Here is a 54,101-nt window from a genome sequence, read left to right as displayed (position 1 = left end):
TCAAGCCGCTTGTAAGCCATCACCAGCCCAGTCCCATCCCACCAGATCATCTTGAGCCGATCTGCCCGCTTGGCGCGGAACACATAAACCGCGCTATCAAAGGGCTTCATCTTCAAGTGGCTCTGCACCAGTGCCGCCAAACCATCATGACCTTTGCGGAAGTCCACTGGCTTCGTTGCCACAAAGATCTTCACCCCATGGGATGGATGGATCACAGCGCGGCCGCCAGTTCGGCAATCCGCTGCACAGAGGTCGTTGCAGACACGCGAACAGTCACATCGCCTTTGATCAGATCAATCGTCTCCAATGCTGATGGCGCTTCCGAGGGCATCGGTCGCGATACCTGAGGTTCCGCAATGGCCAAAGGCGCAAACACGACCTCATCCAGGTTCGGCAAAACCAACTTGCCCTCACGGGCCTGCCTGCGCCACTCCGACAAATGGTTCGGACGCAAGCCATAACGCCTTGCAACCCCATTGACCGTCGCGCCATCAACCAATGTCTCAGCCACGATCCGCGCCTTCACATCGCGCGGCCAACGCGGACATCTCCGACGATCCGGCTCGTCGTTCGTGAGAAACTCATCGGATATCTCCATGGAGAAACTCCCTCGTAGAAATACAAGGGCCGGAATCGCAGATCAAAAACTCAAGGGGAAGGTCGGGTCAAAACACCGCTTACGATTCACTAGCATCCAGCCCAATGCAATGGGCCTCAGGATAGCGCAAACCGTATTCGATAGTGAGCCCGCCAGTGCTGCACCCAATGTCCAACAAGTTTGAGATCCCCATCTCGCCGAGTAATCGTAGTATGTCTGGGTCGACTTGCTCTCGGTCGGCGTGTGCAAAAGCCGCAGCATGGCGCGAAAGATCGACCAGTTGAGCCCCATCCCGCTGGCCGCTCAAAATGGCTGGCAATGCTCGCAAACAAGGTCCATACGCACCTGCGTACTGATCTAAGACATGCAGCGCAAAGTTCGTGTCGGCACTGTCTGACGCCAATATGTAGCCACCAACAGTCTTGCGGATGACCGCAGAGCGAGTGGCAACATATTCAAGTAGCGGAGCAAGAATACTTGGGTCGTAGCCAAACGCTTCGCAAAGCTGCTCAAGACCTGCACCACCGCGTAGCCGGTGCAGCAGACCAACTTTCTGAAAGGAATCGAGAATGTGAATGACATAATAACCTTCCATCATAGCAGTCATAGTTGGTGTTACGGGCACAATCCTTTTCATGCTGAAATTTGCACTTCTGAAACTCGCTCCAATGCACCTAAATCAACTAATGCAGCTAGATCTTCCGGCGCTGGCACTGGACCGTCTTGCGCAAGGAAATTCAGAATGATCTCCTCATAAGACGCCGGTTTCTGAAAAAGCCCAAGCAGACTTAGCGTCTCCTCACCAACCGAATATAGTCGGACGTTTCCCTCTTTGCGCAAAAGTATCCAGTTTGATAACTCCGCCGCATCCACAGAATCCGTAAGTAGAGCTGGAACATCGTGACAAGCTGGTAATAAGCGAGCTTCAGGTGACAATCTCAATGCGGAACCCTTTTCGTCAAGCAGGACATCGTCACTCGAAGGTTCGGGGCGTAAGAGAGCAGTTTTCAGGGCCTCAAAACGTGCAATCGAACTCACAGGAGCTGCGGCCCCGAACCTGTTCGCGATATAGGCTGCCAAGTGATCGAGGCTTGGACTACAAAAGTCGGTGTCGGAAGCCCAATCATAGAAGTTGTTTGCGAGCGAACTCAAACTCCCGTTATGAGCAGAGATTAGCCTGGCCAAAATCGGACGTTCTAACTCATACAGTATTGGCCAGAGGTCGGTTACAAAGATCAGCTGTTTGCGTGATATACGAGTTTGGAAATGGTGATGGTTAGGGAAGATTTTAGGGTATCGCGCCAGCAATGCGTCATCATCCGGAGCAAGCCTTGGAAAGTTAAATTCAGACACGTGTTGGTCTAGAACCAGGGTATCCTCGTAGAGGTTCATCAACTCGGTTCCCGGTTCTGGTGTTAGCAGATGCAGTTGGGACTGGTTCAGTGAATGACCACAAAGATGAGAGGCCCCGACCGCATCCAAGGTCGCATTGAGGTCGGCTTGTTCCTCTTGCGGATACCCGGCGATAAATGAGGTGGTCGACTTGATTTTCAGCCGGCTAGTTTCGGCTAGAGTTGGAGCAATTAGATTGAGGTCGAGTCGCTTTTTCGTGATCTCCTGCATCCGCGCTGAACCGGCCTCGACACCAAAGTATATGTCGTTACAGCCCGCTTTCGCCATTGCTTCCAGTAGAGTAGGGTCGACACAGTCCATTCGTGCCGAGCAGGACCACTGGTACCGACGTGTCCGAACAGCCTCACAAAATGCCAACACCATTTTTCGGTTCACAGTAAATAGGTCGTGATTGAGCTTAAATTGGGTAAATCCGTGCTGCTCGTATAGCTTGTCCATTTCCGAAACTAACCGCTCCGGGGACTTGAGGCGGTACTGACGCCCAAAGAATGTGGCAGTTGAACAAAACGTGCAGGAAAATGGGCAGCCTCTCCCTGCTTCGACCCGAATTTCTTCTAGGCCAAAGCGTTCTAAGGGATATGCATCATAGTCAGGTACTGGCAAGAGATCTAGATCTTCGATGATATGACCCGGAGCATTCTCAACAATCTGGTTGTTAGCAGAGCGGAAGGTGATGCCGGGAATGCCGCCAAGGTCTAAGTTGGCATCAAGTGCTTTCAGGACCAGCGGCAAACTGTGTTCCGCCTCATGTCGCGCAATTATGTCAAAGCACGAAAATGCTTCTAGGAGTTCGCGATGAAGTATTGTGGCGTGTGGGCCGCCCAAAAGTACGGGGCAATCCGGATCTAGCTTCTTGAGAGCCTGTGCTATCTGCACAACGCAGTGAATGTTGCAGCCTAAGGCCGTGAATCCAACTGCATCTACACCGGACTGGGCAATCGCCTCCGCCATCGCGCCATAGAGCTCTCTGTCTAACCTCAAGTCACCGTCCAGAAGCAATTGACGCGGGTTCAGAATGGAAGCGTCAAATCCAGTTTGATGCGCCACCGCAACCAGAGACATCAACCCTAGGTGAGGTTGTGGATCAAATCGTGGGGCTTCAATACCTCCTTCGAACAGAATATTATCAACCAACAACAGTTTCATAAGAGCCAGTTTCCGTGCAGAGTCACGAAACCGCGGGCAGCTGCCTTAGCCGCGATCGTTTTGATAATCAGTGTTTCGACTTGTGGCAGGCCGGATCGTTCCATTGTGTCCTGAACTTCGACAAGGGAGCCGCCGGACTTCAACGAAGAGAAGACAGCAGCGGTAAGTAGATCCACCTCCAAAATTAAGACAGCTTTATCTACTCCAGTGTGCCAATAGCATAAGACATGTTCGCGTTTTGTCATACTCGATCGCGTTAGGGTGCGCGTCACGAAATCACTACAAATCGCTACCACATCTAATGACTTGGGCACCAATGTCAGAGTGCCGTGCCAAGTCATATCTGATGTGCACACTGCAGTTGGATTTCTTTGGCCAAGGCTAAACAATAACTGTTCGTGGGCAAATGTCTCGGCGACAGGAATTGCTATATGTTCAGGTTGCATATCTAAAAAACGATCTAGCCACGAACTGATCAGATCAAGATGCCGTTGATGCTCTAATGGCCCATCTGCTCGAGCCGTAACATAATCCACTGATATATCGCAAAAAAAGGAGTGCTCGACGTCCAAAATACCCATCAGAGCAAGTGTTGCAGGGATATGCCGACGGATGGCACTGTGTTTGACCTTGGTGATGAACCCTCGGAAGCGCCGGATACGCTCTAACTCATCTGCTCCAAGTAATTCAACGGCGTCCCATTCTTCGCGAAAGCTATCTCCCAAGCCCCTCTTTTCTAGGTTTTGGGCGCGAGAAAGGAAATCTGGATCAGTCAAACAACGTGCAACAAGGCTCTGCGTTTCGTCCGGAGTCATGCCAGTTCAGCTGTCGGACTATAATTTCCAATTATCTCTCGAGCACGAGCGACATCATTTATTACGATATTTTCTGGGAAGTTTGCATCCCAGTTGTACTCCAATGTCACAGCTCGAGGTCGAGCCTTACGCATAAGATGCTCAAAAAGCTCAAACACCAGTTTTGGAGCTGGCATAGTATGATCGTCCCAAACGGTTCCCCCTTCTTCGCGTGCACCCGACAAATGAACTTCGACCACGCGATCCAATGGAAAAGCTGCCAGTGTGTCGAACGGGTCGATCGCAGTATTTGCGCAGGTAATTGCTAGGTGGGACAAGTCTAATAGAATTCGCGCCTCCGGCCTTCGGTCACACATAGCATTGAAGAACTCGACTTGCGTCATCGTGCTTCCAGGCATTGAGAAATAGACTGGCCCATTCTCCAAGAGCACCCGCGTTCCAAGTTGTTTCTCCCAAGCCGCGCTTACATTCAATACTCTGTCAAGGATCGGCGGGCTAAGCTGTGGGCTTACGGTGTAGCCTACGTTAAACGGCGTACCGTCCAATACGAAATTGGCCTCTAGCGCACCTGCTGCCTGCGTTGCGGCGTCATGTTCAGCGATGTCCCGATAGCGACCATCGCTTCGGACGTAAGCGAGGTGTTCGCCAAGCCAAGGAGTACCTGTTTTCTGAACCCAATAAGCAAGCTTTGCAGCTAATGCTGGTGGAGGCGGCGAATTTCCAGCAATCGATAGCGAAGCGCAATGAAGTACAATAGGAATTTCATCACGCAAATTCCCCACATCAGGCGTGTGCAAAAGCTGCTCGAACGCGATCTCTACATAGTCCAATAGTCCGGGATTCGACTTCACAAATCCGGGAACATATTCAGAATAGGTCAATCCGACGGCAGTACTATCAACTGGGAAATCGACTTCGCTGGCCATGTTAAGATATGAGGCGTTAGTCAACCATTTGCTGGAAGGCAGCGAGCTGCCCGGTAGACACCACACCTCTGTCTTCAAGAATGACTGAGATTTTTCCACGCTCTTGAATACACTCGATTACCTTCTTCTGCGTCTCAGCGTCCAAAAGATCAAACTCTAGAGTTTGACGACCTGCTACTTTTGCCCGTTCATCATCAGCCATAATTAATTCCTTCCTTATCCAATAAGAGGAAATGTAGCACAACCATGGCGAGTCTCCAAGCTCGATGTAAGCCTCATCCAAATGGGCAACTTAGGTGAGTATAACCTTGTGCATGACACGGCTTCCCCGGCTTCTCCTCTGGGTCGACAATGTTCATGTCGGACCGGCCAGCTGCTTCATTGGGTTTCGATTCAAAAAAATTGGAGGAAATAGGTGGCTCCGATTTTATTCGTACATTGCTGAAACAGCTGCGAGCTTAAGGCCTCCTCATAACTGAGCAAGCACCCTCCGTGCTTGAAACAACTCTTACTGTGTTGCGGATTTCATGATTTCTGCAACGGCAAGGCACTAGCATCAAAATTAGGCAATTGGGCTGGTGCACATATCAGGCGCCTAGCTACCTTGCGTAGCAGCTGTTAGTGCAACGCCGCGATAGAACGTCCGAGCTTATCTGAATCTGCCTCTAATCCAACGCAATGACTGTCCTAACCAGTTGGGTTGGACTGGGTTACGCTCAAGTTTGTCTGGCTGATCTGGAAGGCTATCGACGGCTTTGATCGTGCGGCCTCTCTTACGTACTAAGTCCCGCTGACGGCCCTTTTTGATTTGTTCATCACTCCATTGGCCTGCCCATACGATTTTGTTGTTCTTGATAACGTAGTGCGACTGGCAAGGCAGGGACCAACTTCCAATCGACGGCCTCACGGTTATGGATTTTCCATTGTAACTCAGATTCCAGTCATTTGGGGAAAGTGGTGTCACAACTTTGCGCCCGCAGCCACATGCGCACAGATGAAGCATGGTGCAATACTCTATGGATACATAGAGGACACCCGAATCCAGTTCCCTTGGCGCGTTCGTGACAAACTGAGGTTCTAAATGGGAAACAGCGTTCATGCTGCATCCTCATTCAGGATGTGATTATCGGCGACACGGAACAAGCTGAAAAGTTCGTGTTCAGTATCCCTGTAGAAGCCACACTCCTGCTTCCATTGAACAATCGCGAAACCGGCATTAATGGCATTCAGTTCGGCGATCTGAATATTTCGCGCATATTCGTTATTGCCAGGCGCAGCCTTCATTGGAATACGCTTACGATCGTGAACGTGTTGGCGGTTCTCCGGCGTGCTGGTCGTCGTTCTCAAAGTGGCCGTTAGTCCGTTTCTCACGAGATTGACCCCAATGCCAACATCAATGAATTTGGAGTCGAAGCTTTCAAGAGCCTGAACGATTGGCACTTTCGCCTCATTAGCGTCAATGCACAAAAACACCATGTCGAAGCCTTCCAGCTGTGCGACGTTTTCCTCCGTGATGTACTCACCGTGAGGAACTATTCCCCGGTGCATCTTGCCGTATTTATCAGCCAGAAAACCTACCTTCGGCGGTCTCCCCATAATCTCTTCGATAGTTGCAGCACCTGGACAGCGGAAGGCGGTGTGTTGCTCAAAAATATCCCCGTCAAAAAGGTGGATCTCGTCGACGGGAGTCTTTGAAGCATAATCTAGGACGTATGATCCGGTGCCGCCCAGTCCGACGATGGCAATCGAACGCTTGGTGAGCTTCTGAGTTACTTCGCTAATGCCCACTCGTCCCGAAGCATTGTCAAAGTACTGAAACGGTGAGTCATCTGTGCTGCCTATGACACGAAAAGTGCGTGCCGTGCACTCAGGATCAAGCGCCGCAGCTTGGTTTGCCAAGATGGAAGCGTAAGTATGCATCTTTTCGTAGTAGTCGAGATAATATCCGCGCTTCGGTTTGCTCGAAAACCGATGATTGATTGCCCACTGCCCAGCCACATTCTCATTGCGGGTGGCGTTGCGAATACTCTCAAGCTGCTTACCGTGCGCGTCGCAAGGGTAGTCTCCAGAAAACATGATCACATGATCGGAGGGGCGCGCCACCTCACTGAATGAACCTGTGAGAGGCGAGATAAGTGTACCGCGTTTGATTTCTCGCGCACTCGTAACATATGGCACGTTACACATGATCAAATGGTTATGCTCAATGCTGACCTCGTAGCCATCATCGATCAGACGGGCGACATCGGCCCTAAGATTTGTCGGTTTCTGATACATCGAAAATCATCCCCTTTTTGAGTTTGACGGATTCACCTGCAATCAGAGAGCCTTCGGGCTTGTTGCCTGGACCCTTGCGATAGCTGACGGTGTATTCTGTGTTTGGCGTCACTTCAGTATTCGGGAATGCCAGTTTGGCGAGTTCCTCGAACGAAAACCGCCCAGGCTCGACGTACTCTTCCACTGTGTTGATGACGATGCAGATTTTTTCCATCGGTTTGGAGATGATCCGCTCAGCGCCTTTTGCTTTGAGACGCACGACATCGTCATCCTCGATTGGGCGATCACCTTCGCTGTCCAAAATCAGCTGATGATCGTCGGGGATGCCGCCATACGCACGGATATCAGAAGCCGAGATTTCGCTGGCACCCCATTCGAACCCACGTTCGTTGATAGTGAGCGAGAATACCCGGTCAGACTCAAATGAAAGGAAACATGGTGGTTCATCCTGGTTGAGATCAACCGCCTCGTCCAACCCGATTGACTGGCTGGTACCCTGCCCGATTTTGATCAAGACATAATTGCTTGCTGGTGCAAGCCCTGCTGATTGACGGATTTGGCGGCCGGAGAGGACCACGTCGATAGATTCGAAGGCGCTACCATCGACTTTGTAAGCTGCGTTGTTGCTGGCCATGCCTATTTTCCCTTCGGGTTTATCTGGCTCATTCATGTCGCCGAATCGTGCCCGAATGGGTTGTATTCATTGACTTTGCGTATTTGTTCCCATATTGGGTACACATTCATAACTGACTCGGCGGAGCCTCAGAGTCAAGAATGAATGTTCCCATTTTGGGAGCTTTTTTGATTTCTGGTCCTGGAGGGGTTCAAATGCAGGTGTTAGGACTGGATGAAATCGAGTGTTTTCTTGCGGGCCGCAGCGATCCGCACACCCGCGAAGCGCTGAAAGCCTTGGTGTTTGAGCTCAAACATCGCACCTGGCCGGACGCAGAAGCACTTATGAAAGACTACCCACAAGCAGAATTATGTGAATTGCCGAAAGCGAGGTTTCGATTGGCCAACAACACAGTCCTAGTTGAAGGTATGATACATTTCGAAAGTGGCGTTCTGCTGCTGAAAAAGTGTATCGAACACCGCGATCGACGCCCTGATTCTGGAGATCATACGGAATGGGAGGCCGCGTGATGATTAAACCTATAAAGAACAAACTAGACCATCAAACTGCAAAGGAACGTATGGAAGAGCTTATCTTGTCGTCAGACGACAAGGACGTATTGGACGAAATCGAAGTGCTCGCTGCTGTCATAGAAAAGTACGAGCGTAACCACATCATGACAGAGGCACCTTCAGCGCTGGCAGCAATAAAACTTCGGATGGAACAGAGAAATCTGACAGCGCGCGATCTGGAGCCTTACATTGGTTCTCGCGCCCGTGTGTCCGAGGTTCTTTCGGGCAAGCGCAAACTCTCTATGGATATGGTGCGCGCACTGCACGCTGGATTGGCGATTCCGTACGAGTCTTTGATGAAGAAGGAAGAGATCGGATCGACTATGGCGGTAGAAGTAAGCCAACCGGTGCTGACTAAATTAAAAGAGCTCGGCTTTGATCTGAATATGAAGGATATTGGAGGATTTCTACGTTCCGCTTTTGGGCCAAATTTTGTTCCAGCGCTGAACAGAAGGACCAGGACACAACGTGCAAGTGGAAAGACCGATCTGAATGCTCTGTTGGTCTGGCAAGCGGCTGTGTTGACAAAAGCTGATCAGAATCCGCCCATTGGTAATTTCTCTAGAGAGCTCATTGATAAGAATTTCTTGCGATCTATCGCGAAACTAAGCACGCACCCCCAAGGCCCGCTAAGAGCAATCAACGAACTTTCCAAGCAGGGCATTATCGTGGTTATCTTTCCCTTGTTACCAGGCACGTTCCTTGATGGCGCTGTGATGTTGCTCAAGGGCAAGACGCCGGTGATTGGGCTTACTTTGCGTCACGACAGGATTGATAATTTCTGGTTCACTCTACTCCATGAGCTGTCTCATTTGGCAAAACACTTCCAAATACTGTCTACTTCGGATCATGTCTTTTTTGACGAGCTCGACGTTGAAACAGACGATGAGATCGAGGCCGAAGCAGATTCTCTAGCGAAGAGGAGCTTGATCCCTGCTAGGTTTGCAAGTGTCTGCCGAAAGAAATTTGCGCGGACCGAAGAGATTGAAAGCGTAAGTGAGCAGGCTGGCGTTCATGTATCTATCGTGGCCGGTCGTTGGCAGAAAGAGAATGGGGACTACAAAAAGTTCTCACGTCTGATCGAGAGGAATATAGTGCGAGACATGTTGCGAAGCGCTTAGGGTAGACAGCATTCCGTGTAGACAGATGTGCAATGACTTGTCTGGTTAGGTCTGGACACCGAACGGCACCACCGATGTCGAGATCGTCGATCACCATTGAATGGGCACGATAATGAACTTGGTAGGAGAACCAATGCACCCCGGTGAAGTCCTCAAAGAGCTTTATCTTGATCCCTTGGACATCCGGGCGATCGCCTTTGCGCGACGTCTGGATGTGCTTCGGATGCGCATCGAAGGGCTGATCAGGGGCACGATTGGGATAGTCGTGTCAGGAACTTTTCCATGAGTGTTGATCAATTTATTGCCCGCCTGCGGGAAACCAGCGTGAACTGCAATATCGCTAATCCTTACAATTGCTTTGTCGAAAACATTGATCAGACAGCTGAGGCATGCTGTCAACGAAATCTACAACTCTCCGCATATCTGAAACATCGCCTGGAGTCAGCGCGGTTTATTCTAGTTGCCGAGGCACCAGGGTTTCAAGGCGCAAGGTTTACGGGAGTTGCTATGACGAGTGAACGCCTCTTATCTAATGCGCAAGGTTTTGTTACTGAACGAGATATTCTTGGCCAAGAAGGGCTATTTTCGCGTACAAGCCATGCAAACGCGTGCCGAAATCAGGCAGAAAGGCAGCTCGGATTTACGGAGCCTACAGCTAGCATTGTTTGGCGTGCAATAATGGAGGGACATCGAGCCGATGAAGTTGTGCTTTGGAACACGTTCCCATTTCATCCTTATCGGGGAGACTATCCCTTAACCAACCGGAAGCCTACTTTGGAAGAAATAAATTACCATGCGGGTATTTTGGCGGATCTGAGAGGTCTATTCCGCGCAAACTGTCGGGTAGTCGCGATTGGCAACGTCGCAAGGGATCATCTGAACCATTTGAACGTTGACGCTACACATATCCGACATCCTGCAAACGGTGGCGCTCCCGATTTCAGAAGGGATATAGAAAAACTTTTTGATTCGAGCTGAATGTCAGCGCAAAATCCATAAATAGGAGGTTCTCCCAAATTATCCATACAGTTTCCGTGGTAGAATATAGGGATATTGGTAGACAGAAGAAGTGTAAGAAAGCCCCCAGACGGCGTTGTTTTTCTTTACAAAAGTCTTGTCATAGGTGTCTATAGTTTTGGGTTTACCTTTTTGTCTGGAGACATCCATGAAATTAGCTTTGTCAGGTGCACATGGAACGGGCAAGACGACGCTGGTTGAGAGTGTTAAAAAAACTCTCGCCGCGACCCACAAGATCGAAATCTGCAGGGAAGTGCCCCGTGTTATCGGGGACATTGCTGATGATCGCGAGTTCTTTCGCAGAGGGCATAATACCTTGCTTCGACAGTGCACAATCTTTCTGTACCAAGTTATTGAAGACCATATGGTTGAGAGTTCAGCAGAAGTTGTGATTTCTGATCGGACAATGGTTGATCATCTAGCATACACCGAAGTGCTATTTCCAGAATTCAAAGAAACAACAGAGTACAAAGTAGTCTCAAGAGCCGTGGGCGTTTGGTTACAAACGTACGACCAAGTCGTGAAAGTTCCAATTGAGTTTACGGTGGAAGACGACGGAACAAGAGAAGCTGATTTAGCATTTCAAAGGAGCGTCGACGAGAAGATTGATGAATTATACTTAGGCTTTGGCGTCAAGCCTTCATCGGTTACTGGGAGTGTTTCAGAGAGAACTGACCAAGTAGTTGGACTGATCGGAACATAAGCAGTCATCTACAAACTGTTGGATGATAAAGTCCATTTCCTCTTCATCGGAGTAAGTTTGAACCTTCAGACCGCTGGTATCCAATAGACCTTCGATGAACCGAGAATAAGCCTTGCCCTCGATCACAAGTGGTAGGATTTTCTTACCCATGCTCATGGCAATCGCGATCTCCGCGCCGACCCCCAATGAAGGCTCGTTTAAGAACACTACCAATGCTTCTGATTTCTTTATCTCATCGAGGTCGCTCTTGAAGACAGATCCACTGTTTATGTCGCTATTTTGTTCAGGGTCTGTCTTGGTGTGGGGCACGTAAGGCGTGCCTCCAGACTTAGAGACTGAAAGAGCAGCGTTTTCATAAACGATTCGAGCAATACTGAGGTCCGCAGACCCTTGCAGAGCCCCTGAGATATAGAACTTCATGAATTTGCTCCAAAAAGACGATCATCAAATTTGCCAGGCGGCGCGCAGGCGATTAACAGGCCTCTGCCGTCCTGCGAGTCACCAAATGCCCTAGAATCGTTAAGAAATGAAGGGCGTTTTGTAGCGTGCGACCATTCTACCACCTTAGAGTCCATGCGCCTAACTCGTTTACCAAGGATCAGCTCTATGGGCAGGATTCCGTCTTCTTCGATGTGTTCAAAGCCCAGCGGGCGATTTCCAACTCGAATGTGTTTCATTGTGCATCCGACCGGGAGCCAGGTGTCATTAAGGCCACCAGTGTATCTTGAAAATACCGATGAGACACGGAGTTCATTACTATCGCGAGCATTGCGCTTATACTTCTTCAGCAGGATCAAGCCGCCATCAGGAACTAGGTCAGCAATGCTCCAAAACATCGAGCTCATCGATACGTCAAATAGATCGGTAAGCTCTCTAACCGTTTTTTGGGAGAAGGGTCGATTTCTGATTGCTTTGGTTAACTCACTCCTTGGAATGAGAAGCTGAGATGCTCCGAAGTCACACAGATCTTCAACGAAATCGTAAGCCTCTGAACTGCTATTCGCTAGATCAACCACGCGTGCGCCAACCGCTCTGATTAAAATAATATGTGCAAACTCGTGTGCAATGGAGAACCTCCAGCGCCTCGACCTTCCGCTTTCCCCCTTAAAACGAGCCTTTGGAATTGCAAGCTGGACCTTCCCACCTTTCAGCTGGATGGCAGCCTCTTCTTTGCCGACGGGCAAGCTTTCATACGCAAACTCGACATCCAACATATCGAGCAGAGGCTTAACTCTGTAAGGTGGCTTCGTCTGTCCGGATTCTTTCAAAAGTGACGTGCAGAGCCGCCTCATCGAGCTTTTTGAATTTTCCCCGCCAGTTTTTGCGTTCAACGCCTGATCAATCGCCTTAATGATCAACTGAGGGCTAGCTTCGCTAGAGGAGTTGAATGTCATTCGTCACCATCACCGATGTCCTTCAAAGCGCTTCTGAATTCATCTCTTGAAATCTCAACGTCGTCGCTTCTCGCGGCTAGCTTTGACGTGTATCTTTCTTGCAATTTGAAGATTGTTGCGGTGGGTACTTTTTTGCCGCTTTCACCTTCATGATCCAGGATATTTTTTTGGAGAGACTTGCTTGTCTTAGTGTCGTGAAAGAGGACAATATTGTCTGATCCTAAAAGTGTGGCGGTAGCGCTGAAAGCGGCTTCATCCAGTGTTTTCTCAGGTTTAACCTCCCAAGCGACGAGATGAGCCAACTCTGGGTTCATCGCCGATTTCAACTCATCCAAACCGGTCTCCGAACATTTGCGTCGCGCAACCGTCACCAACAATGAGAACGCAAACTGTCGCCAATAGACAGAAAAATCATCTTTAATTCTGTCTATCCAGTCAGCAACTGCGTGATCCGAGATCGCTTCCGATTTGTGGCGTAGATCAGCTTCAAATTCGACAAGTCTTTTAACCTCCTCTAGTGGCTTTGGGTTGACCGGCATCTTGTCCATCGGCGTCGAATGCTTGGTTCCGCCGTCATTAGCGATGGCTACTGAAAGCGGCTTCATGTTGTCGTAGATATGCATTGACGCCGCATAGTGTTTTAACGGCCCCATCGTGACACCGCATTCCGAAGCGATAACTTCGGCCAACAAAGAGAATTCAAAAATATTGAAAGGTAAAAGTATTGTAGCGTTGTTGGATCTCATCACAATCTGGGTGTGAAGTTGATCGTTGCGGATATGAAAAAACATCCCGAAAGCACACGGAACGTCTTTTGAGTCCCTTGTTGTGTCAGTTGGTTGATAAATGGAAATCGCCGCGCGCCGAGAGTTCGGATCTTTCTTTAGTCTATCAATCACGCCTTGCAGTTGGTCAATTCCCGGAAACGCGTACCTGATCCGTGCACCATATGATGAGCCAGGAACGATAATTCCGTCATCTGAGAAATCGGCCACTTTCTCTTGATAAAACTTGATGTCAGCTAACCTGTTATTGCCGGAAATCATCCACACAAACCGAGCAACAGCAACTGGTAGATCGAGTTTCATCTTTTCATTGAAAACGATGCGATCCAGCGGATCGGTAAGCTCAATTGAGTAGCCTAAGCTCTCAGTTGTCTTATTTTGGACCTTTGCGGCACCTGTGGAAACGCTTCCTGATTCTGGGCTAACTAGTATATCCCTCATCACCTGTCGAAACATTGCGTCTGCACTACCGTGTGATCCGCCGGGCTCTGTAAAATAGTCACTCATCAAACTACCTCCTCAATCATTCTGCTGATCTTCCTGATGCATTGAACTTTAGGCATTTCGGCCCAACGGTCGATCATTCACTTTTAGCTCATTACCCGTCGTTTGGCTACGCGGTCTTACTGTGTCACTTTCCTATGGGAAACCCGTCTGGAGGCAGGCAATCCTGACGTCGATAGCAGCGATCCAGTATCTGACCTATTTTGACCAATCTGACACCTCCGAGTGTCTCACGTCAGCGCATATCAACCTAAGAATTCGCCGAGATTGTCCCGACTACTCCAAAGCAAAGGGATAGTTCAATGTCAGTCTCAAGAAGACGTCGGAAGCTGACCTTTAGGGCAGATCTGCAAGCTTATGCTTCAAATCTGCACTCTTATGGTCTTATGACACCAACGCTCGAAAATGATCATCTGTCCAAAGTTAGCGACCATAATGACCAAAAACATGACCCGAATGGTCAAACATCACGAGTCGTCACAAAAAAGGAAAAATGGTGAGCCGTGCAGGGTTCGAACCTGCGACCCGCTGATTAAAAGTCAGCTGCTCTACCAACTGAGCTAACGGCCCCACTAAGCGGCCTATCTAGAAAGCGAGGGCCTAAGGGTCAAGCCGATTCTCATATGTTTTCCTGCGACATACTGGATTCCCGAAAACCCCAGCGTTATATGCGCCGGATGCAACAGAATCCCACCACTGGTTTGCCTTTCCTTAAGATGCACGGGCTGGGCAACGACTTTGTCGTCATTGACGCGCGTGAGCGGCCTGTATCGCTGTCGTCACCGCTGGTTACGGCGCTGGCAGACCGGCATCGCGGTGTGGGGTTTGATCAGCTGGCAGTTATCACGCCAGGCGATGACCTGACGCTTACGTTCTACAATGCGGATGGGTCCCTTTCGGCGGCCTGTGGCAATGCCACCCGCTGTATCGCTGCGCGAGAGATGGGGATGCGCGGCACCGATGCGCTCAGCATCGACATCACAGGGCGGGGTATGTTGCACGCAACACGGGACAGCGCCGGCCTCACATCTGTGAACATGGGGCATCCTGTTCTGGACTGGCAAGACATCCCGCTTGCCCGGGAGGTTGATACCCTTGCCTTGCCCATTGAAGGCGTGCCTGTGGCCACCGGGATGGGTAATCCGCATTGCACCTTCTTCGTCGACACCATCGACGACATTGATTTGCCTGCGCGCGGCCTTGAAATAGAACACCACCCGCTGTTTCCAGAGCGGACGAATGTGCAATTCGCCCAGATCGAGGGGCCCAACACGATCCGCATGCGGGTCTGGGAACGCGGCACAGGGGTCACGCTGGCGTCCGGGTCATCCTCTTGTGCCGTGGCCGTGGCTGCCGCCCGACGTGGGCTAAGCGCGCGCAAGGTGACCATCCACCTCGACGGCGGTACGCTCTACATCGACTGGCGCGACGACGGTGTCTGGATGTCCGGGCCCACGGCGCATGTTTTCGACGGCACCCTCACGCAATCCTTTTTGGACAGCTTATGAGCACGCCGGTCTTTTCCAACCATGGCTGCCGCCTGAACGCATACGAGACCAAGGCGATGGAGGAGCTTGCCACGAGTGCAGGCGTCGAAAATGCGGTGGTCGTCAACACCTGCGCCGTGACGGCCGAGGCGGTGCGCAAGGCCCGCCAAGACATTCGCAAGCTGCGGCGCACCCATCCGGACGCCAGGCTGATCGTGACAGGCTGCGCTGCCCAGACCGAGCCGCAGACATTCGCGGCCATGGCCGAAGTCGACGTCGTCATTGGCAACACCGAAAAGATGCAGGCAAACACCTGGGCCGGGCTGGCGGGGGACTTCGGAACCGAGCCGGTGCAGGTTGACGACATCATGTCGGTCACCGAAACCGCCGGACACCTGATCGACGGCTTTGGGACACGCAGCCGCGCCTATGTGCAGGTCCAGAACGGGTGCGACCACCGCTGCACCTTCTGCATCATCCCATTCGGGCGGGGCAATTCGCGCTCCGTACCCGCAGGCGTTGTTGTGGATCAGGTCAAGCGGCTGGTGGATCGCGGCCTGAATGAGGTCGTGCTGACCGGGGTGGACCTGACCTCGTGGGGCGCGGACCTGCCCTCAGAGCCGCGCTTGGGCGATCTCGTGATGCGCATCCTGAAACTGGTGCCCGATCTGCCGCGCCTGCGGATCAGCTCGATCGACTCGATCGAGGTGGACCGTGCGTTGATGGAGGCCATCGCGACAGAGCCGCGCCTGATGCCGCATCTGCACCTCAGCCTGCAACACGGGGATGATTTGATCCTGAAGCGGATGAAACGGCGACATCTGCGCGATGATGCGATCCAGTTCGCGCAAGAGGCCCGCAAGCTGCGCCCAGACATGACCTTTGGTGCGGACATCATCGCGGGGTTCCCCACGGAAACTGACGCGCATTTCAAGAACGCGCTAAAGCTGGTTGAAGACTGCGACCTGACATGGTTGCACGTGTTCCCCTATTCGCCACGCCCCGGTACACCGGCTGCGCGGATGCCGCAGGTTCGCGGACCACAGATCAAGGAACGTGCCGCTCAGCTGCGCGCCGCCGGACAAGCGCAACTCTCAAAGCACCTCAAAGCACAGGTGGGCCGCACACATCGCATCCTGATGGAGAGCCCGACCATGGGGCGCACAGAACAATTCACCGAGGTAACGTTCGACAGGCCGCAAACTGAAGGGCAAATCGTTGCCGCTGAAATCCTTGGGCATGGCGACACGCAACTGATCGCCTGAACAGCTTGGCGCACCCGCAAGGACGTCGATGTTTCAAAGGTTAGGGGCTTCTGAACCACTGTCGGCCCGTAAGGCGCAGGTGTCCTGCGCCACAAAAAAAACCCCGTCCGTCAGACAGGGCTTTTTCGCAATCTTATGGTCCGCGCATTACTTCTTTTTGTAGCGCGCTTTCACAGGCGCCCAAATGCGCTTGTTGGTCAGGTACAACAAGACGGACAGGATCGTCAGGAACACAACGCCCACAAAGCCGGCCTGCTTGCGCGCAACCAGCTTCGGTTCGGCTGTCCACATCAGGAACGCAGACACGTCCTCTGACAGATGGTGCAGATCGGTTGCATGACCGTCGGCGAACTCAACGTCGTCGCCATAAAGTGGGGGGGCCATCGCAATCCAGCCACCGGGGAAAGTCTTGTTTTCGTAAAGGACCGTACCCGCTTCTTCCTTTTCTTCTCCGGTGTAGCCTTGCAGCAATGACGCAATGTATTCCGCGCCACCGATGCCATTCATCAACTGATTGATGCCAAGGCCATAGGGTCCATGAAAACCGGCACGGGCCTTGGCCATCAGGCTCAGGTCAGGCGCGTTTTCAAGGTTGGAGCCAGGGAAGTGATCATTCGGCGACGCCACGCGGAAGTCATCCAACTCGGGGTCGAAGACTTCGTAGAACTCCGCATAGGCGCGCACCTGATCTTCGGGCAGTTCAGGACCACCCTCGTCCCCCAACGTGCGCAGGGGGACGTACTGCAAACCGTGACAGGCGGCACAAATCTCGGTGTAGATTTGCAAGCCACGCTGCAGCTGGTTCTGATCAAAAGTGCCGAACGGACCATCAAACGAGAAATCGATATTCTCGACATGCCCGCCTTCGCCAGCGGCGAAAGCACCGGTGGCCAGCATGACTGCCGTCACCGCACTCACTGCAAGTTTCTTGAACATGTGCAGTCTCTCCTTATTCCGCGGGCTGGGCCGATGGGGTGGATCCCGCATCGTCGCCAGCCACATGTGCGGCAAAGTCTTCTTCGATGGTCTCAGGCTGCGCGTCCGGCTTCTCGATCACGCCCAACAACGGCAGAATGACGAGGAAATAGGCAAACCAGTACGTGGACCCAATCAGCGAGATATAGGGGTAGATCCCTTCGGCCGGGCGGGCACCAACCCACATCAGCACAAAGAAGTTCACCACGAACAGCCAGAACCACCACTTGAACATCGGACGATAGCGACCCGAGCGGACCGACGACGTGTCGAGCCATGGCACCAGCGCCATCACGACAATGGCACCGAACATCGCCAGAACCCCAAAGAATTTGGCGTCGATGATACCGCCCGTCAGGGTAGATGCGATGATCACCACCCAGACGTCACCGTCAAAGGCACGCAGGATTGCGTAGAACGGCAGGAAGTACCATTCGGGCACGATGTGGGCTGGCGTCGCAAGCGCGTTGGCTTCGATGTAGTTGTCGGGGTGACCGAGATAGTTGGGCATGAAGCCGACAACTGCAAAGAAAACCACAAGGATCACGGCCAGCGCAAACAGGTCCTTGATCACGAAGTAGGGCCAGAACGGCAGCGTGTCCTTCTCTGCCTCTTCCTTGGAGGTGCGGCGCACATCAACACCCGTGGGGTTGTTGTTGCCGGTCGTATGGAAGGCCCAGATGTGCAGGATCACAAGACCCGCGATCACGAAGGGCAGCAGATAGTGCAGGCTGAAGAAACGGTTCAGCGTGGCGTTGTCCACGGCGGGCCCGCCCAGTAACCATGTCTGCAATGCTTCGCCCACGAAAGGCACGGCACCGAACAGACCGGTGATCACTGTGGCACCCCAGAACGACATCTGACCCCATGGCAGCACGTAGCCCATAAAGGCGGTGCCCATCATCAGCAGATAGATCAGCATCCCGATGATCCACGTGATCTCGCGCGGGGCCTTGTAGGACCCGTAATAGAGACCGCGGAAAATGTGGGCGTAGACGGCCACAAAGAACAACGAAGCGCCGTTCATGTGCAAGTACCGCAGCATCGCACCGCCGTTCACATTGCGCATGATGTGCTCGACCGAGGCGAACGCATTGTCGACATGCGGCGTGTAGTGCATCGCCAGAACAATGCCGGTGATGATTTGCAAGGCAAGACAGAACGTCAGAACGATGCCCCAGATCCACATCCAGTTCAGGTTTTTCGGCGTGGGGATCATCAGGGTGTCATACATCAACCCAACGATGGGCAACCGCTTGGCCAGACCCTTTTCCCAGGCCGCCTTTGGTTCGTAATGGTCGTGAGGAATTCCAGACATGTGCTTTTCTCTCCCTTAACCGAGTTGGATCGTTGTATCGTCTACAAATGTCGCGACGGGCACCGGCAAATTGGTCGGGGCTGGCCCACGACGGATACGGCCCGCAGTGTCGTAGTGCGACCCGTGGCAGGGGCAGAACCATCCGCCAAAGTCACCGGCATCCCCCAAAGGCACACAGCCCAGGTGCGTACACACACCCATCATCACCAGCCACTCGCCCGCTTCGTCCAGCGTGCGGTTGGCATCGACGGCCTCGACTTCACCAAGGTTTTCGTTGCGCGCGATGCCATCGGGCAATTCCGACAGGTCGACATCGCGTGCCGCTTCGATCTCTTCTGCGGACCGGCGGCGAATGAACACAGGCTTGCCCAACCATTTGACGGTCAGCTGAGTGCCGGGCTCAAGGCTGCTGACGTCCACTTGGATGGACGACAGGGCCAAAACATCGGCGGATGGATTCATCTGGTTGACCAGCGGCCAGACAGCGGCCCCCGCGACGACCGCGCCCGCGCCACCAGTGGCGTAGAACAAAAAGTCGCGGCGGTCGCCTTCGTGGTCTTCTTCTGCGTGGGACACGGGGGAGCTCCTCCAGTTTCACGGTGACCCATGCGGGTCAAAAGTTCAAACGGGTCGTGCCCAAAGCACGCCATCTTCACCCGGTTATCTAGCGGGGTGATGTGCCCACGTCCAGCAAACAAACTGACACAAGTGGTCGCAGGGGTATTGATTAACCCTTTGATAAGACTCACGGACGCTCGCAGGTTCCATTCCGGCGCTGCAATGCTCGCCTATCGCGGACACGATCAGGGTTTTGTGGCTTCCATCGATGCGCGTTTGGCAAAGGTCTCGAACCATGTGGCCAAGGCGGGACGCCCTTGGCGCCAACCGCGCGCATCATGGCGGAAATCCAGATAGCCAAGCGCGCAAGCAACCGAAATCTGACCCATGTTGAGGGGCCCGGACAGATGGCTCATCCAGCGGGTGTTGAGCGCATCAAGCCCCCGCTCGATCTTCTCCCATTGCGCCTCGATCCAGGCTTGGGATTGCTGCGCCTCGTCGCGCAAACGCACCTCATAGGCCATCGACACGGCACTATCCATCAGACCGTCACCTGTCGCCTCAAGTGTCAGCACCTCGAACCGGTCCGTTTTGGTCGGGTACATCCCACCCTGAAACAGATCGTCGAGATATGCGGTGATCACTCGGCTGTCATACAAGGTCACGCCCTCGGGTCGCTCAAGAGCTGGCAGGCGCGCCAATGGATTCGCCGCCTTGAGCGAGGGGTCAGAGTCCAGCGCAGTCGTGGTGACCGTCGCGATCTCGACATCCTCGAACTTCCCCAGTTCATGCAGCAAAACAACGACTTTACGGACAAAGGGCGATGCGGGCGAATAATAGAGTTTCATGGTGATCCTTTGGGTTGCGCCCCCAACCTAAGCGCCGCGCATCAACGCCGCAAGCAGCCGCGTTTCGGCCCCCATACCGTAGGCATCCACGTGGTCCGCTGCCCGCAGGCGGACCTCGTCCGGCTTGTTCTGGTTCAGCTTCCATGTGCCGTCCACGCCTTCGATCTTCATCCGGCAAGGCACAATCTGGCGCATCATCTTTTCCAACACCTCGGGTGTCATCTTGTCCGTCTTCCAGGGTGGCTTGGGTAGTAGCTGATCTTCGAAATGTTTGGACTGCCGATCGAGCAAGTCGCGCATGCCGTCCTGAGGACGCAATTCAAGCGTGCCGGTTAGATGTACCGCAACATAGTTCCACGTGGGCACCTGATCGGGAACCTCGTACCAGTCGGGGCTGATATACCCATCCGGTCCATTGACCGCGATGCGCGCGGCCAGCGGGGTCTTCAGCCCACGCGCAATCGGGTTTGAGCGCACCAGATGCAGGTGCAGATACGCACTATCCTCATCAATCAGAAACGGGATATGCGCCATCAGCGGCCCTGCCTCTGCGTTGACGGCAAGAATCCCAAAGGCGCGCTCGGATGCGTAGGCAAGGTTGCGTTGCGCGTCTTGGGTGTGAAAAATCGGATTGGGATGCATCGGCGTGACCCTTCGAAATACGTCGCGTCCCTCTTGCCTCTGCAGTGCGACCTTGGCAACCTCGTGGTGTTCTCAGGGCGGGGCGAAATTCCCCACCGGCGGTATATGGGCATCGACCCATGAGCCCGCGAGCGCCTCGGGCAACCGAGGGTCCAGCAGATCAGGTGAGACGCCTGAGCCGACGGTCATAGTCCGGATGAAAGAGAACGTGCAGGTGCCGGTCCCGCAAGGGGTCCGCGCGGCTGTGCGCAATCGCCTTGGGTGACGTGTCTGGACCCAAAGGAGAGATTGCAATGACACACACCCGCTTCGCATTCGTAAAAGCCCGCTGGCACGCGGCGATCGTTGATCGTGCCCATGACGGCTTCACTGAAACGATCCCTCCAACACAAGTCGACACCTTCGACGTGCCCGGTGCGTTTGAGATGCCGCTGATGGCTCAAACTCTGGCACAAACGGGCCGCTACGATGCGGTAATCTGCGCCGCTTTGGTCGTGGACGGAGGGATCTACCGCCATGACTTTGTCGCCGCCACCGTGGTCGATGGGTTGATGCAGGTCGGGCTGACAACCGGCGTGCCCGTGCTGTCAGTTTCGCTGACCCCGCACCACTTTCAGGAAACGGCGCACCATATGGGCATCTACGGCGACCACTTCGTTATCAAGGGACGCGAGGCCGCACAGGCTGCCCTTGGCATCGTCGAAGCCCGCAAGTCTCTGCGCTCAGCGGCCTAGATAGGTCCGCAACGCCTCGGGCGGGTTGGCCATGATGTCGGCCACCGCCCGGGGTGCATCGACCTGCCCCCCATCCACGAACAAGACCTGATCGGCGGCGCGCTCTGCATCCTCGGGCGCGTGGGTGATCATCAGCACTGTGGCCCCGGTGTGGCGCGCCACCTCGCTGGTCAGGTCCAGCATCTCGGCCCGCAACGCAGGCCCAAGAGCTGCGAAAGGTTCATCAAGCAAAAGCAACGGCCGATCCTGCACCAACACGCGGGCAAGGGCGGCGCGGCTTTGCTGACCCCCTGAGACATCGCCGGGTTTGCGCGCGCCGAGATCGCCAAGGCCGACGCGGCCCAAGGCATGTGCCACCTGTTGTCGCTCGTCCGCTGTCAACCGCAATGCAGGCCGAAGCCCAAGGCCGACGTTCTGCGCCAATGTCAGATGCGGAAACAGGTTGCCGTCCTGAAACAACATGGCGATGCTGCGCTTGTCCGGAGCGGCATTGGTGATATCGCGCCCGTCCACGACGACGCGGCCCGTGACGATGGGTATGTACCCCCCGATCGCGCCCAGCAACGTCGACTTGCCCGCACCCGAAGGGCCGATGACGGCAACACGCTGCCCAGCCTTGATCTTGAAGTCCGCGCTTAACGCGAAATCGCCCTGCACCACCTGCAATCCGTCAACCTGCAACATGCCGCCGCCCCCACGCGTCGCATAGCCAGAACATCCCCAAGGCCAGGCCCAACAGGATCAGCGCCGCGCCCGATGCCGCATTCGTCTGATAGCTGCCCATCAGCCGATACATCTGCAGCGGCAACGTCGCGACTTCGGGGTCGGCAAACAGCGTCACGACGCCCAAATCCCCCACCGACAGCGCCGCGCCCAACCCTGCAGCAAAGCCAAGCTGCGGGCGGATGCGCGGCAACAAAACGATCCGCCACAGCGCCAACCCATGCAGACCCAAACTCGCGCTCAATCGCCCATAGTCAACAAACACTTGGCGCATAGCGGGCAGCAGAATCCGCACCGCAAAGGGCAGCGCAATCATCGCGTTGACCAAGGCCGTCACGGGCAGCGCAAATCGCACAGGCGCGGCCCAGGGATAGATCAGGATGAACCACCCCGTTCCGATCATCAGAGGCGAGGCGGCGAGGCCAAGCAGGGTCAACGCCTCTGCTCCACCCCATCTTGCTTGCGCCAGCCACGCAGCAATCGACAGGGCCAGCGCAATCAACAGCGCCGCACTGAGCGTTGCGACCCATGCGGATGTCCATGTCGAGGACCACACGCTTGCTGGCATCTGGCCCAACCCGATCAGCCCCGACACAACCACCGCGCCCAGAGGCAACAACAGGAAGCCAGCGGCCAACCCAATCCACATGGTATCAAGCGGCCAAAGGCCTCGCGCATCCCATCGTTGCACCTGCCTATCGCGCCCAGTCTGCAAAACGATGGGTGGCAAAACCCACAGCGCGATCACGGCAGCCCCACCAGCGACGGCGAGTTGCACAAGGCTGAGGATCGCCGCCCGCCCAAGGTCAAAATCAAAGCGAAACGCTTGGTAGATGGCAAGTTCGAGGGTTGTCGCACGCGGCCCGCCCCCCAGTGTCAGCGCCACCGCAAAACTGGTGAGGCAAATTACGAACACAAGCGCCAAAGCACCGGGCACCACTTGGCGCAGGACCGGCCATTCAAGCGTGCGGAACACAACGGCAGGAGGCAGGCCCAACTGCCCAACCAGACGAAATTGCTCGGCCGGGATCGTCTGCCACCCTTGCAGGATCAGCCGGGTCGCCAGCGGCATGTTGAAGAATACGTGCGCCAGGACCACACCCGTCAGCCCGTAGATCGACAAAGGCGGCAGACCCAACCAGCCAAGACCTTGGCTGACCCACCCCGCGCGTCCGAACACAGCAAGTAAACCCAGCACCGCGACGATCACCGGCAGGATAAACGGCGCGCCAAGCAGGGTGACCAGCAAACCGCGCCCCGCAAACCGCCGCCGCGCCAGTGCGCGTGCGACTGGGATGGCAAAGGCGACGCTGAATAGCGCCGACAGGGTCGCCTGCCAGACAGTGAACCGGAGCACAGCCCAATCCGCCGGGCCAAAAACGACAGGCCAATCGGCCCGTGACAGGACGGCCACCAGCGCGGCGAGGATCAGTGCAACCACAGTCCCCGCCGCAGTTGGCCCGCTTATTGCGCCAATGCGTTGCGCCATTCGGCCAAGGCTCCGTCACGGGCGGCAGCGGCATCTTCTGGCGACAGCAGCAATGCCTTGGCCGGGGTGATGAGCGTGTCAAACCCCTCTGGCAAACCCTCGGCTGGTGTGACCGCCGGATACATCCAGTTCGTCGTCGGGATAATCGACTGGAACGCATCTGAGACCATGAAGGCCAGGAAGGCGTCCGCCAATTCGGGTTGATCGGAATTTGCCAGTTTGCCCGCAACCTCGACCTGCATGTAGTGCCCCTCGTCAAAGGCAGCGGCAGCCTTGCCCGCATCCTCTTCGGCGATCAGGTGATAGGCTGGCGAGGTGGTATAAGACAGCACCATGTCCGCCTCGCCTTCGAGGAAGAGGCCATAGCTTTCGGACCAGCCTTTCGTGACCGTCAACACGTTGTCCGACAGGTCCGACCACATGGCTGGGGCGTCATCGCCATACGCAGCCTTGACCCACATCAGCAGCCCCAGACCGGGGGTCGACGACCGCGGGTCCTGGATCGCGATCTTGAGATCACTGTCAGCCAACTCACGAAAATTCGCAGGCGCGTCCATGTCGGCATTGTGGACAAATGCAAAGTAGCCCCAGTCGAAAGGCGCAAACGTGTCATCGCTCCATTCGACAGGCAGTGTGAACTCAGCCGCCACGGAATGCGGCGCGAACAACTCCGTTTCCTTGGCCGCTGCCGTGAGGTTCGTGTCGAGACCAAGAACCACATCCGCCTCGGATCGCGCCCCTTCGAGCTTGATCCGGGCCAGCAAGGCCGCGCCGTCCCCTGCCCCGATCAATTGCAGATCGCAGCTGCAGGTTTCCTCAAAAGCGGCCTCGACCGCGGGGCCGGGGCCCCAATCGCTCACGAAACTGTCGTAGGTGTAGACCTTCAAAACGGACGTCTCCGCCCAGGCGACGCTGGCAGACAGCATGGCCGCAGTTGTCATCAGATACTTCATCGCATCCTCCAATAAAGAAGACGGCGGGAAATAGGTGTTGGGGTGATCCAAACCTTCCCTCCGCCGGTGTTAACCGGTTCAGGTTCAACGGGTTCGCATCACGCATCTCAGCTGTTTCCAGCACCCCGAGGTAAGGCAATAGCTAGGGGTCAGTGGCCTGCGGGGCAAGCACAAAACGCCTTGAGCCACCGCAAGTGCGCCGCTAGACGGGTCCGACAGCAAGGAGCCGTCCATGTCGATCAACAGCTTTGGCCATCTTTTCCGCGTCACCACATGGGGCGAAAGCCACGGGCCTGCCCTTGGCGCGACGGTCGATGGCTGCCCTCCGGGCGTGGCAGTGGATGCGGCGATGCTCCAACACTGGCTCGACAAGCGCAAACCGGGGCAAAACAAATACACCACGCAGCGGCGCGAGGCGGATGAGGTGCGGATCCTGTCCGGCGTCTTCGAAGGGGTTACGACCGGCACGCCCATTCAGTTGATGATCGAGAACACGGATCAACGCTCAAAAGACTATGGCGACATCGCCGAGAAATTCCGCCCCGGTCACGCCGACATCACCTATTGGCAGAAATACGGGATCAGGGATTATCGCGGCGGGGGCCGGTCCTCGGCCCGCGAAACCGCCAGCCGTGTGGCGGCTGGCGGGCTGGCGCGTGCCGCCCTTGGCAAGCTGGCCCCCGAAGTGCAGATCACCGGTTACATGACCCGCATGGGCGCACACGAGATTGACCGCGACCAGTTTGATTGGGACCAGATTGACCAGAACCCGTTCTGGGTGCCTGACGCGCAGGCCGCGGCGACATGGGCCAACTATCTTGACGGCCTGCGCAAATCCGGATCAAGCGTGGGGGCGGTCATCGAAGTCGTGGCACGCAAAGTGCCTGCGGGGCTTGGGGCACCGGTCTACGGCAAGCTCGACACCGATCTGGCCGCCGCGATGATGAGCATCAACGCGGTCAAAGGGGTCGAAATCGGCGAAGGCATGTCGGCGGCGATGCTGACGGGCGAACTCAACGCAGACGAGATCACCATGGGGCCGGACGGGCCGGAATATTCCTCGAACCACGCCGGGGGCATCCTTGGGGGCATCAGCACGGGACAAGACATCGTGGTGCGGTTTGCGGTCAAGCCGACCTCGTCCATTCTGCAGACCCGAAAAACGATCACCAAATCGGGTGAAGACGCCGAGATCATCACCAAAGGCCGTCACGACCCCTGTGTCGGGATCAGAGCCGTTCCTGTGGGTGAGGCGATGATGGCTTGCGTGATCCTCGACCATCTGCTGTTGGATCGTGGGCAAACGGGCGGTGAGCGCGGCTCGATCGGCTAGGCCAGCATCACCCCGACCGAGCGCACGGCGTTTCGCAACATCTCTGGCGCGATGCGGGCGCGGGCCATCGTGCGCAGGCCCACATATTGCGAAATCAGCATGTCCGCCAATTCGCCCCGCGCTGCGTCATCTAGGGCCGCGTGCTTGGGCGAGGCACGCAACGCAGCCTCGATCCCGTCGCGCAAAGTGCCAAGGCTTTTGGATACGACGGCGGCAATCTCATCATCATAATTGCTTGGGCCAGCGGCCGCGCTGCACAGCAGACAGCCACGTTGATCACCGTCAGTGACGCGCTGATACGCACCCGTGAACATCGCCATTATCCGATCAGCCCCATCAGGGATTCCCGGATCGTTGAGCATCGTGACACCAGCCTGTACAGCCATATCCTCGTAGCGTTCGAGAACCTTGAGAAACAACGTCTTCTTGTCGGTGAACGCCTTGTAGAGACTGCCGCGGGTTAGGCCCATGCCATCCAGCAAATCTGGTAGCGAGGCACCTTCATATCCATGGGTCCAAAAGACCTGCATGGCCTTTTCAATCGCGACATCAGGGTCAAAAGTTCTGGGGCGGGCCATGTTCGGTCTCCATCTGCTCGAACCTCAATATAGCGTAAGGAACCAGATAGTCCAGAACTCACGGACTCGTGTATTGTACCAATCGGTTCCTAAAGATAGATGTGGGTGCATCAAAACAGCACACCCCAGTCTCTAAGGATCGTCCAGATGTTCAAAACCATTCAAACCGTTATCGCCGTCGCATTGTTCGCCGTCATCAGCCTCACCGCCCTGACCGCGCAAGCCGAAACCGTCGGCTCTGGCACCTTTGTCGGCGCATCCGATCACATCACAACCGGCGGCGTTGAGATCACCAAGAACGCCGACGGCAGCCACACCATCACATTGGGCGAAGACTTCAGCCTCGACGGCGCACCCGACCCCCGCGTGGGCCTGGGCAAAGACGGCAATTTCAACGGCAACACCGACTCCGGCAAGCTGGCCAACCTGACAGGTAGCCAGTCCTTCACCGTTCCTGCAGGCATCGACATTGCCGACTTCAACGAAGTCTACATCTGGTGCGAGAAGTTCAGCGTGCCACTCGGTGTCGCCAGCTTGGGCTAAGGCTTGCCAAGACGCCAATAACCCTCCAAGGGTCGGGGGCAATGCAACAGCCCTCGACCCAAAACAAACCCGGAACCGCCATCGCGCTCAAGCTGATGGCGGTATTTCTGTTTATGGTCATGGCCGCGATGATCAAGGTAGCGACCCAGAACGTTCCCGCAGGGCAGGCCGTGTTCTTCCGCTCGCTGTTTGCAATGCCGATCATCGTCGCCTGGATCTGGCAGCGGAGCGAAATCCGCGAGGCGCTGATCCCCAACAATCTGCGCGGTCATATCTGGCGGGGTTTGTTCGGCACATCCGCCATGGCACTGACCTTTGCCGGGCTTGGCTTGCTGCCCCTGCCAGAAGTGACTGCCATCGGCTATGCGACGCCCATGTTCACCGTCATTTTGGCTGCCGTTATGCTGAGCGAGCGTATTCGCCTGTTCCGGATCAGCGCGGTGGCCCTTGGGCTGGTCGGTGTGATGATCGTGATGTGGCCCAGACTGACCGTCGATAGTCTCGGTACTGCGGCAAGCCTTGGTGCGATCATGGTCTTGGCCGCTGCGATCCTGCGGGCTTTGGTCCAAATCCACATCCGCACGCTGGTCAAAACCGAACATACTGCCGCCATTGTGTTCTATTTTTCGCTGACCGCGACGGTGCTGAGCCTGCTGAGTCTGCCCTTTGGCTGGGTGATCCCGGCGGGCCGCGATCTGGCCTTGCTGATCGGCGCGGGGCTGATCGGCGGTGTTGCCCAAATCCTCGTGACGTCGAGTTACCGGTTCGGCGCGGCGTCGATGCTGGCACCGTTCGACTATGCATCTCTGATCTTCGCGGCGGTGATCGGATACGTGATCTTTGCCGAAATACCGACATCGGCCACGGTGATCGGTGCATCGCTTGTGGTATTGGGCGGCGTGCTGATCATATGGCGCGAACGGCACCTGGGGATGGACCGGCGCAAGGCCCGGCAAGTCACTGATCCAAAGGGTTAGGCGGAACCACTCTAGCCTCCGCCGCGTTTACTAGGCATGTCTTTCAAAACAACACTCGCCCGCGTACTGCATCCAATCGAACGCTTTGTCGATCGGATCAAGACAACCCGCCCCGACGCACCGATCATTGAACCCTACCTAGGCTACGCCACGCCGGATGCTCTGATCCTGCGTGGCCGTATCCTCAGCCGTCGACGCCGGAGACAGCCGCTGCCCACTCAAAGCAAATGGACCAACTTCGTGCAGATGATGGCACTGTTTGCGACGGACGAGGTGGCAGATGTGGCCATCGCTGCAGAGGGCGTCACCACGCGTAGCGACGAAGAAGGCTATTTCACCCTTGTACTGCCACGTGCGGATGTACCGCCGGGTTGGCACACCGTCTCGGCCCATTTGGTCGACACCCCCGCCGAGAGTGCGGTCCTCGAAGTGCTGATTCCGCATCAACACGCGACCTACGGGGTCATTTCGGATATCGACGACACGCTGCTGGAAACCGGAGCGTACTCGCTGGTGCGGAACCTCTGGACCTCGCTGACCGGCAATGCGGCGACCCGGCATATCTTTCCCGACAGCATCGCGCTGATCGACGCGCTGCACGGAGACCGCAACCCGGTCTATCTCGTGAGTTCGTCGCCTTGGAACATGTTCCACTTCCTGCGCGCGATCTTTGATCGGCACGGTCTGCTCAAGGCGCCCATGTTCTTGCGCGATCTTGGCCTGTCAGAAACACAGTTCATCACAGGGACCCACGGCGATCACAAAGGGGCGGCCATTGAATCGCTTTTGCGGGCCAATCCTGGTCTGCCCTTCGTCTTGATTGGCGATACCGGACAGCATGACGCGCACGTCTATCTCGACATGCACAAACGCAATCCTGGCCGCATTGCGCGCGTGATCCTGCGCGAACCGGGGCCCGGGCCCGACGAAGAAAGCACCGCCGCGATGGCGGACCTGCGCGCCGCAGGTGTGCAGGTCGACAGCGCACCTGATTTCAAGGAAATTGAGGTCAGTTCAAACCGGGCGATGGCAAGCTGACGCCTCGACCACCAAACCATCCGGTCCAAAGCGCAGCGTTTCGGCGGCGAGTACGTCATTCTGGTTACGATAGGTGATTACCAGCATGCCATGCCCGTGCAGCACGTCGACCACGACAAAGGACAGGCCCGGCTGCGCCTCAAGCGCGCGGCTCCAATAGTCGCGCAAGGCGGTCTTTCCTTGTAACTCGCCCCGCCCCATCAGCCGCATCGCCTTCCGCGAGCGGAACACCACGTCCTCGCTGTAATGGGCAAGGATGCGGGTCAGATCATGGGAATTCCACGCTGCCTCCCACTCTTCAGCGAAGGCGTCGAAATCCATGTCAGGCGCGCACCAGCTTTTCGTAGCTTTCGGCGATCTCGCGGGTGATCGTTCCGACCTCGAAATTGTAGTCCGCGATCTCACCCACGGGTGTGACTTCGGCTGCGGTGCCGGTCAGCCAGCACTGTTCGAACCCTTCGAGTTCTTCGGGCATAATGACGCGTTCATGCACCTTGATCTGGCGGTCTTCCAACATGCCGATCACCGTCTGGCGGGTCAGCCCGTTCAAAAAGACGTCGGCCTTGGGCGTGTGCACCTCTCCGTCCTTAACGAAAAAGATGTTGGCCCCGGTGCATTCGGCGACATAGCCGCGATAATCCATGAACAGCGCGTCCGAGCAGCCCTTGGCTTCGGCTGCATGTTTGGAGGTCGTGCAGATCATGTAAAGGCCCGCCGCCTTGGCATGAACCGGGATCGCTTCGGGGCTCGGGCGCTTCCACTTGGCGATATCGATCTTGGCACCCTTGAACTTGGCGTCGCCGTAATAGCTGCCCCATTCCCATGCGGCGATGGCCAAATGGACCGGGTTGCGGGCGGAAGAGACACCCATATCTTCGCCCGCACCGCGCCATGCGACCGCCCGGACATAGGCGTCCGTCAGGCCATTGGCGGTCAGAACCTGCTGCTTGGCGGCTTCAATCTCGTCCACGGTATAGGGGATCTGGAAATCCAGTTCGCCAGCCGAAAAATGCAGACGTTCCGAGTGTTTGCGGCTCAGGAAAATCTTGCCGTTGTAGGCCCGCTCGCCCTCAAACACGGAACTGGCATAGTGCATGGCATGGCTCAGGACATGGACATTCGCGCTGCGCCAATCGACCATTTGGCCGTCCATCCAAATCTTTCCGTCACGATCATCATAACCAGCCATGGCACCCTCCAATTTGCAATTATTGCGCGAATAAGTCCGATGCGGACACATAGTTGCGCAAAACCTGCGATTCGATAGCCCTTCGCTCTTGGAATGTCAACAAGGCTGACTTAAACTGATCGCAAAGCGGACAGTACAAGACGAGGGATACGCATGGCCGATGGACGCACGCCCGCCGCAATCAGCGGCGAGAACCTGTTGTTTCTGACGGACGAACAATTGCGCCAAGGGATCGAGGCGATGTTCTTTGCCTATCGCGGCTTTACAGCCGACCCGGACCGCATTTTGGCCAACCTCGCCTATGGGCGCGCCCATCACCGCGCTATCCATTTCATCAATCGCGCTCCAGGCACAACGGTGAACAACCTGCTCAACATTCTTGGGGTCACCAAACAATCGCTGAACCGCGTATTGCGCACGATGATAGAAGACGGATTGGTCGAAAGCCGTGTAGGAAAGTCTGACAAACGGGAGCGTCACCTCTATCTGACGGATGCAGGGCGCGCCCTCGAGGGGCAGTTGTCCGATGCGCAGCGGGTTCGCATGCGCTCGGCGTTTCGGGATGCAGGACCAGATGCAGTGGCAGGCTTTCGCACGGTGCTTGAGGCTATGATGGACACGGAAATGCAGCGCACCTACACACGACTGAAGGAGAGCGGCGCATGAGCGATTTTGACGCACATCTGTTGATTGTGGATGACGACGAACGCATCCGTACGTTGCTGCAAAAGTTCCTTATGCGGAATGGGTTTCTGGTCACGTCTGCGCGCGATGCCGAACATGCGCGACGTATTCTCGCAGGGCTCGATTTTGATATGATCGTACTCGATGTGATGATGCCGGGTGAAGACGGGCTGAGCCTGTGCCGGTCTTTGCGGGAAACCCATGCAACCCCCATCCTGCTATTGACCGCCAAGGGCGACACCGAGAACCGGATCGAGGGACTCGAGGCCGGTGCGGACGACTACCTGCCCAAACCGTTTGAGCCCAAAGAGCTGTTGTTGCGCATCAATGCGATCCTGCGCCGGGTGCCGGATGTCGCCGCCGAAGAGGCGACGCCCAAGATTCTCACCCTCGGCCCGATCCGTTATGACATGGAGCGTGGCGAGATGTGGCAGGGGCCGGATCTGGTCCGTCTGACGGCCACCGAGATGCAGTTGATGAAGCTGTTTTCGGCCCAACCGGGTGAGGCGATCAGCCGTGCCAAGCTGGTCGAGGACCTGGGCCGCGATCGAGGCCAGGCCCAGGAACGCGCGGTCGACGTCCAGATCACCCGCCTGCGCCGCAAGATCGAAAGCAATCCCAAGCAGCCGCGTTATCTGCAAACCGTGCGCGGTGCGGGCTATATGCTTGCCCCCGATTGAGCCTGTTGCGGGGTTGGATTTGCATATTTTTGGAACAATGAAGATATGAGAACCGCACTTCTGACCCATGCCGACGGGCTGGCCCATGTCACCCCGACGGGCATGCCCGAACAGGTCGCGCGGCTGGCTTATGTTCAACGCGCGCTTGAGGATCTGGACCTGCTCCGGGTGGACCCGCCGCTGGCCGATGATGCCTCCATCGCACTGTGCCATCCGCGATCCTATATCGACTTTGTGCGCTCGAAAATTCCGGCCCATGGCTTTGCCGGACTAGATCGCGAGACCGATGCAGAAACGTTCCTGTCCCCCACCTCGGAAAACGCGATCTGGCGCGCGGTCGGGGGTGCTGTCAAAGCGGTGGATATGGTGCTTGATGACGAGGCACAGAACGCCTTTGTCGCCATGCGCCCGCCGGGTCATCACGCTGAACAGTCCCTGCCCATGGGCTTTTGCATCTTTGGCAACGTCGCCATCGCCGCCAAGCACGCGCTTGAGGTACACGGTCTGGACCGTGTCGCAGTGGTGGACTTTGACGTACACCACGGCAACGGCACCCAAGCGTTGTTGCAGGACGATCCCCAGGCGCTGGTGATCACCTCGCAGCAGATTCCATTGTGGCCCGGCACCGGACAGGCCGAGGATCGCGGCCCGCACGGGACCGTTCTGAACATCCCCCTTGCCCCCGGCACCGACGGCGCGCACGCCATTGCCGCTTACGAGGCGAAAGTGATCCCGGCGCTCATGGCGCACAAACCCGATCTGATCCTGATCTCTGCCGGGTTCGACGCCCATCAGGACGACCCCCTTGCCCAGTTGAATTGGAGCGTGGACACCTTCGTGCGCCTCACTGAAATGATCACAAAAGCTGCACGAACCCTGTGCAAAGGCCGGGTGGTGTCGGTCCTGGAAGGGGGCTATGATCTTGATGCGCTGGCCGCTTGCGCCCGCGCCCATGTACAATCGCTGATAAAGGCCGCCCAATGACTGACCGCCCCGTAGACGAGATGAGATTCGAAGAGGCCATGGCCGAATTGGAAAAGGTGCTGGGTCAGCTGGAACGGGGTGATGTGGCGCTGGACGACTCCATCAAGCTGTATGAGCGCGGTGCCGCGCTCAAGACCCGCTGCGAGACCAAGCTTAAAGAGGCCGAGGAGAAGGTGGCCGCCATTACGCTTGATGGCGATGGCAACCCAACCGGGTTGAAACCTGTCAACGACCTTTGACCGGGAATGCTTCGCCAAAAACTTACCGAGGCTGGTACAGCCATTCAGGCGCAATTTGACGCCGTCCTGAGCACGTTTGATGATCTGCCCGTGGTGCACGCGATGGCCCATGCGACCAATGGCGGCAAACGCCTGCGTGGATTCATGGTGCTCGAAAGCGCACGATTGCACGGGATCGATCCCGCAGCCGCGATCTGGCCCGCGACGGGAATCGAGGCGCAGCACGCCTATTCGCTGGTGCACGACGACCTGCCTTGCATGGACGACGACGATCTGCGGCGCGGCGCGCCCACCGTTCATGTAAAATGGGACGAGGCCACTGCCGTGCTGGCCGGAGATGCGCTGCAAACTCTGGCTTTTGAATTGGTATCACACCCGGACGTGGGCCGTGGCGATGTGCGCGCCGACCTGTCGCTGTCCTTGGCGCGCGCCTCCGGTGCGCAGGGCATGGTTCTGGGCCAAGCCTTGGACATTGCGGCGGAAACGGCAAACACCCCGTTGACCCTTGATCAGATCACCGCCCTGCAACGCGGTAAGACGGGGGCCTTGATCGAATGGTCCGCCACCGCCGGGGCGCGCATGGCGGGCGCGGATCTGACCCCGCTGCAAACCTATTCCCGCGCGCTTGGCCTCGCCTTTCAGATTGCGGACGATGTGCTGGACGTGACCAGCGACGCCGAAGCGATGGGCAAGGCCACCAGCAAGGACGCCGATGCGGGCAAGGCCACCTTCGTGTCGCTGCTTGGGCTGGACGAGGCGAAACGCCGCGCAGATGATCTGGTGACTGAGGCCTGCGATGCGTTAGATATATACCGAGCGGACGGCGACATATTGCGGGACACTGCCCGCTTTGTTGTTACCCGCACGAGTTAGAGACACCTGATGACCGATCGCCCCGACACCCCGCTGCTGGATATGATCCAGCGCCCCGCTGATCTGAAACATCTGTCAGATGCGCAACTGCGCCAGGTCGCGGACGAAGTCCGGGCCGAGACGATTTCAGCGGTCTCTGTGACAGGTGGGCATCTGGGCGCGGGCCTTGGTGTGGTTGAGTTGACGGTCGCCTTACACGCCGTGTTCGACACTCCGCGCGACAAGCTGATCTGGGATGTGGGGCACCAATGCTATCCCCACAAGATTCTGACCGAACGGCGCGATCGCATCCGCACTCTGCGCATGAAAGACGGGTTGAGCGGCTTCACGAAACGCGCCGAGTCGCCATATGACCCGTTTGGGGCAGCCCATTCCTCGACCTCGATCAGCGCCGCCTTGGGCTTTGCCGTTGCGCGCGATCTGGGCGGGGTCACCCCGGAGGGCGCAGGCGATGCCATCGCAGTTATCGGCGACGGGTCGATGAGCGCGGGCATGGCATATGAGGCGCTGAACAACGCCGGTCACTTGGGCAAACGCCTGATCGTGATCCTGAACGACAACGAGATGAGCATTGCACCGCCAGTCGGGGCGATGTCCTCCTATCTATCGCGGCTATATGCCCAAAACCCGTTTCAGGATTTCAAGGCCGCCGCCAAGGGTGCAGTCAGCCTGTTGCCCGAACCCTTCCGCGAAGGGGCCAAGCGCGCGAAGGAAATGCTCAAGGGCATGGCCGTGGGTGGAACTCTGTTCGAAGAGTTGGGGTTCAGCTATCTTGGCCCCATCGACGGGCACAACATGGACCAATTGCTGCCCGTTCTGCGCACCGTCAAGGAACGTGCGCGCGGCCCGATCCTGATCCATGTGCTGACGAAAAAGGGGAAGGGATATGCCCCTGCCGAAACGGCGCGCGACAAGGGCCATGCGACTGCGAAATTCGACGTGGTCACAGGCGAACAAAAGAAGGCAGCCAGCAACGCGCCCAGCTACACCAAAGTATTTGCCGAACATCTGGTGAAGGCCGCACAGGACGACGACAAGATTTGCGCAGTCACTGCCGCCATGCCGGATGGCACGGGCCTGAACCTTTTTGCTGAGCGTTACCCGAGCCGCTGTTTTGATGTCGGCATCGCGGAACAGCACGGTGTCACGTTTTCGGCCGCACTTGCCGCGGGTGGGATGAAGCCGTTTTGCACGATGTATTCGACCTTCCTGCAACGCGGGTACGATCAGGTGGTGCATGATGTGGCGATCCAGCGGTTGCCTGTGCGCTTTGCCATCGACCGAGCCGGGCTTGTGGGCGCTGATGGCGCGACCCATGCAGGAGCCTTCGATATATCTTATCTGTCGAACCTGCCGGGCTTTGTGGTCATGGCAGCGGCAGATGAAGCTGAACTCGCGCATATGGTCGCCACCGCAGCGGCGCATGACACCGGGCCTATCGCGTTCCGGTTTCCGCGCGGTGAAGGCACGGGCGTGGACATGCCCGAACGCGGCACCCCGCTTGAAATCGGCAAGGGCCGGATCATCAAGGAGGGGACAGGCATTGCGCTGCTGTCCTTCGGCACGCGTCTGTCCGAGGTGGAAAAGGCCGCCGAAAGTCTGACCGCCAAGGGGATCACACCCACCATCGCCGATGCACGCTTTGCCAAACCACTTGATCGCGATCTGATCCTTGATCTGGCCGCACGGCACAACGCGCTGATCACCATTGAAGAGGGGGCCATAGGCGGCTTTGGCAGCCACGTTGCCCAACTGCTCGCCGAAGAGGGCGTGTTCGACACGGGCCTCAAATACCGGTCCATGGTGCTGCCCGACATCTTTATCGATCAGGCGGGGCCGGCGGATATGTACGCCGTCGCAGGCATGAACGCCGAACATATCGAGGCCAAAGTGCTGAACCTGCTTGGCGTAGCGTCACTCGGCGAAGTGCGTGCCTGAAGCTTGCACCGGCGCGACCCTTGGGCCACGCTGGAGCGATGAACATACATGCGCGCGCCATTGTCACCTACCGCTGGATCGTCTTTTTGCTGGCAGCAGGATACTGCCTGCATCAGATATTTCTGGGGTCGTGGTCCGGTCCGGGCGGCCCGTTTCGATACCTTACAATCTGGGCATTGTTTCTGTCCTTCTATTCGGCCAGCCGTATGCTGGCGCTGAGCGAACACCGGATCACCCGCCGCCATGAAGTCACCGCCATGTGCGCTGCCGTGCTGAACGTGATGGTCGTGTTTCTCTATTGGCGGCTCTATTTCACCGACCCGTCGCTGGTGAATGGCAATGGGCAGATCATCTGGTATCTGGAATACTATCTGCATGGGTTGGGGCCTGTGCTGCAAATCATTGACGCGCTGTTTATCGCCTGCGTGTTTCGCCGCGTCTGGCGTGCGGCCATCCCATTGTTGCTGATCATTGGGGCCTATGTGGCGTGGGCCGAACTGTTCGTGCAGCGGTTCAACGACAAACCGCTCGGGTCCGTGACGAGCGGACTGCCCTACCCGTTCCTGAACTCGATGGAATGGGCGGATCGGGCCGGATTCTACGCCGTGAATGCAGGGACGGCGATAGGTCTGCTGGTTGTCTTCGGCCTGGTGGGTGCCGTGCTTTACCGCTTTGCCCGCCCTCAGATCGCGGCCTTAAACAAGACCAACGCCAACCCGATCAACAAAGCCCCCACCCCATAGCCACACAGCACATAAAGACCATCGCGGGTCAGCAATCCGAACGACATGAAAGCCACCGCAGTCGCGCCTATGGTGGTCATGAACGGAATCAGCTCAAGAAACGGCCAGATCATGGCCACCACCATGCAAGCGATCAACGTCACGAACCGCCACGGCCCGGATGTCAGAATACGCAACCGCACAGCCGAGCGGCGGTCCACCCAAGCCGCTGGTCGGCGCAGGAACGCCACGGCCTTTTCCATGCGATCAGCCCGCACACACCGATTGCGCAAAAACCCCGGAAGCCAAAGATGTTGTCGACCAGCAAGTGATTGGCCGATAATCAACAGGATAATGATCGCTGAGATTGTGGGCACACCAGGAATGCCCGACAGGGGCGAAATCAGAGCGAGGGCGATGACCAACACGACCGGCATGATTGACCGATCACCGATCTGGTCCAGCACGTCCTGCACCGACACCTCAGTGCCATCTGCCGCCATGTCCATTTGGTCAAGCAGGTGACCCAGGGTCTGATCTTCAGTCAAAGTCATCGGTCAGCAGGGCGGCAAGCCCCTCCTTATAGGTTGGATAGCGCAGCGTGATACCCAACTCCTCCTTGATCCGATCGTTCCGGACCCGCTTGCTTTCAGCGTAGAAACTGCGCGCCATGGGTGTCATGTCGGCCGTCTCAAAGTCCTCTGCGGGGGGCAAGGGCAGACCCAGAAGGTCTGCCGCGTGCCCGATCACGTCCTGTGGTGGTGCCGGGTCATCATCGCAGACATTGTAGATTGCGCCGGGGTTGGGTTGCGCGATCGAAGCCGCAACGATTTGCGCGATATCTTCGACATGGGTGCGGGAAAACACCTGATCCTTTTTTATGATCCGTCGCGCGGTGCCAGCCCGCACTTTGGCGAACGGACCACGCCCGGGCCCGTAAATCCCGGCAAGCCGAAAGATGTGCAGCGGTAGTCCGGGGATCGCGGCCCACGCGCCTTCAGCCTCAGCGCGCCACTGTCCGCGCCGAGTGCTGGGGGTGAGCGCCGTGGTCTCATCCACCCAACCGCCCTGGTGGTCGCCATAGACCCCGGTAGTAGACAAGTATCCGACCCATTCAAACGCGGTTGCACGCGCCTTGATCATGTCACCGACGTCTCGCAAGACCGGATCGCCCTCTCCATCCGGTCCAGCAGAAATTAACAGATGGGTCGCAGCCTGGATCGCCGCCGCCATATCCGCGCCGGGAAAAACCATCGAAGTGATGCCCGTGTCAGCCAACGCATCCGCCTTGTCCGCGCTGCGGATTGTGCCGATGATCTGCCAGCCTTGGGGCAGCAGCAAGGTGGTGAGGGCCTTGGCAGAGTATCCGTGGCCGAACGAAAGCAGAGTCTTGGTCATCCCTCATAGGTGGCCTGTGCATCGCGTCGGGACAAGCCCCTTGCCAAAACGGGCGCGGCTTTGCCTAATCGTGGCATGACAGATGATCCTGACCTGAACCGTGCATATGGGCTAAAGACATCCGAGGACTCCGTTGCCCTCTATCGCGATTGGGCGGATACTTATGACGTGGGGTTTGCGCAGGCGAACGGGTACATTCTGCATAAGGCCGTCGCGCGCCATTTTGCCCTCATGGGCGGGTTTGGGCCTGTGCTGGATGTGGGGGCCGGAACCGGTCTGTGCGGTGCCGCACTGCGTGCCCAAGGGATCGAGCCGGTTGATGCGACGGACATCTCGCCCGAGATGCTTGAGGTTGCGCGCGCCAAGGACATCTACCGCACCTTGTTTACCAGCAACATCCTGAATGGGTTTCAGGCCCCCGGTGCGCCTTATCAAGGGGCTGTCAGCTCCGGCACATTCACCAACGGCCATGTTGGCCCCGAGGGCATCGATGCAATCCTGAGCGTTGTGCGCCCCGGCGGCTGGATCGTGATATCGGTCAATGCCCAACACTACGGTGCCGCCGGTTTCGAGGCGAAGATGGCCGATCTCGCACCGCAGATCACCGCCCTGTCGCACACCGAGGTCGCAATCTACTCGCCAGACGCCAGCGGACCACATGCGCGCGACACCGCCCTGCTTTTGGCGTTCCGCAAGTCCTAGGTATACATCTGCTTCTTGCGCGCGCGGGCCTCTTCAGTCGCCTCACCGGTGCCATCGTGATAGCTGCCAAACCAACGATCCCAGGGCATTTCGACTGTTCCGTAGTTGCACTCGAAATAGCGGTGATGGAGTTGGTGAAAGAACACGCCCATGCGCAGTTGCGGACTGTCCTTGACCATCAGGTTTTCGAACCCCGAGTGGGAAAACACGGGATGGGTCGACTGCACATAGCCATGGAACATCAGGTGGATCGGATGCGTCGGCATCACCAGATGGATTAGGAAATTCGTGTAGAACAGCGCGTGTTCCACCGGGTGCATCGCAATGCCCGACCACGGGCCGACGTTCACATTGCGGTGGTGCAGGCTGTGCGCCAACTTATAAAGCGGCGGCCAATGCAGCGCCCTGTGGATCCAGTAAAAGTGGAAGCTCGACCAAATCGGGATCAGCACGAAAGCAGCCACAAACCAGACCGGGTTGTCAGGAAACAGCAGCGTCGGCGCGTAGCCATTTGCCATCATCCAGAACACACCGATCTGCGCGAGGCTCCATAGCGTGATGCCGGACGCGATGTGCCAGAACATGTTGTCGAGGACCTGGTTGTTGAAGGTGAACGACCCGTTGTTGCGGTTCTGATCCCGCGGGTCAAACTTGCTCTCGTCGCCCTGTTTTTTCCAGGTGATCAGCCAATAGTGCAACCCACCTGCGATCAGGCATTGCGGCACCAGATTGGCAAGCCACACCCGGATCATCCACCCCGGCGAGAATGTCTGCATCTGCGCCAGATCCGGCAGGATCAGGAAATAGGTGCCAAGGGCCAGCACAAGGCACAGGGTCGTCGTCGAAATCTCGAACCAGAAGGCGGCGTACCAGCGAAAAATCGCCATGGGCCGCGGCGGCCACTGAAACAACGGGTTCTGCGCAATAGGCGTGGGCGGGCGGTGGTTCCAGCGCGCGGCTTCTTTGGCTTCGGCATCAGCTTGCATAGCTGGCCCCTTCCTCGTCCAGAATCGCCTTCAGTTCAGCCAGATGGCGTTCGTCCTGTTCGGGGTAGTCTTCGATTTCCTGCGCGGTCTTTTCGGCCACATCGTCGGGGATGATCCGCAGCGGTTTGCCGGTGTGCAGGGCCAGCAGGTAGGTCTGGCAGGCCCGCTCGAAATAGAACATCCGGTTGAAGGTGTCCGCCACGGTGTCACCCAGCACCATGATGCCGTGATTGCCCATCACCATGACCTTTTTCTTCGGGTCGTCGAACAGCTTGGCGCAGCGTTCACCTTCTTCCTCGAAAGCCAACCCGCCATAATCGCCATCCACGACGACCCGGTTGTAGAACATGCAGCCGTTCTGATCGACGGGTGGCAAGGTGCTGTCGGCCAAAGCCGCCAAAGCCGTGGCATAGGGGGAATGCACGTGCATCGCGCACCGGGCATGGGCGCAATACTTGTGCATACCCCCATGCAGGCCCCAGGCGGTCGGATCGGGCGCATCCGGCCCTTCCATACTGGCCGGGTCATTGGCATCAACCACGATCAGGTCGGATGCCTTGATGCGCGAAAAGTGCATCTGGTTCGGGTTCATCAGGAACTTTGTGCCGTCATCGTTGATCGCGAGGGAAAAATGGTTCGCAACCGCCTCGTGCATGTTCAATCGCACGGTCCAGCGAAAGGCTGCAGCGAGGTCCACGCGTTCCTGCCAGTGGTCCATGTTCGGGCGAAGATCGGTGACTGCCATGCGCGTGCTCCCTTTTGTTGAGGGTAAGCCTGCATGATGGTCAGGGGTGCGATCAAGCCTGTTTGCGACGTTGATGTCCTGCGTGCCGGGCAAAGCGTGCGGTTGATGGCGCAAACCGCACAGCCATTGTCAGGTTGGGGTAGGGCACATGGCCTCGATATTGTGCCCGTCCGGGTCCAGCACAAAGGCGGCATAGTAGTCGGGGTGATAGTGCGGGCGCAGTCCCGGCGCGCCATTGTCTGTACCACCCGCACGGATTGCGGCCGCGTGAAACGCGTCGACAGCAGCGCGGCTGGTCGCCTGCAAGGCCACGTGCAACAGCCCGGTCGTCGCCTTTTCTTCGGCCAGCCAAAACCACGGACGATCATCGCCGTAGCCCGTCACATTGACCTCATCAGCGTCATCCTCGGGAAGGCTGAACAGCCGCTTGAGGCCCAGTGGGGCAAACGCACGATCATAAAACTCTGTGGAACGCGCGAAATCTGTCACGCCAAATGTGATATGGTCGATCATGACAGCTCCTTTTTAGCCGGACCGTCTAGGAAAAACGCGCCGAGATCGAATCTAGGCGTCTTTGCCGCGCGACGGCACCCAAGCGTAGCCATTCTCGCACAGAATATACGCCTCGCGCAGTCCGTGCGGTTTGTCGGTGGGTTCTTGCAAAATGGTCGCCCCATGCGCCTTGGCCCGCGCCACTGCATCTTCGGGGTCGGTGTCGTAGAGCCGGATTTCGATACCACCCCCGCGTGGCGGGTTTTCAGGCAGCAATCCGAGCAAGGGGTTTGAATGATAGGTTCCGTCGCTGTGGAGTTGGAACACCTGCCCGCCATAGGACATGATTGCAAAATCGGCGGTCGGCTGATGGGTGGTCATGCCGAAGACCGCTTGCAGAAACGCAACCTCGGCCCCCACATCCCGCACAAGCAAGTTCAGCCCGATGCCGTGCAAACCGCGCCCGAACCGGTCCGCATCTATCGTGTCGTAGTCCATGGTCACACCCTTGCGACCTGACGCCAAAGCGTCAAGACAGAAGCGCCATGAGCGCCCGTTCGGGTTGGCGCAACCCGGTGGGTCTGTCGGGGACTTTCGGCAGGTCACCGGTTTCGGCCAGATCGATGACCGCCGGGTGGATATAGGAATTTCGCGCAATCGTCGGCGTGTTGTGCAGCACTTCGGACGCAGCGGTTGCCATCGCTTTGATGCTCACCTTGCCGTCGCTGTTCAGCGCCGCATCAAGGGCCGCAACCGAACCGTTCCATGTGCGAAACGTTTTGGCCGTCAGCCCCTCGCGGTCGGCAACACCCCGCAGCCAGCGGTTGACTTGCTCGGGGCCAAGCTGGCGCAACTGTCCCTCCTCGTCGCAATATTGCATGAGCGCGCCACCTGGCAGATCGTCCATCTTTTCCAGCGCCCGCATTAGCGTCCGGTCATTCAGCCGTTTGCGCACCCGCTGGCCGCCCTTGGCGGTATAATCCAGCCGCACCGTGTTTCCGTCCAGCTTCAGATGCCGCCCGCGCAGGGTCGTTGCGCCATAGGTATTGTTGTCCACCGCGTAGTCCGGTGTGCCGATCCGCAGTGACGCCCGATCAATCAGGCGCAAGGCGGCAGCGATTGCAAACTCTTCATCGCCCGCCTCGGCTGTTAGTGCCGCATGGACCCGCCGCCGCACACGGGGCAGGATCGCTCCGAATGCCGCCAGATCATCAAACTTGGTCGCCGCCCGAAAGGCGCTGAAGTCAGGATGATACCGGTATTGCTTGCGCTCCCGCGCGTCATATCCCGTGGCAAGCAGGTGACCATTCTTGCGTGGGCTGATCCAGACCTTGTCATAGGCGGGAGGAACGGCAAGTGCTTCGATCCGTTTGCGCTCGGCCCCTCGATCAATCCTCGTGCCGTCGGGGCCGACATAGCTGAAGCCGCGCCCGGCCCGATGCCGCTTGATGCCCGGCTGGTCGTCGCCGTACCAGATCAGGCTGTCGGGAATATGGGTGTCGGCCTGCATGGAAGTGCAACGCGGTGGCTGTCCCAGCGGTTCCACGCGCGTGTCATCGGAATATCACTTGCAGCCCCCCGGGCGTGGTGAAATATTGGGTCATGGAACACGACCTTTTCCCGACCCCCTTTCCAAGCTGGCCTGACACTGCCCCGGCCCTTGTGGACGTGGCCGCGGGCCGCGCATTTGCAGACATAGTCATTCGTGGCGGCACGTGGGTAAACGTGCACACCCGCGAGGCGCTGTCAGACCACGACATCGCCATCAAGGACGGGCGCATTGCCTGTGTCGTACCCGATGCGAGCTATTGCACGGGCCCCGACACGGAAGTGATCGAGGCGCAGGGCCGCTACATGATCCCCGGGCTGTGCGACGGTCATATGCACATCGAATCCGGGATGCTAACCCCTGCCGAGTTTGCCGCTGCGGTGATCCCGCATGGCACCACCTCGATGTTCACCGACCCCCATGAGATTGCGAATGTGCTGGGCCTTGCCGGGGTCCGCCTGATGCATGACGAAGCGTTGATGCAGCCCGTCAACATCTGGACACAGATGCCGTCCTGCGCCCCTTCCGCGCCGGGTATGGAAACGACGGGTTATGAGATCAGTGCCGAAGATGTGGCCGAAGCCATGGACTGGCCTGGCATCATCGGTCTGGGCGAAATGATGAACTTTCCCGGCATGGCGGCGGGCGATCCGCAAATGCTGGCCGAGGTCGCGGCCACGCAGCGGGCGGGCAAGACGGTCGGCGGGCACTATGCCTCGCCCGATCTGGGCCGCGACTTTGCCGCCTATGTTGCGGGCGGGCCTGCGGACGATCACGAAGGCACCTGCGAGGCGGATGCGATTGCGCGGATGCGGCAGGGGATGCGGTCGATGATCCGTCTTGGGTCGGCCTGGTACGACGTCGAAACCCAGATCACCGCCATCACCGAAAAGGGCCTTGATCCGCGCAACATGATCCTGTGCACCGATGACTGCCATTCCGGCACCTTGGTGAATGACGGACATATGAACCGGGTGGTGCGCCACGCCATCGACTGCGGATGTGACCCGCTGATCGCGCTGCAAATGGCAACGATCAACACTGCCACCCATTTCGGGCTGGAACGCGAGATCGGGTCGCTGACCCCGGGACGGCGCGCAGATGTGATCCTGACCTCGGATCTGAAAACCCTGCCGATCGAGCAGGTCATCGCACGTGGCAAGACCGTTGCGATGGATGGCAAGCTGGTCGTGGACTGCCCACATCTTGACTGGCCGGAGACAGCCCGGCAGACCGTGCATCTGGGCAAAACGCTGACCGCATCAGACTTTGAGATCAAAGCACCCGAAGGCCGCAATTCGTTGACTGCCAATGTCATCGGCGTCGTCGAAAATCAGGCACCGACCAAAGCATTGAAACGCGACCTGCCCGTCAATGATGGCAAGGTCGAACCGCATGGAGACACGTGCCAGATCGCGCTGGTTGAACGACACCGCGCGACGGGCGGCGTCACAAACGCGCTTGTCGCAGGTTTCAACTATGCCGGCAGAATGGCGATGGCCTCGACAGTGGCGCATGACAGTCACCACATGATCGTGGTGGGGACTGATCGCACCCAAATGGCGCTGGCTGCAAACCGGTTGGCCGAGGTGGGTGGCGGGGTCACGATCTTTCGCGACGGGATCGAACTGGCGCTGGTTGAACTGCCGATTGCGGGCCTGATGTCGGACCGCCCTGCCCGCGAGGTCGCCGCCAAGGCAGACCAGCTCGTGCAGGCGATGCTCGACTGCGGCTGCACCCTCAACAACGCCTATATGCAGCACTCCTTGCTTGCCTTGGTCGTTATCCCTGAATTGCGCATCTCGGACCTTGGGTTGGTCGACGTGCGTACCTTTGAATTTATCCCAGTACTTGAGCCGACAACATGAAAACACCTGATCAAAGCCATCAAAGCCACACGGAATTCAACGACGCGACGGCCGCAGTGGAACGGCTTAAGAACCTCTACCAAGAGGCCTCTGATTTCCTGTGCTCGCAGTTTTTAGACGCGATGGAGAACGGTGCACCGGCAGGCCGCGTGCGAGCGTTCTACCCCGAAATCCGCTTTACCACATCAAGCTATGCGCGGGTCGATACGCGGCTCAGCTTTGGGCACGTGTCTGCACCCGGCACATATGCCACGACGGTCACGCGACCTGACCTGTTCGCCAACTATCTGGTCCAACAGATCGATCTGCTCATCTGCAACCACGACCAGCCCGTCGAAATCGGCTATTCCAGCACACCGATGCCGGTGCATTTTGCGGTCGCTAACGACCCGAACCTGACGGTGCCACAGCAGGGGGCCGCATCCTTTCCGCTGCGCGACTTTTTCGACGTGCCGGACCTCAGCAACACCAACGATGATATCGTGAACGGGACCTATGAACCCGAAAACGGCATCGGCCCGTTGGCCCCCTTTACGGCGCAGCGCATCGACTATTCGCTCGCGCGTCTGGCCCATTACACGGCCACCGATCCCTCGCATTTCCAGAACCACGTGTTGTTCACCAACTACCAATTCTATGTGTCCGAGTTCGAGGCCTATGCCCGCGCACAGCTCGATGATCCAAACAGCGGCTACACAGCCTTCGTATCCACTGGCAATGCCGAGATTACCGCGGGCGATCAACCGTTGCCCGACAGCCTCAAAACGCCGCAAATGCCGACCTATCACCTCAAGCGGGCAGATGGGTCAGGCATCACGCTGGTCAATATCGGGGTCGGCCCGTCGAACGCAAAGACGGCGACGGACCACATCGCCGTGCTGCGCCCACATGCGTGGCTGATGGTCGGACACTGCGCGGGGCTGCGGAATTCTCAGGCGCTTGGGGACTTCGTGTTGGCGCATGGGTATCTGCGCGAAGACCACGTGCTCGACAACGATTTACCGCCCTGGGTGCCCATCCCTGCGCTGGCCGAAATTCAGATCGCCCTTGAGCAGGCCGTGGCCAGCGTCACCGAATTGGAAGGCTACGAGCTGAAGCGGATCATGCGCACCGGGACAGTTGCCACCCATGACGACCGGAACTGGGAATTGCGCGATCAGCGTGGCCCTGTTCAACGGTTGAGCCAATCGCGCGCCGTGGCGCTGGACATGGAAAGCGCAACGATTGCGGCCAACGGGTATCGGTTCCGCGTACCCTATGGCACGCTGCTGTGCGTGTCCGACAAACCCTTACATGGGGAGTTGAAGCTGCCCGGCATGGCCTCGAACTTTTACAAGGAACAGGTCGCGCGGCACCTGATGATCGGTATTCGGGCGATGGAACATCTGCGCGAAATGCCGTTGGAGCGTATTCACAGCCGGAAATTGCGGTCCTTCGACGAGACTGCGTTTCTCTGATCGCTGCGGCTATCGGTTGAACAGGTCAAGTGGTGCCCGCTCTCCGACTTGGCGAATGGCGCGCGCCATCTGGGCGCGTGGCACGCCTTGGCTGAGCAGCCATGTTTCAAGCGCGCGGTGCGCATCCGACAAAAGGACACCGCTGTCTAGTGTATCCGAACCTTTGGGAGCCAGCTTCGTAATCCATGTTCTGATCCGGATCCGATATACATCATCGTCGTAAACGCCGAAGGTTGCCTGCGTCGAGGCATCGGTGCCGAAGCTGCCGCAGCGCAGTACCGTTGTCGACTGCAGCCATGGCCCGCATGTCCCGCCCAATGCGGTCGCGCGGGCTGCGATACGCCGGTTCAATGCGGGCGCACCGATGGCCGATACGTAGTCGCTCCGCACGTCGATGCGGGTCACGACGATGACGTTGCCGGGTGTGCAGCCGCTCATCATGAGGGCAAAAAACAGCCCGATAAAAGGGAACCCGATTCTTCTAATATAGAAGGAGAACGGCCTTCTGACGGTGTCGTTTGTAAACATTTGGGGGATGATCGCATCGTCTCTGCATCGCGGCAAGTCGGCTGTTGAACGCCCAAACTGCCCGTCAGAGCCCACAACACAGACCGGCAAATGCGGCGCAGAAGCCAAAAACCGCCAAAAAAAACCCTGTTTTTACTTGCAAGAGGCCACTATTCGTTGTGTTTTCCCACAACATACCGTTACAAACCGGTTAGGAGGCCCTAATTCTCGGGCAGACGAAGGAGACCAGAAAATGGCAAAACCAATGACAAAAACCCAACTCGTCGCCGCGCTGGCCGAGGAGATGGACTCAGACAAGAAATCCGCAGGTGCCGCACTGGACGCAATCTGTGGCTTGATCACCAAGGAAGTTTCGGGCGGCGGTGCCGTCACCCTGCCCGGCGTCGGCAAGATCTATTGCCGTGAGCGCCCCGAGCGCATGGTGCGCAACCCTGCCACCGGTGAGCAATTCAAAAAAGAGGCCGACAAGGTTGTCAAAATGACAATTGCCAAGGCCCTCAAGGACAGCGTCAACGGTTAAGTCGACGCCACCTCAAGTACCAAAGGGTCGCTTTCGAGCGGCCCTTTTTTGTGAACTATCCCTGATAGACCGTCGCGGCATCGCCAAGGTAATTGTCCCAGGCAAACCAATACGAGATGTGCCCCGCCACCCGTGGTAGGCGCGCGCCTTCCGGGCCGACAAGCGCGTCCTCCGTCACCCGCCACTCGCCGCCGTTTTGGTCCTGCAACCGCCCGGCCGTTGGCGTGAACGTGTGATCCGACCGTTCGTAGGCGCGCACGCTGCGCGTCTCTGCATCACCGATCAACAGTAATGGTGTGCCCGCAATCGCATCGTTGATCACCGGCATTCCCACAAACGCATCCAGCGGCCACGCCCGTGCAGCCCCGAATTGGCGGACCGTAAAGATGTAGTCCTTTTGCGCATGCTGCCGTTGGTCCACCTGCGCGGGGAACATCAAATCGGGCGATGCAAAATAGTCGTTGTAGACCACACCAGAGCCGTAATCACGTCGATGCCCGGTATCAAGGCTCAGCACCTTTGTGGACGGGTTGGCCGCTTTCCAATTGTCCCAAGTGGTGATGACAACGGGTCGTTGTTTCAACTCAATCCCGCTGCCGACCAGCGGGCCGACCACCGGCTTGCCTGTATATTGGTTCCAAAGGCTGTTGGTTTCACGATCAAACATCAGCTTGTTGGACCGGTAAAGAAAGCCGGACGACCCAAAGACCAACGGCTTGGGCCGACCGCTCACTTGCGTCTCGAACAGGATGCCCGAGCCGCATAGCGTGCAATAAGCCAGCGCCACCGGCACACCGCCAATCACCTCGTTGAACATCTCGTGCCAGCCCATGATGCGCAGCGGATAGGCACGTGTGTCGCCGTTGATCGACACACCAAAGACCAGATCATCGCCGCGCAGATAGTCGGCCTCGGCCGCCTCCAGCAAGTCCGGGTTATCGAGCGACGGGATGCCATCCTTGACCACACCACCCCACGAAATCTCCTCAAGCCGGATACGCATCGCCTCGGGTTGGATATGTTCGGGGCGCAGGAAGTCGGCGAAATTCTCGTCCACCCGCAACAGTACCTCGCGTTTGAAGGTGGGGAAATCGGCATGTGGTTTGATCTGCGGATTGCGTTCCTGCCACAGCATCCATTCGAACCAATCGGTAAAATGATCCTCGCTCGTGATGGACTTGAGCGCGTCCGCAATCTGCACCCCGCGTGATCGGGAAAAGCGCAAGGAGACGATCAGGGCCGCAGCCATATCCGGATTGCCCCGCTCCTTGATCCGCGCCATCGCTGCGTCAAACTCGGATGTTGTGCCGGACAAGGCCGCCCGCTGCACATCCAGCAGCGATATATCCTGAGCCAGCCCTGTGACGGGTACGCTTGCCCCTGCAATCGCCAACCCGCCAAACCTGCGTCGTGTGAATTTCATGAATCACCTCTTTTGCGTCTGCCCTTTATGTGGAGCGGCACGCGATCACTTGCATCAAACAGGGTCGTGATCAGCCCGCTTGCATCCCGTACCGAATTGCCAGAACGTCCCGCAGCAAGACGAAAGGCACCTTCATGGACATCCGCGCAATTCTGATGGGGCTGACATTTGCCCTGATCTGGTCCTCTGCGTTTACGTCGGCCCGGATCATCGTGGCGGATGCATCGCCCTTGGCGTCGCTCGCGTTGCGGTTTTTTCTATCGGGGCTGATCGGTGTGGTGATCGCTCGGATGCTGGGCCAGACGTGGAACCTGACCCGCGATCAGTGGCGCGCAACGATCATTTTCGGGGTGTGCCAGAACGCAATTTATCTGGGTTTGAATTTCTACGCAATGCAGACGGTGCAGGCGTCATTGGCCTCTATCATCGCTTCAACGATGCCTCTGATGGTCGCCTTCGCAGGCTGGATCGTGTTTCGCGACCGCTTGCCGTTGTTGGGTGTCGCGGGCCTGGTTTTGGGCGTCGGCGGCGTTGTTCTGATCATGTCGGCGAGGCTGAACACGGGCGTGGACCTTTACGGTGTTGCACTTTGTATTATTGCAGCCGTGGCATTGACGATAGCGACCCTGTCGATGCGCACCATGTCTTCGGGCGGGAACCTGATGATGGTCGTCGGCTTGCAGATGTTTGTCGGCTCGGGCGTGCTGGCCATTGCCTCGGCCCTGACCGAGACGATCCGGGTCGATGTCACCCCCGAGCTTGTCATCGCATTCGCGTATACAACCATCGGGCCGGGTCTGTTGGCGACATGGATATGGTTTGCGTTGGTGGCGCGGATCGGGGCGATCAAGGCGGCCACCTTTCACTTCCTCAACCCGTTCTTCGGGGTCGCAATTGCGGCTCTGTTACTGGGCGAACAGCTTGGAACGCAGGATGTGATCGGGGTGGCCATTATCGCGGCTGGCATCCTTGCGGTGCAATTGTCACGGCAGGCCAAAACCTGAACGCCGCCTCTTGCGCGCACCCACCTGCCCCATATGATTCTGCGTAGCCCTCAGTTGTGAAAGCCCGCGTCACATGCACCGCCGTACCTTTTTGTTATCTACCGTCGCGTTGATCCCTGCCATCGCCGGTGCATACCCTGCCGAGACGTTTACCCCAGATGTGTGGCGTACCCTGCGCGCGACCGATCAGGTGATCATTCTGAATTACCGCGCAAGCTGGTCCATCACCTGCCAGATCAAGGCCGACCTGATCGCCGAAGCGCTGGCCGATACCCCGGCTTACGCGAATCTGACCTTTGTGGATGTGGATTGGGACACGTTTGGGCGGGCCCAACTGACCGAGCGGCTAAAGGTTACCCGTCGCTCCACTCTGCTGGTGATGAAGAATGGCGAAGAAGTCGCGCGCCTGGTGAACGAACCTTACGCCCGCAAGGTCCGCGCCCTCTTGGACACCGCCCTTGCCGCCTGAGGTGACGACCCCGAAGGCCTATGCCTTTCTGCTTATCCCCGGCTATTCCCAACTTGGCTTTGCCTGCGCTCTCGAAGCGCTGAGCCTCGCCAACCTGCATCCCTCGGGTCAGGTGTTTTACACATGGCGGTTGATTGGCGAAAGCGGTGATCCCGTACCCGCCTATAATGGTGTGACAGCGGCGGTCGAAGCGGCCCTGCCCGACCTCGATCGACATGAAACGCTTGTGGTTTGTGCCGGGCATGGCGCTGGAGAAAACAGCACCAAACCCATCCTCAACTGGATACGCCGCGAGGTGCGCAAGGGGATGGATTTTGGTGCGCTATCGTCAGGCACCTACACGCTGGCCTTGGCTGGGTTGTTGTCGGGCAAGCGGGTCACGACCCACTGGGAATATCGCGATGCCCTGACAGAATTACTGCCGGATGTGATCATCCAAAACAGTCTCTATTCCGTGGACGGACGCATTTTCACGACAGCAGGCGGGGCTGCGTCGATGGATATGATGCTGCACCGGATCAGGGACGACTACGGCACCGATCTGGCCACATGGGTTGCCGATCAGATGGTCTATACCGATCCGCGCGGGCCAACACATGGTCAACGGCTGTCGCGCCGCACCCGGCCCGATCTGGCCCACGGCAAGTTGGGCGTTGCCCTGCAAATCATGGAAAACAACCTTGAGGACCCGCTGCGCCCGGACGAGATCGCGCAGGCCGTCGCGATCAGCACCCGGCAGCTTGAACGGCTCTTTGCCAAACATCTGGGCGTGTCGCCCAAGCGGCACTACTTGCATCTGCGGCTTGAGAAAGCGCGCGGGCTGCTGCGCCAGACCGCGCTCACGGTGACCGACATTTGCGTCGCTTGCGGGTTCCGGTCGCTGTCGCATTTCTCCAAAAGCTATCGTGGCGCGTTTGGGTTGTCACCGGGGCAGGAAAAGCGCGGCACGCGCGATATCTGGCAAGATCACAGATGATTGCGCGGTGGGCGCGTCGGCGCTATCTACACCTTATAGTTGTGAGGACGTTATGAAGCTATTGTTTGTGCACCAGAACATGCCCGGTCAGTACCGCGAGCTGATCCAGTGGCTTGGCGCGCTAGGCACGCACGAGATTGTCTTCCTGACCCAGCGCGTCAAGGCACCCACCTTCAAGGGGGTGCGTAGTGTCGTCTACAAAACGCACCACAAGGCGGATGAAAAGGCCTATGGGCTGTCGCGCACATGGGAGAATGCGGCCGGCAACGGTTTTGGCGCGGTCACGGCCCTGCGCGCGTTGGTGGCGGAAGGGTTCACCCCGGATATCGTCATCGGCCATGTAGGGTGGGGTGAGATGACGTTCTTTCGCGAGGTGCTGCCCGACGTGCCGATCATCGGGTTTTTCGAATATTTCTATTCAGTGCATGGCGGCCCTGTCGGTTTTGACCCTGCAAGCCCGCCCAGTGACCACGCCCCCTATCTCATGCACGGCCATAACGTCGTGCCATTGATGAATATCGAGGTCGTGGATGTCGCCCACAGCCCGACCATGTGGCAGCGCAACCGCTTTCCCGAAAGCTTTCATGACAAGATCTATGTCTGTCACGACGGTATCCGCACCGACAAACTGAAGCCGAACAAGAAGGCGACCATCAGCCTTGGCCGCATTGGCCGCCCCCTGACCGCCAAGGACGAGGTTGTGACTTTCATGGCACGCAATCTTGAGACCACGCGCGGCTATCACCAGTTCATGCGCGCCGTGCCCCGCATCCAGAAGGCACGACCGGGCGCGCGCATTCTGGTGATTGGCGGCAACGACGCATCCTATGGCGGCAAGTCCAAGCATCCCGGCGGTTTGCGCGGAGAGATGGAGGCCGAGGTTGGCCATCTGATCGACTGGGATCGCCTGCATTTTCTGGGGCAGGTGCCCTACGAGAGTTACCAGAAGATTATCCAGATCAGCACGTGCCACATTTACCTGACGATGCCCTTTGTCTTGTCATGGTCCCTGCTTGAAAGCATGGCGATGGGAGCCGTGATCGTCGCCAGTGACGTGGCCCCCGTGCGCGAGGCCATGACCCATAACGAAACCGGTCTGTTGGTCGATTTCTTCGATCCAGAGGCGCTGGCGGCCCAGGTGGCCGAGGTTCTCGCTTCGCCCAAATCCTTTGCCCATATCGGGCACGCCGCCCGGCAACACGTTGTCAAGACATACGACTTTCACACCGTGTGCCTGCCCGAGCATATCCGACAGATCAACGCGCTGGTTCCCAAGGCGCTTGCCATCCCGGTGCCCTGAGAGATGCGGATTGTCATCCTGGGTGCCGACAGCAAGGTCGGGCGCTTTCTGCGCCCCCGCTGGACGGGCTCTGCCATGTGGGCGACGCGACACGACGTTGATATCACGGACACACCCACGCTTTGCGCCACATTGCATGGCGCGGATGCGGTGTTGAACCTTGCCGGTGTGACCCACCGCAGCGATGTGCCTCAGACGCTGAACGCCGATCTGGCGCACCGCGTTCTGGACGCCGCGCAAACCGCAGGTGCGGGCCGCGTGTTTCTGATGTCGACAGCAGCCGTTTACGGCGATCAGACCGGCCCCCTGACCGAAGACAGACAACCCGCGCCGCTTACCCCCTACGGACATGGCAAACACGCAATGGAGCAGGTCGCAGTCGCACACACCCACCCGTGTACCATCATGCGGGTCGGGAACCTTGCGGGGGCGGATGCCATTCTGGGCGGGTGGAGGCCGGGCTTTACCCTCGATACGTTCGCGGATGGCAGCACGCCAAGGCGCAGCTACATCGGGCCAACCGCGCTGGCCCGCAGTCTGGGTGCCCTCGTGCATCTGCGTGATGCGCCGCGTGTTGTGAACGTCGCCGCACCGGGTGCGGTATTGATGGGGGCGTTGCTTGACGCGGCCGGGCTTGAATGGGTTGCACGACCCGCACCAAGCACAGCCATCGCAGACGTGACGCTGGATACGACATTGCTGTGCACCCTCACCTCTTTCGCGGTCTCCGACCGCACCGCGCAGGGCATTGTTGCGGATTGGCGCGAAGGGCCAGACATATGACGTGGCGCAAACGGCTTTTTGATCTATTCTTTGCCAGCCTGCTGGTCGTGATCCTTGGGCCGGTCATATTGTGTCTGATGTGGGTGATCTGGCGCAAACAAGGCAGGCCTTTATTTTACGTCGCCGAACGGATGAAAACCCCTACGCAAAGCTTTGGGCTGTGGAAATTCCGCACCATGAGCGTCATCGACACGGATAAAGACAAAGGCGTGTCCGGCGGTGACAAGGCAGATCGGATTACCCCGCTTGGGGCCAAACTCCGCGCCAGACGCCTGGACGAGTTTCCACAGCTTTGGAACATTCTGCGCGGCGATCTCAGCTTTGTCGGGCCGCGCCCACCGTTGCGCGAATATGTTGAGCGGTTTCCAGAAACCTACGCGGCCGTCTTGCAGTCGCGCCCCGGTGTCACGGGTTTGGCCAGCGTGGTCATGCATGGCCACGAAGACAAGCTGCTCGCGCGGTGCAAAACGTCAGAGGAAACGGACGCGCTCTATGCCCGGATTTGTGTGCCGCGCAAGGCTCGATTGGACATGATCTATCAGCGGGATCAAAGCACGTGCTACGATTTCAGTATTGTTTTTCAAACGATTGCATTTGTGTTTCGGCGTCGATGACGCGCCGTGCGGCTTTGTAAACGAATTGCTTACGCCTTTGCCCTAACGATCAAGGCACGTGAAACATTTGTCAGGCTGAAAGGGCGCAATGCTGTCGGGGCTCACATCACTGCCGCGTTTGCACAAGCGCAGCATTTTGGCGGGGTTTGATGCGGCGCTTGTGCCGGTGGTCATGCTGTTTGCGATGGGGCTGACATCGGCGACCGGGTATGACGTGAGGCGCCTGATCGTTGTACTGCCCTACCTGCTGATCGCGGCAGGCGCGGTGTCGTTCTGGCTGAACGTGTCCTGTGGCACGCTTGGCGACGATTTTGCGGACACGGTGGCGCGCACCGCGATCTTTGCAGCCTTGTTGATGGTCGCGTCGATGGCGCTAAGTGCGGTCAGTCGCGATGCACTTGCGCTCAACACCCAGATTACATTCGGCATCGCACTCTTTGTGGCGTCGATCCTCAGCCGGGTGATCTTGCTGCAGATCGTGCTGTGGCTTTATCGGCGCAATGAAACCCGCTGCCGGGTTTTGATCTACGGGGCGGGCGCGACGGGCATGCAACTGGCGTCGGCGCTGCGCAATCACAAGGTCATCGAAGCCGTTGCATTTGTGGACGACAATCAGGCGCTGCATGGGTTGCG

63 protein-coding genes, 1 tRNA gene and 2 riboswitches (2 of these 66 cut by a window edge) are annotated in these 54,101 nt (G+C 57.6%); of the genes, 30 read left to right on the top strand and 34 right to left on the bottom strand.

Features of this window, described 5'->3' with window-relative positions:
- The 10 genes from tnpB to Q0908_RS05790 all read right to left on the bottom strand — a co-directional run.
- Positions 1-182, bottom strand: the 5' portion of a protein-coding gene (gene tnpB / locus Q0908_RS05830) for an IS66 family insertion sequence element accessory protein TnpB (RefSeq protein WP_299281775.1). 139 nt of this gene lie to the left of the window's left edge; only the first 182 of its 321 coding nucleotides appear in the window; its start codon is at positions 180-182; its stop codon lies beyond the left edge, outside the window.
- Positions 183-211: 29 nt separating this feature from the next.
- Entirely contained in the window at positions 212-598 is a 387-nt protein-coding gene (locus Q0908_RS05825) for a transposase (protein WP_299281774.1), read from the bottom strand.
- A gap of 79 nt (positions 599-677) precedes the next feature.
- Positions 678-1,193 carry a class I SAM-dependent methyltransferase gene (locus tag Q0908_RS05820; RefSeq protein WP_299281773.1) on the bottom strand — a complete coding sequence of 172 codons (516 nt, stop codon included), beginning with the start codon at positions 1,191-1,193 and terminating at the stop codon, positions 678-680.
- A 38-nt stretch (positions 1,194-1,231) separates the two neighbouring features.
- Complete coding sequence (locus Q0908_RS05815) at positions 1,232-3,157, bottom strand: radical SAM protein (RefSeq protein WP_299281772.1); 1,926 nt, start codon at positions 3,155-3,157, stop codon at positions 1,232-1,234.
- The gene (locus tag Q0908_RS05810) at positions 3,154-3,972 is read right to left on the bottom strand and encodes a hypothetical protein (protein ID WP_299281770.1); all 819 of its coding nucleotides are present in this window, start codon (positions 3,970-3,972) and stop codon (positions 3,154-3,156) included. Before Q0908_RS05810 ends, Q0908_RS05815 begins: the two co-directional genes overlap by 4 nt.
- Entirely contained in the window at positions 3,969-4,898 is a 930-nt protein-coding gene (locus Q0908_RS05805; protein ID WP_299281768.1) for a DUF692 family multinuclear iron-containing protein, read from the bottom strand. Before Q0908_RS05805 ends, Q0908_RS05810 begins: the two co-directional genes overlap by 4 nt.
- A 16-nt stretch (positions 4,899-4,914) precedes the next feature.
- Positions 4,915-5,100 carry a hypothetical protein gene (locus tag Q0908_RS05800; RefSeq protein WP_299281766.1) on the bottom strand — a complete coding sequence of 62 codons (186 nt, stop codon included), beginning with the start codon at positions 5,098-5,100 and terminating at the stop codon, positions 4,915-4,917.
- Positions 5,101-5,547: 447 nt separating this feature from the next.
- Positions 5,548-5,901, bottom strand: a complete 354-nt coding sequence (locus tag Q0908_RS20370; protein WP_366868780.1) for a DUF6527 family protein — start codon at positions 5,899-5,901, stop codon at positions 5,548-5,550.
- A 92-nt stretch (positions 5,902-5,993) separates the two neighbouring features.
- Complete coding sequence (locus Q0908_RS05795; protein ID WP_299281764.1) at positions 5,994-7,175, bottom strand: ThiF family adenylyltransferase; 1,182 nt, start codon at positions 7,173-7,175, stop codon at positions 5,994-5,996.
- Positions 7,150-7,809, bottom strand: a complete 660-nt coding sequence (locus tag Q0908_RS05790) for a multiubiquitin domain-containing protein (protein WP_299281762.1) — start codon at positions 7,807-7,809, stop codon at positions 7,150-7,152. The genes Q0908_RS05795 and Q0908_RS05790 overlap by 26 nt, the downstream gene beginning before the upstream one ends.
- A gap of 140 nt (positions 7,810-7,949) precedes the next feature.
- Here Q0908_RS05790 and Q0908_RS05785 point away from each other — a divergent pair, with 140 nt between their 5' ends.
- The 5 genes from Q0908_RS05785 to Q0908_RS05765 all read left to right on the top strand — a co-directional run bounded on the left by Q0908_RS05785 (position 7,950) and on the right by Q0908_RS05765 (position 11,201).
- Positions 7,950-8,318 (top strand): hypothetical protein, encoded by a 369-nt coding sequence (locus tag Q0908_RS05785; protein WP_299281760.1) that lies wholly within the window; start codon positions 7,950-7,952, stop codon positions 8,316-8,318.
- Complete coding sequence (locus Q0908_RS05780) at positions 8,318-9,481, top strand: ImmA/IrrE family metallo-endopeptidase (RefSeq protein ID WP_299281844.1); 1,164 nt, start codon at positions 8,318-8,320, stop codon at positions 9,479-9,481. Before Q0908_RS05785 ends, Q0908_RS05780 begins: the two co-directional genes overlap by 1 nt.
- Before the next feature lie 112 nt (positions 9,482-9,593).
- Complete coding sequence (locus Q0908_RS05775) at positions 9,594-9,767, top strand: hypothetical protein (protein WP_299281757.1); 174 nt, start codon at positions 9,594-9,596, stop codon at positions 9,765-9,767.
- Entirely contained in the window at positions 9,764-10,459 is a 696-nt protein-coding gene (locus tag Q0908_RS05770) for a uracil-DNA glycosylase (protein ID WP_299281755.1), read from the top strand. The genes Q0908_RS05775 and Q0908_RS05770 overlap by 4 nt, the downstream gene beginning before the upstream one ends.
- A 187-nt stretch (positions 10,460-10,646) precedes the next feature.
- Positions 10,647-11,201 carry an ATP-binding protein gene (locus Q0908_RS05765; RefSeq protein ID WP_299281753.1) on the top strand — a complete coding sequence of 185 codons (555 nt, stop codon included), beginning with the start codon at positions 10,647-10,649 and terminating at the stop codon, positions 11,199-11,201.
- On the opposite strand, the gene Q0908_RS05760 is transcribed toward Q0908_RS05765, so the two are convergent.
- From Q0908_RS05760 to Q0908_RS05745, 4 genes are all read right to left on the bottom strand, one after another.
- The gene (locus Q0908_RS05760) at positions 11,160-11,621 is read right to left on the bottom strand and encodes a hypothetical protein (protein ID WP_204417162.1); all 462 of its coding nucleotides are present in this window, start codon (positions 11,619-11,621) and stop codon (positions 11,160-11,162) included. The genes Q0908_RS05765 and Q0908_RS05760 overlap by 42 nt on opposite strands.
- Complete coding sequence (locus Q0908_RS05755; RefSeq protein ID WP_299281750.1) at positions 11,618-12,595, bottom strand: ImmA/IrrE family metallo-endopeptidase; 978 nt, start codon at positions 12,593-12,595, stop codon at positions 11,618-11,620. The genes Q0908_RS05760 and Q0908_RS05755 overlap by 4 nt, the downstream gene beginning before the upstream one ends.
- Positions 12,592-13,887, bottom strand: a complete 1,296-nt coding sequence (locus Q0908_RS05750; protein ID WP_299281748.1) for a thymidylate synthase — start codon at positions 13,885-13,887, stop codon at positions 12,592-12,594. Before Q0908_RS05750 ends, Q0908_RS05755 begins: the two co-directional genes overlap by 4 nt.
- A gap of 491 nt (positions 13,888-14,378) precedes the next feature.
- Positions 14,379-14,454, bottom strand: a tRNA-Lys gene (locus tag Q0908_RS05745).
- Between the two features lie 98 nt (positions 14,455-14,552).
- Here Q0908_RS05745 and dapF point away from each other — a divergent pair.
- Positions 14,553-15,392: a diaminopimelate epimerase gene (gene dapF / locus Q0908_RS05740; RefSeq protein WP_299281746.1), complete on the top strand. Its 840-nt coding sequence runs from the start codon at positions 14,553-14,555 to the stop codon at positions 15,390-15,392.
- Positions 15,389-16,636 carry a tRNA (N(6)-L-threonylcarbamoyladenosine(37)-C(2))-methylthiotransferase MtaB gene (gene mtaB, locus Q0908_RS05735; RefSeq protein WP_299281745.1) on the top strand — a complete coding sequence of 416 codons (1,248 nt, stop codon included), beginning with the start codon at positions 15,389-15,391 and terminating at the stop codon, positions 16,634-16,636. The genes dapF and mtaB overlap by 4 nt, the downstream gene beginning before the upstream one ends.
- 147 nt (positions 16,637-16,783) lie before the next feature.
- Here mtaB and Q0908_RS05730 read toward each other — a convergent pair whose 3' ends face one another.
- From Q0908_RS05730 to Q0908_RS05710, 5 genes are all read right to left on the bottom strand, one after another.
- Positions 16,784-17,572, bottom strand: coding sequence for a cytochrome c1 (locus Q0908_RS05730; protein ID WP_299281743.1), 789 nt, complete (start codon positions 17,570-17,572; stop codon positions 16,784-16,786).
- 13 nt (positions 17,573-17,585) lie between these two features.
- Positions 17,586-18,929 (bottom strand): cytochrome b, encoded by a 1,344-nt coding sequence (gene petB, locus Q0908_RS05725; RefSeq protein ID WP_299281742.1) that lies wholly within the window; start codon positions 18,927-18,929, stop codon positions 17,586-17,588.
- Between the two features lie 15 nt (positions 18,930-18,944).
- A complete protein-coding gene (gene petA, locus Q0908_RS05720) occupies positions 18,945-19,505 on the bottom strand; it encodes a ubiquinol-cytochrome c reductase iron-sulfur subunit (RefSeq protein ID WP_299281740.1) in 561 nt (186 codons plus the stop codon).
- Positions 19,506-19,732: 227 nt separating this feature from the next.
- Positions 19,733-20,335: a glutathione S-transferase gene (locus tag Q0908_RS05715; protein ID WP_299281738.1), complete on the bottom strand. Its 603-nt coding sequence runs from the start codon at positions 20,333-20,335 to the stop codon at positions 19,733-19,735.
- Between the two features lie 27 nt (positions 20,336-20,362).
- The gene (locus tag Q0908_RS05710) at positions 20,363-20,977 is read right to left on the bottom strand and encodes an FMN-binding negative transcriptional regulator (protein ID WP_299281735.1); all 615 of its coding nucleotides are present in this window, start codon (positions 20,975-20,977) and stop codon (positions 20,363-20,365) included.
- 64 nt (positions 20,978-21,041) lie between these two features.
- A riboswitch (FMN riboswitch) is annotated at positions 21,042-21,189 on the top strand.
- Positions 21,190-21,270: 81 nt separating this feature from the next.
- Here Q0908_RS05710 and Q0908_RS05705 point away from each other — a divergent pair.
- Complete coding sequence (locus tag Q0908_RS05705; RefSeq protein WP_299281733.1) at positions 21,271-21,711, top strand: 6,7-dimethyl-8-ribityllumazine synthase; 441 nt, start codon at positions 21,271-21,273, stop codon at positions 21,709-21,711.
- Here Q0908_RS05705 and Q0908_RS05700 read toward each other — a convergent pair.
- The 3 genes from Q0908_RS05700 to thiB are packed head-to-tail and all read right to left on the bottom strand — an operon-like array spanning position 21,700 to position 24,876.
- On the bottom strand, positions 21,700-22,395 hold the full coding sequence (locus Q0908_RS05700; RefSeq protein WP_299281731.1) for an ATP-binding cassette domain-containing protein: 696 nt from the start codon (positions 22,393-22,395) through the stop codon (positions 21,700-21,702). The two genes, Q0908_RS05705 and Q0908_RS05700, sit on opposite strands and share 12 nt — an antisense overlap.
- Positions 22,382-23,923, bottom strand: a complete 1,542-nt coding sequence (locus Q0908_RS05695) for a thiamine/thiamine pyrophosphate ABC transporter permease ThiP (RefSeq protein ID WP_299281729.1) — start codon at positions 23,921-23,923, stop codon at positions 22,382-22,384. Before Q0908_RS05695 ends, Q0908_RS05700 begins: the two co-directional genes overlap by 14 nt.
- Positions 23,899-24,876, bottom strand: a complete 978-nt coding sequence (thiB, locus tag Q0908_RS05690) for a thiamine ABC transporter substrate binding subunit (RefSeq protein ID WP_299281726.1) — start codon at positions 24,874-24,876, stop codon at positions 23,899-23,901. The genes Q0908_RS05695 and thiB overlap by 25 nt, the downstream gene beginning before the upstream one ends.
- A gap of 38 nt (positions 24,877-24,914) precedes the next feature.
- A riboswitch (TPP riboswitch) is annotated at positions 24,915-25,014 on the bottom strand.
- A gap of 94 nt (positions 25,015-25,108) precedes the next feature.
- Between thiB and aroC the strand changes: the two genes are divergently transcribed.
- On the top strand, positions 25,109-26,209 hold the full coding sequence (aroC, locus tag Q0908_RS05685; protein WP_299281723.1) for a chorismate synthase: 1,101 nt from the start codon (positions 25,109-25,111) through the stop codon (positions 26,207-26,209).
- On the opposite strand, the gene Q0908_RS05680 is transcribed toward aroC, so the two are convergent.
- A complete protein-coding gene (locus tag Q0908_RS05680; protein WP_299281721.1) occupies positions 26,206-26,787 on the bottom strand; it encodes a TetR/AcrR family transcriptional regulator in 582 nt (193 codons plus the stop codon). The two genes, aroC and Q0908_RS05680, sit on opposite strands and share 4 nt — an antisense overlap.
- Positions 26,788-26,934: 147 nt before the next feature.
- On the opposite strand from Q0908_RS05680, the gene Q0908_RS05675 reads away from it, so the two are divergent.
- From Q0908_RS05675 to Q0908_RS05665, 3 genes are read left to right on the top strand one after another with little or no spacing between them, the layout of a single operon-like run.
- Entirely contained in the window at positions 26,935-27,330 is a 396-nt protein-coding gene (locus Q0908_RS05675) for a DM13 domain-containing protein (RefSeq protein ID WP_299281719.1), read from the top strand.
- A 41-nt stretch (positions 27,331-27,371) separates the two neighbouring features.
- Positions 27,372-28,307, top strand: coding sequence for a DMT family transporter (locus tag Q0908_RS05670; protein WP_299281717.1), 936 nt, complete (start codon positions 27,372-27,374; stop codon positions 28,305-28,307).
- A gap of 36 nt (positions 28,308-28,343) precedes the next feature.
- The gene (locus Q0908_RS05665; RefSeq protein ID WP_299281715.1) at positions 28,344-29,345 is read left to right on the top strand and encodes a phosphatase domain-containing protein; all 1,002 of its coding nucleotides are present in this window, start codon (positions 28,344-28,346) and stop codon (positions 29,343-29,345) included.
- Here Q0908_RS05665 and Q0908_RS05660 read toward each other — a convergent pair.
- Positions 29,322-29,666 (bottom strand): nuclear transport factor 2 family protein, encoded by a 345-nt coding sequence (locus Q0908_RS05660; RefSeq protein WP_299281713.1) that lies wholly within the window; start codon positions 29,664-29,666, stop codon positions 29,322-29,324. The two genes, Q0908_RS05665 and Q0908_RS05660, sit on opposite strands and share 24 nt — an antisense overlap.
- Position 29,667: 1 nt before the next feature.
- Entirely contained in the window at positions 29,668-30,534 is an 867-nt protein-coding gene (locus Q0908_RS05655) for a branched-chain amino acid aminotransferase (RefSeq protein WP_299281711.1), read from the bottom strand.
- Positions 30,535-30,687: 153 nt separating this feature from the next.
- Here Q0908_RS05655 and Q0908_RS05650 point away from each other — a divergent pair, with 153 nt between their 5' ends.
- From Q0908_RS05650 to Q0908_RS05620, 7 genes are read left to right on the top strand one after another with little or no spacing between them, the layout of a single operon-like run.
- Positions 30,688-31,200 (top strand): MarR family transcriptional regulator, encoded by a 513-nt coding sequence (locus Q0908_RS05650; RefSeq protein ID WP_299281709.1) that lies wholly within the window; start codon positions 30,688-30,690, stop codon positions 31,198-31,200.
- A complete protein-coding gene (locus Q0908_RS05645; protein WP_299152939.1) occupies positions 31,197-31,898 on the top strand; it encodes a response regulator in 702 nt (233 codons plus the stop codon). Before Q0908_RS05650 ends, Q0908_RS05645 begins: the two co-directional genes overlap by 4 nt.
- Positions 31,899-31,943: 45 nt before the next feature.
- Positions 31,944-32,882, top strand: a complete 939-nt coding sequence (locus tag Q0908_RS05640; protein ID WP_299281707.1) for a histone deacetylase family protein — start codon at positions 31,944-31,946, stop codon at positions 32,880-32,882.
- Positions 32,879-33,121, top strand: a complete 243-nt coding sequence (locus tag Q0908_RS05635; RefSeq protein ID WP_299281705.1) for an exodeoxyribonuclease VII small subunit — start codon at positions 32,879-32,881, stop codon at positions 33,119-33,121. The genes Q0908_RS05640 and Q0908_RS05635 overlap by 4 nt, the downstream gene beginning before the upstream one ends.
- A 6-nt stretch (positions 33,122-33,127) precedes the next feature.
- Positions 33,128-33,994 carry a polyprenyl synthetase family protein gene (locus tag Q0908_RS05630; protein ID WP_299281703.1) on the top strand — a complete coding sequence of 289 codons (867 nt, stop codon included), beginning with the start codon at positions 33,128-33,130 and terminating at the stop codon, positions 33,992-33,994.
- A 9-nt stretch (positions 33,995-34,003) separates the two neighbouring features.
- Positions 34,004-35,932: a 1-deoxy-D-xylulose-5-phosphate synthase gene (gene dxs / locus Q0908_RS05625; protein WP_299281701.1), complete on the top strand. Its 1,929-nt coding sequence runs from the start codon at positions 34,004-34,006 to the stop codon at positions 35,930-35,932.
- 38 nt (positions 35,933-35,970) lie between these two features.
- Positions 35,971-36,675, top strand: coding sequence for a hypothetical protein (locus tag Q0908_RS05620; RefSeq protein WP_299281699.1), 705 nt, complete (start codon positions 35,971-35,973; stop codon positions 36,673-36,675).
- Here the strand turns inward: Q0908_RS05620 and Q0908_RS05615 are convergent.
- Both Q0908_RS05615 and Q0908_RS05610 read right to left on the bottom strand, forming a co-directional pair.
- Positions 36,615-37,208 (bottom strand): exopolysaccharide biosynthesis protein, encoded by a 594-nt coding sequence (locus Q0908_RS05615; protein ID WP_299281697.1) that lies wholly within the window; start codon positions 37,206-37,208, stop codon positions 36,615-36,617. The two genes, Q0908_RS05620 and Q0908_RS05615, sit on opposite strands and share 61 nt — an antisense overlap.
- Entirely contained in the window at positions 37,195-38,052 is an 858-nt protein-coding gene (locus tag Q0908_RS05610; RefSeq protein ID WP_299281695.1) for an SDR family oxidoreductase, read from the bottom strand. Before Q0908_RS05610 ends, Q0908_RS05615 begins: the two co-directional genes overlap by 14 nt.
- 75 nt (positions 38,053-38,127) lie before the next feature.
- On the opposite strand from Q0908_RS05610, the gene Q0908_RS05605 reads away from it, so the two are divergent.
- Positions 38,128-38,754 carry a class I SAM-dependent methyltransferase gene (locus Q0908_RS05605; protein WP_299281693.1) on the top strand — a complete coding sequence of 209 codons (627 nt, stop codon included), beginning with the start codon at positions 38,128-38,130 and terminating at the stop codon, positions 38,752-38,754.
- Here the strand turns inward: Q0908_RS05605 and Q0908_RS05600 are convergent.
- The 5 genes from Q0908_RS05600 to Q0908_RS05580 all read right to left on the bottom strand — a co-directional run bounded on the left by Q0908_RS05600 (position 38,751) and on the right by Q0908_RS05580 (position 42,487).
- Entirely contained in the window at positions 38,751-39,740 is a 990-nt protein-coding gene (locus Q0908_RS05600) for a sterol desaturase family protein (RefSeq protein ID WP_299281691.1), read from the bottom strand. The genes Q0908_RS05605 and Q0908_RS05600 overlap by 4 nt on opposite strands.
- On the bottom strand, positions 39,730-40,485 hold the full coding sequence (locus tag Q0908_RS05595; RefSeq protein WP_299281689.1) for a class II aldolase and adducin N-terminal domain-containing protein: 756 nt from the start codon (positions 40,483-40,485) through the stop codon (positions 39,730-39,732). The genes Q0908_RS05600 and Q0908_RS05595 overlap by 11 nt, the downstream gene beginning before the upstream one ends.
- Before the next feature lie 129 nt (positions 40,486-40,614).
- A complete protein-coding gene (locus Q0908_RS05590) occupies positions 40,615-40,998 on the bottom strand; it encodes a VOC family protein (protein WP_299281687.1) in 384 nt (127 codons plus the stop codon).
- A gap of 51 nt (positions 40,999-41,049) precedes the next feature.
- The gene (locus Q0908_RS05585) at positions 41,050-41,475 is read right to left on the bottom strand and encodes a VOC family protein (RefSeq protein WP_299281685.1); all 426 of its coding nucleotides are present in this window, start codon (positions 41,473-41,475) and stop codon (positions 41,050-41,052) included.
- A 31-nt stretch (positions 41,476-41,506) separates the two neighbouring features.
- The gene (locus Q0908_RS05580) at positions 41,507-42,487 is read right to left on the bottom strand and encodes a DNA topoisomerase IB (RefSeq protein WP_299281683.1); all 981 of its coding nucleotides are present in this window, start codon (positions 42,485-42,487) and stop codon (positions 41,507-41,509) included.
- 92 nt (positions 42,488-42,579) lie between these two features.
- Here Q0908_RS05580 and ade point away from each other — a divergent pair, with 92 nt between their 5' ends.
- Together ade and Q0908_RS05570 are read left to right on the top strand one after the other, a co-directional pair.
- Positions 42,580-44,394, top strand: a complete 1,815-nt coding sequence (ade, locus tag Q0908_RS05575; protein ID WP_299281681.1) for an adenine deaminase — start codon at positions 42,580-42,582, stop codon at positions 44,392-44,394.
- Complete coding sequence (locus Q0908_RS05570) at positions 44,391-45,851, top strand: AMP nucleosidase (protein ID WP_299281679.1); 1,461 nt, start codon at positions 44,391-44,393, stop codon at positions 45,849-45,851. Before ade ends, Q0908_RS05570 begins: the two co-directional genes overlap by 4 nt.
- 9 nt (positions 45,852-45,860) lie before the next feature.
- Here the strand turns inward: Q0908_RS05570 and Q0908_RS05565 are convergent, their stop codons facing one another.
- A complete protein-coding gene (locus Q0908_RS05565; protein WP_299281677.1) occupies positions 45,861-46,289 on the bottom strand; it encodes a hypothetical protein in 429 nt (142 codons plus the stop codon).
- Between the two features lie 322 nt (positions 46,290-46,611).
- Between Q0908_RS05565 and Q0908_RS05560 the strand changes: the two genes are divergently transcribed.
- A complete protein-coding gene (locus tag Q0908_RS05560) occupies positions 46,612-46,899 on the top strand; it encodes an HU family DNA-binding protein (protein WP_299153005.1) in 288 nt (95 codons plus the stop codon).
- Between the two features lie 55 nt (positions 46,900-46,954).
- Here Q0908_RS05560 and Q0908_RS05555 read toward each other — a convergent pair whose 3' ends face one another.
- Positions 46,955-48,322, bottom strand: coding sequence for a DUF3179 domain-containing protein (locus Q0908_RS05555; protein ID WP_299281676.1), 1,368 nt, complete (start codon positions 48,320-48,322; stop codon positions 46,955-46,957).
- 134 nt (positions 48,323-48,456) lie between these two features.
- Here Q0908_RS05555 and Q0908_RS05550 point away from each other — a divergent pair, with 134 nt between their 5' ends.
- The 7 genes from Q0908_RS05550 to Q0908_RS05520 form a co-directional block, all read left to right on the top strand.
- Positions 48,457-49,326, top strand: coding sequence for a DMT family transporter (locus Q0908_RS05550; RefSeq protein ID WP_299281675.1), 870 nt, complete (start codon positions 48,457-48,459; stop codon positions 49,324-49,326).
- 73 nt (positions 49,327-49,399) lie between these two features.
- Positions 49,400-49,795, top strand: a complete 396-nt coding sequence (locus Q0908_RS05545) for a thioredoxin family protein (protein ID WP_299281673.1) — start codon at positions 49,400-49,402, stop codon at positions 49,793-49,795.
- Position 49,796: 1 nt separating this feature from the next.
- A complete protein-coding gene (locus Q0908_RS05540) occupies positions 49,797-50,771 on the top strand; it encodes a GlxA family transcriptional regulator (RefSeq protein WP_299281671.1) in 975 nt (324 codons plus the stop codon).
- Between the two features lie 52 nt (positions 50,772-50,823).
- A complete protein-coding gene (locus tag Q0908_RS05535; RefSeq protein WP_299281670.1) occupies positions 50,824-52,071 on the top strand; it encodes a glycosyltransferase family 4 protein in 1,248 nt (415 codons plus the stop codon).
- A gap of 3 nt (positions 52,072-52,074) precedes the next feature.
- Positions 52,075-52,854 (top strand): NAD(P)-dependent oxidoreductase, encoded by a 780-nt coding sequence (locus Q0908_RS05530; protein WP_299281668.1) that lies wholly within the window; start codon positions 52,075-52,077, stop codon positions 52,852-52,854.
- Positions 52,851-53,468, top strand: a complete 618-nt coding sequence (locus tag Q0908_RS05525; protein WP_299281666.1) for a sugar transferase — start codon at positions 52,851-52,853, stop codon at positions 53,466-53,468. The genes Q0908_RS05530 and Q0908_RS05525 overlap by 4 nt, the downstream gene beginning before the upstream one ends.
- An 88-nt stretch (positions 53,469-53,556) precedes the next feature.
- Positions 53,557-54,101, top strand: partial view of a nucleoside-diphosphate sugar epimerase/dehydratase gene (locus Q0908_RS05520; protein WP_299281664.1) — the start only. It continues 1,354 nt past the right edge of the window; the window shows 545 of its 1,899 coding nt (coding positions 1-545); the start codon lies at positions 53,557-53,559; the stop codon falls past the right edge of the window.

Source organism: uncultured Tateyamaria sp. (genome assembly GCF_947494755.1).
Taxonomy (GTDB): domain Bacteria; phylum Pseudomonadota; class Alphaproteobacteria; order Rhodobacterales; family Rhodobacteraceae; genus Tateyamaria.
This window is presented reverse-complemented; position numbering and strand designations above follow the sequence as displayed.

What these genes read in the sequence shown, in the direction of transcription:
- Q0908_RS05825 (WP_299281774.1), bottom strand. Translation starts at nt 598, where the DNA reads ATGGAGATATCCGATGAGTTTCTCACGAACGACGAGCCGGATCGTCGG.
- Q0908_RS05820 (WP_299281773.1), bottom strand. Translation starts at nt 1,193, where the DNA reads ATGGAAGGTTATTATGTCATTCACATTCTCGATTCCTTTCAGAAAGTT.
- Q0908_RS05815 (WP_299281772.1), bottom strand. Translation starts at nt 3,157, where the DNA reads ATGAAACTGTTGTTGGTTGATAATATTCTGTTCGAAGGAGGTATTGAA.
- Q0908_RS05810 (WP_299281770.1), bottom strand. Translation starts at nt 3,972, where the DNA reads ATGACTCCGGACGAAACGCAGAGCCTTGTTGCACGTTGTTTGACTGAT.
- Q0908_RS05805 (WP_299281768.1), bottom strand. Translation starts at nt 4,898, where the DNA reads ATGGCCAGCGAAGTCGATTTCCCAGTTGATAGTACTGCCGTCGGATTG.
- Q0908_RS05800 (WP_299281766.1), bottom strand. Translation starts at nt 5,100, where the DNA reads ATGGCTGATGATGAACGGGCAAAAGTAGCAGGTCGTCAAACTCTAGAG.
- Q0908_RS20370 (WP_366868780.1), bottom strand. Translation starts at nt 5,901, where the DNA reads ATGCTTCATCTGTGCGCATGTGGCTGCGGGCGCAAAGTTGTGACACCA.
- Q0908_RS05795 (WP_299281764.1), bottom strand. Translation starts at nt 7,175, where the DNA reads ATGTATCAGAAACCGACAAATCTTAGGGCCGATGTCGCCCGTCTGATC.
- Q0908_RS05790 (WP_299281762.1), bottom strand. Translation starts at nt 7,809, where the DNA reads ATGGCCAGCAACAACGCAGCTTACAAAGTCGATGGTAGCGCCTTCGAA.
- Q0908_RS05785 (WP_299281760.1), top strand. Translation starts at nt 7,950, where the DNA reads ATGAATGTTCCCATTTTGGGAGCTTTTTTGATTTCTGGTCCTGGAGGG.
- Q0908_RS05780 (WP_299281844.1), top strand. Translation starts at nt 8,318, where the DNA reads ATGATTAAACCTATAAAGAACAAACTAGACCATCAAACTGCAAAGGAA.
- Q0908_RS05775 (WP_299281757.1), top strand. Translation starts at nt 9,594, where the DNA reads ATGAACTTGGTAGGAGAACCAATGCACCCCGGTGAAGTCCTCAAAGAG.
- Q0908_RS05770 (WP_299281755.1), top strand. Translation starts at nt 9,764, where the DNA reads ATGAGTGTTGATCAATTTATTGCCCGCCTGCGGGAAACCAGCGTGAAC.
- Q0908_RS05765 (WP_299281753.1), top strand. Translation starts at nt 10,647, where the DNA reads ATGAAATTAGCTTTGTCAGGTGCACATGGAACGGGCAAGACGACGCTG.
- Q0908_RS05760 (WP_204417162.1), bottom strand. Translation starts at nt 11,621, where the DNA reads ATGAAGTTCTATATCTCAGGGGCTCTGCAAGGGTCTGCGGACCTCAGT.
- Q0908_RS05755 (WP_299281750.1), bottom strand. Translation starts at nt 12,595, where the DNA reads ATGACATTCAACTCCTCTAGCGAAGCTAGCCCTCAGTTGATCATTAAG.
- Q0908_RS05750 (WP_299281748.1), bottom strand. Translation starts at nt 13,887, where the DNA reads ATGAGTGACTATTTTACAGAGCCCGGCGGATCACACGGTAGTGCAGAC.
- dapF (WP_299281746.1), top strand. Translation starts at nt 14,553, where the DNA reads ATGCGCCGGATGCAACAGAATCCCACCACTGGTTTGCCTTTCCTTAAG.
- mtaB (WP_299281745.1), top strand. Translation starts at nt 15,389, where the DNA reads ATGAGCACGCCGGTCTTTTCCAACCATGGCTGCCGCCTGAACGCATAC.
- Q0908_RS05730 (WP_299281743.1), bottom strand. Translation starts at nt 17,572, where the DNA reads ATGTTCAAGAAACTTGCAGTGAGTGCGGTGACGGCAGTCATGCTGGCC.
- petB (WP_299281742.1), bottom strand. Translation starts at nt 18,929, where the DNA reads ATGTCTGGAATTCCTCACGACCATTACGAACCAAAGGCGGCCTGGGAA.
- Q0908_RS05715 (WP_299281738.1), bottom strand. Translation starts at nt 20,335, where the DNA reads ATGAAACTCTATTATTCGCCCGCATCGCCCTTTGTCCGTAAAGTCGTT.
- Q0908_RS05710 (WP_299281735.1), bottom strand. Translation starts at nt 20,977, where the DNA reads ATGCATCCCAATCCGATTTTTCACACCCAAGACGCGCAACGCAACCTT.
- Q0908_RS05705 (WP_299281733.1), top strand. Translation starts at nt 21,271, where the DNA reads ATGACACACACCCGCTTCGCATTCGTAAAAGCCCGCTGGCACGCGGCG.
- Q0908_RS05700 (WP_299281731.1), bottom strand. Translation starts at nt 22,395, where the DNA reads ATGTTGCAGGTTGACGGATTGCAGGTGGTGCAGGGCGATTTCGCGTTA.
- Q0908_RS05695 (WP_299281729.1), bottom strand. Translation starts at nt 23,923, where the DNA reads ATGGCGCAACGCATTGGCGCAATAAGCGGGCCAACTGCGGCGGGGACT.
- thiB (WP_299281726.1), bottom strand. Translation starts at nt 24,876, where the DNA reads ATGAAGTATCTGATGACAACTGCGGCCATGCTGTCTGCCAGCGTCGCC.
- aroC (WP_299281723.1), top strand. Translation starts at nt 25,109, where the DNA reads ATGTCGATCAACAGCTTTGGCCATCTTTTCCGCGTCACCACATGGGGC.
- Q0908_RS05680 (WP_299281721.1), bottom strand. Translation starts at nt 26,787, where the DNA reads ATGGCCCGCCCCAGAACTTTTGACCCTGATGTCGCGATTGAAAAGGCC.
- Q0908_RS05675 (WP_299281719.1), top strand. Translation starts at nt 26,935, where the DNA reads ATGTTCAAAACCATTCAAACCGTTATCGCCGTCGCATTGTTCGCCGTC.
- Q0908_RS05670 (WP_299281717.1), top strand. Translation starts at nt 27,372, where the DNA reads ATGCAACAGCCCTCGACCCAAAACAAACCCGGAACCGCCATCGCGCTC.
- Q0908_RS05665 (WP_299281715.1), top strand. Translation starts at nt 28,344, where the DNA reads ATGTCTTTCAAAACAACACTCGCCCGCGTACTGCATCCAATCGAACGC.
- Q0908_RS05660 (WP_299281713.1), bottom strand. Translation starts at nt 29,666, where the DNA reads ATGGATTTCGACGCCTTCGCTGAAGAGTGGGAGGCAGCGTGGAATTCC.
- Q0908_RS05655 (WP_299281711.1), bottom strand. Translation starts at nt 30,534, where the DNA reads ATGGCTGGTTATGATGATCGTGACGGAAAGATTTGGATGGACGGCCAA.
- Q0908_RS05650 (WP_299281709.1), top strand. Translation starts at nt 30,688, where the DNA reads ATGGCCGATGGACGCACGCCCGCCGCAATCAGCGGCGAGAACCTGTTG.
- Q0908_RS05645 (WP_299152939.1), top strand. Translation starts at nt 31,197, where the DNA reads ATGAGCGATTTTGACGCACATCTGTTGATTGTGGATGACGACGAACGC.
- Q0908_RS05640 (WP_299281707.1), top strand. Translation starts at nt 31,944, where the DNA reads ATGAGAACCGCACTTCTGACCCATGCCGACGGGCTGGCCCATGTCACC.
- Q0908_RS05635 (WP_299281705.1), top strand. Translation starts at nt 32,879, where the DNA reads ATGACTGACCGCCCCGTAGACGAGATGAGATTCGAAGAGGCCATGGCC.
- Q0908_RS05630 (WP_299281703.1), top strand. Translation starts at nt 33,128, where the DNA reads ATGCTTCGCCAAAAACTTACCGAGGCTGGTACAGCCATTCAGGCGCAA.
- dxs (WP_299281701.1), top strand. Translation starts at nt 34,004, where the DNA reads ATGACCGATCGCCCCGACACCCCGCTGCTGGATATGATCCAGCGCCCC.
- Q0908_RS05620 (WP_299281699.1), top strand. Translation starts at nt 35,971, where the DNA reads ATGAACATACATGCGCGCGCCATTGTCACCTACCGCTGGATCGTCTTT.
- Q0908_RS05615 (WP_299281697.1), bottom strand. Translation starts at nt 37,208, where the DNA reads ATGACTTTGACTGAAGATCAGACCCTGGGTCACCTGCTTGACCAAATG.
- Q0908_RS05610 (WP_299281695.1), bottom strand. Translation starts at nt 38,052, where the DNA reads ATGACCAAGACTCTGCTTTCGTTCGGCCACGGATACTCTGCCAAGGCC.
- Q0908_RS05605 (WP_299281693.1), top strand. Translation starts at nt 38,128, where the DNA reads ATGACAGATGATCCTGACCTGAACCGTGCATATGGGCTAAAGACATCC.
- Q0908_RS05600 (WP_299281691.1), bottom strand. Translation starts at nt 39,740, where the DNA reads ATGCAAGCTGATGCCGAAGCCAAAGAAGCCGCGCGCTGGAACCACCGC.
- Q0908_RS05595 (WP_299281689.1), bottom strand. Translation starts at nt 40,485, where the DNA reads ATGGCAGTCACCGATCTTCGCCCGAACATGGACCACTGGCAGGAACGC.
- Q0908_RS05590 (WP_299281687.1), bottom strand. Translation starts at nt 40,998, where the DNA reads ATGATCGACCATATCACATTTGGCGTGACAGATTTCGCGCGTTCCACA.
- Q0908_RS05585 (WP_299281685.1), bottom strand. Translation starts at nt 41,475, where the DNA reads ATGGACTACGACACGATAGATGCGGACCGGTTCGGGCGCGGTTTGCAC.
- Q0908_RS05580 (WP_299281683.1), bottom strand. Translation starts at nt 42,487, where the DNA reads ATGCAGGCCGACACCCATATTCCCGACAGCCTGATCTGGTACGGCGAC.
- ade (WP_299281681.1), top strand. Translation starts at nt 42,580, where the DNA reads ATGGAACACGACCTTTTCCCGACCCCCTTTCCAAGCTGGCCTGACACT.
- Q0908_RS05570 (WP_299281679.1), top strand. Translation starts at nt 44,391, where the DNA reads ATGAAAACACCTGATCAAAGCCATCAAAGCCACACGGAATTCAACGAC.
- Q0908_RS05565 (WP_299281677.1), bottom strand. Translation starts at nt 46,289, where the DNA reads ATGAGCGGCTGCACACCCGGCAACGTCATCGTCGTGACCCGCATCGAC.
- Q0908_RS05560 (WP_299153005.1), top strand. Translation starts at nt 46,612, where the DNA reads ATGGCAAAACCAATGACAAAAACCCAACTCGTCGCCGCGCTGGCCGAG.
- Q0908_RS05555 (WP_299281676.1), bottom strand. Translation starts at nt 48,322, where the DNA reads ATGAAATTCACACGACGCAGGTTTGGCGGGTTGGCGATTGCAGGGGCA.
- Q0908_RS05550 (WP_299281675.1), top strand. Translation starts at nt 48,457, where the DNA reads ATGGACATCCGCGCAATTCTGATGGGGCTGACATTTGCCCTGATCTGG.
- Q0908_RS05545 (WP_299281673.1), top strand. Translation starts at nt 49,400, where the DNA reads ATGCACCGCCGTACCTTTTTGTTATCTACCGTCGCGTTGATCCCTGCC.
- Q0908_RS05535 (WP_299281670.1), top strand. Translation starts at nt 50,824, where the DNA reads ATGAAGCTATTGTTTGTGCACCAGAACATGCCCGGTCAGTACCGCGAG.
- Q0908_RS05530 (WP_299281668.1), top strand. Translation starts at nt 52,075, where the DNA reads ATGCGGATTGTCATCCTGGGTGCCGACAGCAAGGTCGGGCGCTTTCTG.
- Q0908_RS05525 (WP_299281666.1), top strand. Translation starts at nt 52,851, where the DNA reads ATGACGTGGCGCAAACGGCTTTTTGATCTATTCTTTGCCAGCCTGCTG.